The organism is Exiguobacterium sp. s152 (assembly GCF_018618335.1).
Classification (GTDB): domain Bacteria; phylum Bacillota; class Bacilli; order Exiguobacteriales; family Exiguobacteriaceae; genus Exiguobacterium; species Exiguobacterium chiriqhucha.
In genome coordinates, this window is record NZ_JACSLX010000001.1 from 740,401 (window position 1) to 791,730 (window position 51,330).

Sequence of the window (51,330 nt, forward strand, 5' to 3'; positions counted from 1 at the left end):
CGGCTTATCGTAGATTGGTAACAGTTGTTTCGAGACGGCCTTCGTCATCGGATAGAGACGCGTTCCGTTCCCACCTGCTAATATGATTCCTTTCATCACTTCATCACCCTTTCTTGAATCGTGGTACAAATCCGGGTTACGTCTTCTGTAGTGAGGTCTGGATAAAGTGGAAGTGTCAGTACCCGTTCGGCAATCGTGCGGGCAACGGGTGTGCGACGGCTCGCGAAACGATTATGATTCCACGCATAATCCGTTACGAGTGGATAGAAGTATTTCCGGGTGAAGATCCCTTCTTTCGCCAAGGCGTCATGCAGTTCATCCCGCCGATTTTCCTCTGACGTCATGATGATCGGATAGTAGGAATGGTTCGTTTCAACGCCCGGTTGTGGTTTCAGGATGCGAATGCCATCGAGACCGCTGAGCAGCGTGTCATAGAGTTCACGTACTTGCTTCCGCCGCGCAATCGTCTCATCGATATGGCGCAGGTTACATAGACCCATCGCTGCTTGAAATTCATTCATTTTGGCGTTCCCCCCCGTCACTTCCACCGTTTCCGGTCCGGTGATGCCAAAGTTTTTCAATTGGTCGAAACGATGTTTCAGTGCCGGGTCATTGTACGTCAGAGCTCCTCCTTCGATGGTATGGAACACTTTCGTGGCGTGAAAACTGAACATTGAGACGTCACCGAACGTTCCGATTCCTCGTCCGTTCACTGTGACGCCGAACGTATGGGCCGCATCATAAATCACTTTCAGGTTGTGTCGTTTGGCAATCGCCTCGATGGCCTCAACGTCACATACATTTCCGTATACATGAACAGGAAGGATGGCCGAAGTTTTGGGTGTAATTAAATGTTCTAATTTGGTAGCATCGAGCGTAAAGTCATCGGATCGGATGTCTCCATAAACGGGTGTTAGCCCTTTACGAATCAGTGCATGACTTGTCGAAGCAAAAGTGAAAGGCGTCGTAATGACCTCACCTGTCAATCCGAGAGCTTCAATCGCCGCCTCGAGCGCCAAGTGCCCGTTCGTGAATAGGGATAAGTGTTCGACCCCCAAATATTCGATCAACTCCCGTTCAAGTTGCTGATGTTTAGTGCCGTTGTTCGTCAACCATCCCGATACCCACAAGTCACGAATCTCATCCGTGTACTCTTCAAGGGAAGGGAGCATGGATTTCGTAACCGGAATAGCTGTCGGTTTGCTGTCAGGTTTGTTTACTACTGGATAAGACGGGAATGCTGCGGATTGGATATCGACGATGTGTAGCATAAGGCACCTCCTAGGTCACTTGGCGATTCGAGACGAGTGCGTAACGTTCAAGAATGAGCTGGATTTCCTGTTTGGGACAATGCATCATCACGTCGATGATGGACAGATTCGCTTGAAACGGACATGATCCTTGATGGTAAATGATCGGTTCGGTCTCGATGAACGATAAATCGATTCCCGCCTGTTTGAACACCTCGGTATCGTACAAGTCCATGCCGTTGATGGCATTCACGTAATGCGTCGCCCTCAAGTGCCCACATATATTGAGGATTCTCGCTTGCCCCTTCAATCCAACCCCAGCGTTCAATTCTGACGAGAGAATGAATGTCGTTGAGATACCGAGGTATCGAGCGACTTCCTCGATGCTGTATGCCAAATACTTCCCGACGTTTCGCTCAGGATGACGAATCACGCGTTCGAGTAACGGGAAGACGTGTTCAAATTGAGGGGCTTTGTAATAGGCGTGTCGCAACAACTTCAACTGTTGTTCAACGATTTCGTCTGGTTGCGAACGCTCATGGTCGCAAATCAAACGATTCTGGCTCATCTTCTGAATGGGTAAGGTGATCGGATGAGGACTTCCGTCAATCAGAATCCGATTGCGATGAATCCAACCTTTTTTGATGAAATGAACGTCGTCATACACAACGAACGTATCGACCGCATGAATCAATTGGAAGTACCCGATATATGGGAAGAAGTAAGGCTGCATAATGGCCACGTTCATGACATTTCTCCTTTACGAAATAATCTGTTTCGCGCGCAACGTGTCATAGTACCCTTTGGCTGTGACATCATTACGGTGGAACTTGACGAGTTCCCGCGATAACATGCCATGTTCGATGAGACGCTCCGGATGTTCGAGGTATTGTTCAATCCCTCGTTCAATCGATTCGACCGTGACACCACACATATAGCAATTTTTACCGTCTACGGAATGATGAGAGACGTTGTTGATCTGATCGCTGATGACGACCCCCATGCCTGAGGCTCTCGCTTCGATGATGGTCCCGTTCCCGTTCGAATACGTTGCCGGCAGGACCAAAATGTCCGCTTGTTCATATACGTGTGGCATCTCATCCCACGCCCGAATCTCATCTAAGAAGTGAACGTTCTTCAAATCGTGCTCGGCGATATATCCTTTACACGCCTCAAGCTGTTGCCCCGAATTATTTAAATAGAGTTCGAGGGAATAGCGTTTTGATAAGTTCCGATACGCTTCTAACACGAGTAATGGCTGATAACGTTCGACAAGCCGATTCGCAAACAGTAGTTTGAACGTATCGCCCGGTTGCTTCCGTCTCAAGCCGTGATCGAAGTACGCATCGATGTCCTGGGCATACGTCGCATGTACGACTTTATCAGGGTCAAACCCGAGCTGTTGCTTGAATTGCTCCACTGCTACCGTCCCCATCCCGAAGTAGAGGTCAGCGTCCTTGAACATCCAGTGTAACAGCTTCGTTTTGTATGGATTATCCTGAGGATTCGTCAGCCGGTCAGACGGGTCGTCGTCATTTTGTAGCGGTCGAAGCGGCTCACTCATAATGACAGTTTTGATGCCGAACAGCTTAGCGATTCTCACGATGGCCGCATGTCCCGCCATGAACCCGCCGAGTAGAATGACGTCCGGTTTGAAACGAATCAACTCTGGGATCAAACCGAGTGATAGGTAGCCAATCTTCGGAAACCATTTCGAATATCTCAACACTTGACACTTATCACCGAGCGGGATTTTCCACCAGTCTGGTCGATTTTGATCGAGATATTCGTAAAACCAAAATTCAGAGTCAAAGTACTCTTCCAAGGCGTAGCACAGCTTCACCTGATAAGGGGAAGCGATGTTTCCGATAAAAACGAGTTTTTGTTTCATCGTTCACCCTCCTTTACTGTTTGACGTGGATCCGTTGTACCTTTCCATACTTCGCGTCGGACGTAGTCCGTATACGAAATCAAAATCCGCACTACTTTGTCAGAGACGTTCGGCATGCTGTAGTCACTGACGATGCGAGGCCGCTCTTGTTCCATGACGACCGATAACCCTTGCAAGATTCGCTCTGTTTCGAGACCGACCATCAGCACGGCCCCTTCTTCCATCGCTTCCGGCCGTTCGTGCGTCTCACGGATATTCAACCCTCGTAATCCAAGAATCGAGGACTCTTCGCTAATCGTCCCACTGTCACTGAGCACCGCCTTGGCGTGCAATTGAAGGTGATTGTAATCGACAAATCCGAGCGGCTTGAGGAGTCGAACCAATGGATGAAACGAGACGTTCAATTCATCGATTCGTTTCATCGTCCGCGGATGCGTGCTGACGATGACGGGCAGTCCGTATTGCGCTGCGATCGCGTTCAAACTGTCGACGAGTGCCAAGAAGTGTTTGTCGGAGTTGACGTTCTCTTCACGATGGGCCGAGACGATGAAGTAGTTGTCAGGACTCAATTCGAGTCGCTCGAGTACATCCGAGTTTTCAATCGCTTCCCGTTTCGACATCAACACCTCGAACATCGGGCTCCCCGTCTTGATAATCCGTTCCGCCGGCAGCCCTTCGCGGAGAAGGTATTCGCGGGCGATATCGCTATACGTCAAATTGACGTCCGCCGTATGGTCGACAATCTTTCGGTTAATCTCCTCGGGGACGCGCTGGTCGAAGCAACGGTTGCCTGCCTCCATATGGAAAATCGGGATTTTCCGTCGTTTGGCCGCGATTGCCGCGAGACAGGAGTTCGTATCTCCGAGAATCAACACCGCGTCCGGCCGTTCGAGTTCAAGCACCGGATCGACTTGGATGAGGATGTTGCCAATCGTCTCAATCGGGCTGCCTGTCGCCGAATTGAGGAAGTAGTCCGGTTTTCGTAAGGCGAAATCCCGGAAGAACACTTCATTTAACTCATAGTCATAATTCTGTCCCGTATGCACAAGGACGTGCTCAATCGCCTCAGAGTGTTCCAGTTTATGAATGACGGCCGACAGGCGTATGATTTCGGGACGCGTCCCGACGATAGTCATCACTTTGAGTCGTTTCATCTTGCACCTCCATAAAGTATGTGTCCGGGTTATTCGGGTCATAGGACTCATTCACCCACATGACGGTCACCAAGTCGGTCGTTCCGATATTCTCGATGTTGTGCGTATAACCGGTCGGGATATCGAGCACACGCATCATCTCTCCCGTGACATGATACGTATGAATCTCGGTCTCTCCTACCTTGCGGAAACGAATCAGCGCCTCGCCGCTGACGACGAGAAACTTCTCGTTTTTCGTATGGTGCCAATGGTTCCCTTTCGTGATTCCCGGCTTCGCCACGTTGATGGACACTTGTCCCCGATCCGGCGTTCGAATAAATTCGGTGAAGGAACCACGCACATCTTCATTCAGCTTCAAGTCATAAGCGAAGCAGTCAACAGGCAAGTAGCTGAGGTACGTGCTGTACAGCTGTTTTGTGAACAAATCATCCAGTTTCGGGACGGTCAGGCTAAGCCGACTGTCTTTGAACGTCTGTAACAAGTCAGCGATTCGGCCGAGCTCGATTGGCGGATGGACTGCAACTTCTTCCTCATACACGGCCGGTGTTTGTCCTCTCACGTCGAGCAAGCCGATCAACGCATCGATCACGTCATCGATATACGCCAGTTGCACGGTGCGTGCCGGGTCGTGAATTTCTATCGGCAAGTCTCGTGCGACCCGATAACAAAACGTCGCGACGACACTGTTATAGTTCGGCCGGCCCCACTTTCCAAACAGGTTCGGGAAACGGAACAGATAGATGGTACGCCCCGTTTTCTCATGTTCTTGTCTCAAGACGTTCTCCGCCGCGCGTTTACTGCGTCCGTACGGATTGTCCCGAGTCGCTTGAATCGAGGAGGCGAACATGATTGGCGCATTATTCTCACAAGATGCCAACGTCTCAAGCAATCGCTCGGTGGACCCCGTGTTCCCTTCTACAAAATCGGTTTCAATTTCCGAACGGTTCACCCCGGCCAAGTGATAGACGAACTCAGCGTGTTGGTAAAATTGTTGAAATTCGCCCTCCGACGTATCGCGCGTGGAGGAAAATACCTCATGGCCCCGCGCGGTTAATTCGGCGACTAAATTCTTGCCGATGAATCCAGCTGCCCCGGTGACGAGAATCTTCATGATACTTTCACCCAGCTCGCGAGCTCTTGTTGAATGTAAGGGAGGGTCAGCAACAGTTGCTTCACTTGCTCGACGTTCAACTGTTCTGTGTTGGCCGAGTTGTATTCGCCCTCGACCGTCAAGCGCTTGCTGCCTTCGTTGAAATATTTATCATAGTTCAAGTCGCGTGTGTCAGCCGGTACCCGGTAGAAACCGCCCATATCTTCTGCGACGACATTCTCTTCACGTGTCAATAACGTCTCGTACGACTTCTCACCATGCCGTGTGCCGATGACTTTGATCGGGTTGTTGGCATGGAACAGTTCAAGTAGTGCTTGGGCCAATACCCCAATCGTGGACGCAGGAGATTTCTGAACCATGATGTCTCCCGCATGGGCGTTCTTGAAGGCGAAGACGACGAGTTCGACCGCATCTTCGAGACTCATCAAGAACCGTGTCATGAACGGGTCCGTCACGGTCAACGGCTCGCCTCGTTTGATTTGATCCACGAATAGCGGGATGACAGAACCCCTTGACGCCATCACGTTTCCATAGCGCGTTCCGCAAATCAACGTTTGATCTGGCCCGACCGCTTTTGCTTTGGCGACGAACACTTTTTCCATCATCGCCTTGGAGATACCCATCGCATTGATTGGATAGGCCGCCTTGTCGGTCGACAGGCAGATGACCTTTTGGACTTTTTGCTCGATGGCCGCGTTCAAGACGTTATCCGTCCCGAGTACGTTCGTCTTCACTGCCTCTAAAGGAAAGAACTCGCAGGAAGGGACTTGTTTCAACGCCGCCGCGTGGAACACATAATCGACCCCATACATCGCGTTGCGCACACTGTTCACATCCCGCACATCGCCGATATAAAATTTGAGTTTGTCGTCATGATAGAGTTTGCGCATATCATCCTGTTTCTTCTCATCTCGTGAAAAGATTCGAATCTCTTTAATATCCGTTTTCAGGAAGCGCTGCATGACGGCGTTTCCGAATGAGCCTGTGCCCCCTGTGATCAATAAAGTTTTATTTTTAAACATTGCGAATCCTCTCCTTTGTCGTGATGTCAGTGGCTTCTAAAGGTGATAGGAAAATTGAGTGGGAAACAATTGCAATGATGGTGATACTATCGTGTTACCCGTCTCATTGTGAGAATAGGAAAGAAATGTTTATCATTTTTTTGAAAGATGACATGTCTAATGTTTGTGCTCCACGAAAAAAGACACCCCGTTCAGGATGTCTTTGATGCATGACGGACAAACCCACGCAACAGTTCTTTTTCATCATCCCGAAACGTGAAGATCCATAAGAAGAGAAAGTAGGCGCCACCTAGTGCAATCGTTTTAAACAGGAAATGGACGAGCGACTCGACAGGCAAGTACCTTTGGAGCAAGAAGCCGAGAATTCCTAGAAACATCAAAGCCGGTGCAATCTTCACATGACATTCATAGAAAAATTTCCACATACTCAATTTTAAAACGCGGACATACACGACGTTCATGAAAATCACAGTGCCAATCAAGTTACCGACCAATATGGCACTCGCAGCACCGATTGCCCCGTAATGCGGAGACAAGAGCAGTGACAAAATCACACTGACCGTTGCGACGATGAGCGACGCGAACGCCCGGTATTTGATTTGATTGACCGCAATCAACGTCGTATAGGCGATTTCTTGGGTCAGCGTGATGATTCCTGGGAGAATCAACAACAGGGCGACCGTATAGGATGGGAAGAAGTCTGGACCAACCCAAAGTCCGATAAACTCTCGGCCCATCGTCGCAAAACTGATGATAATCAAGCCGACGATGAACAACTGGATGCGGCCGACACGAATCAACAGATGGTTTAATTCCGACTGGCGATTATAGGTCGTCATGCGTGTAACTTTCGGCAGGAACAGCGATCCAATCGCTGATGAGATAGTCCAAACGTATCCTTCGATGACCATCCCGATCGAGAACAAGGCGATGGAGGCACTGCTCGCCAAAGCCCCGAGAATGGTCGGGGTGATGTTCAAGATGAAGCGTTGGGCGATGGCGATGACGGTCGTCCAAGAGGAGAACGTAAAGATGTCTCGGTACATCGACCGGCTGTTATGCAAAAAGTCAATCGCCGTCTCGGTTTTACGAAGCAGGTAAATCCCTTTCCCGATGATAATGGATAGACCGACGATGGCGTTGACGAAGACGAGCGCATATAAGCCGAATCCGAACAAGAGCGCCCCGACCATCAAGACGACGGTCGACACTTTTTCCATCAAGTTGAACCAGTTGAGGACGACGAACCGTTCATTCGCGATAAAAATTCCGTTGAATGGTTTGGTCGGGAACAAGACGACGATGTAAAAACCGACCATGATGTACAACACTTGGAGCGTCTCCACTTCAGCAGGCGATAAACTTGCGTAAATCGTGTCGATCATCAGATAGACCCCGATCAGAACGAGGCCAATCAACACCGCAATCCCGATAAACAGTTTGAAGGCGACACCGAGAAAGCGAGACGCCCCTTCTGAATCCCCGAGCGCGTGGTATTTTGATAGGAATCGCGACACCGCCGCCTCTAAGCCGAAGTCCATGGCGAAGATGCTGACGAGTGATAGCGAAAGCATATAGAGTCCGTAGTTCGCCTTCCCAATCTCTGCAATCATCCATGGTGTGTAGAACAGACCGGCGAGAATATTGAATCCGATGGCGGCGTAAGACATGAGGACGCCAATCTTGATTTGACGTGAGCTTTTTTGTTCATCGAACTCCACTTTCGTCGTCATCAGATTCCCCTCCCCTTATTTCTGTTGCCAAAAGAACATATAAAGCGGTTCGTTACGGACGAACAAGAGCAATAGCATCGTGATGGCCACGTAATAGACGAGCAGGCGCTCCCGACGTTCGAAAGAACGGAGCAGTTCTGGGATCAATAGCATGACAAACACTGAGAAATACTGGACGATTCGCATCATCGAGGGGTTGATGAACGTAAGCGGCAGAAAGCAAAGGGCGAGCAACAAGGCGTTCAAATAATGGGTCACATTCGGATTGACCGCGATCATCTGTTCACGCCGCCAGAGTGATACGACCGTGATTAAAATCAAGATCATCGAGAAGTTAAAGGTACCTGACCCCGTGTAGTACTCATATTCTTCATAACCGCTGATGGTGCGGAAAAATTCGAACAGTTGAACCCGAAAGACGAACAGGAATGGAATCAACGCTCCCATAAACAGCAGATAGCGTGATGTGATCGTCTTTGTGGCCAAAAAATAGAATGGAAGGAAGACGAGAGCGGATTGATGAATCGTCGCCGCAAGCAATACGATTCCGAGAAAAGGCCAAAACCGTCTCGTCTGTATAAAGTAGTAGCCAATCAACACGGCAATTGCCGTCGCAATCGTCTGGCGGATGCCCGTGATGGCAAAGAAGGCGTAAAACAATGTCGAAAAGATCAAGAAGCTGAGCAATGGCTCCGTCGAGTTGCGATAAATCCAAACTCCGAACGGAATCAGGAACAAGAGCGCGACCGCCAAGAGGTACCATTGGTAGTTCTCGGTCACGAGTTGAATCGTTTTTTGTAGTAAGTAGTAACCTGGATCGCGTCCGTCCCCTCCGCCGAACAAGACGTTAACAAAATTGTCACCGAGCCGTTTCCATGAGATGCCTTTTGTCTCGTCGAACATCCATTTGTATTGCATCGTGTCAGCACCGACGCTAAAGTGACGAAATCCAGACAATAAAATCCATTGGCATGTCGCAATCGTCACAAACAGCAACTTCCCGTTCTTGATTCCGTCATCACGCAAAAGGAGGGCCGCCCATGCGATCAGAAGCAACATATTGATCAGATAGATCCACATTTCAACTCCTCCTTTTCACGTTTATCGATAGCGAAGATTCATCATGCCGCGATAAAGCGTCAACATCCGATGATAAATGATGGCTGACAGATTCAATCGTTTCTGTTCCATCCGACTCAAATGACGGTGCGCATCAAAGCGCTGCAACAGCTCCTCCCTCACTTCTGGGTCAGTTGAGCGATATACCGCCTTGAACACCGTTTTGATTTGTGGCGTGGTTGTACTGCTCGTGGCTTCGAGTCGCATCAACAGCCGTTCAAAAAAGCGGGCCGTCTCGATCGGTGCGAGGTCGGCGATTTTTTTGGTTTGTTGCTTCGCGTGGATGCGCGTCTTCGAATGCGGTGCCGTCGTCACTTTGAACTGATATCCAGCCAACGCCAAGTCGACCCAACATACCCAGTCTTGAATGTATCGATACGTCGTCGGGAATCCACCGACTTGTTCAAGCGCACGTTTCGGAATGAGTAGTGCACAGCCGCTCAAACACGCTTTCAGCAACAGGTAATCAAACATCGCCTCATCTGTGTATACACCTTTCAACTGTCTTCTAGGACGGTAAATAGGCGCACCTGCTTCATCAATCAACGTCGTCCCACAGGATAAGATGTAACGTTGGGCCTGATCACCTAGTTTTCGGAGTTCCTCGACTTGATTATTCACTTTTTCCGGTTCATAAAGGTCGTCATGACTCAGCCATGAGAACCACTCTCCTCGCATCTTCTCAATGCCTAGATTGAGCGCCGTTGATACTCCGCCGTTTGGCTTTTCATAGTATCTGATCTGACTCCCAAAGCGACGAGCAATCTCAGCGGTCGCCCCGCCATCGGTCGACCCGTCATTGATCACCAGCACCTCGATTCGCTCATACGTTTGAGCAAGGGCGCTCTCGATGGTTTCTTTTAGATAGTCCGCTCCATTGTAGACGGGGATGACGATTGAGACGAGGGGACGTTCCATGCTAGATTCCTCCTTTTATCGTGAACAAGGCTTTCATAAACGTATAGATAATCCATGACCCGCTCTTCCATTGAAAAGGAAGAACGTGCATGTTCGACGCAGGAATCCGCATAGTGTTCCTTGCCGAGTCGCCGAATTTTTTCGATTGCGCCCAATATGTCCTCCATGCGATCGGGAGCTACGACTTCACCACACGTGCTGGGGACCAGCTCTGGGTTCGCTGTAGCATCAAGTACAACGACCGGCGTCCCCGAGGCCATCGCTTCCGCGGTCACTTTCCCGAACGATTCTTCGACCGATAAGTTGAGGAACACATCTGCGAGCGCATAATAGTCAGCCAACTCCTCGATACGATTCGTCGAAGGAACATGAATCACATTCACCGGTAACCTGATGTCGGGAATGTCTCCGACGAGCAACAAACGTGCTTCCAGCAACGCTCGTGCCACTTTTAAGAAATCAGACAACCCTTTTGAATCGTCCCAGGAACTAGCGACGCCTAATAGAATGAAACGGTTTTCGAACCCAAGTGCCGCCCGTATTTCCGACGTGTCCCGAGGGTAGAAAATATCGAGGTCGACCCAGTTATGAATCCGCTGAATCACTTTCGCATTACCGAGGAGCGAAAATCGCGCCTCCATCGTGATCCAATCGGAGACGCCGATGACGGCGAGTCGTGAGATATTTTCGAACCAGCGTTGTTTGTCGTGCCACATCTCGGCAGTCCGATCAAGACCCCAACTCGGATTATCTAATTTGAGTCTTGGACAGCTGCCGCAGCCATCACGCCAACGTTCACAACCGGTCCGTGTATAATGTGTGCACTTCCCGGTGTAAAACCAACAATCATGGAGCGTCAATACCGTCGGCGTGTCGGTGTGACTGAGCCAGTTAAACAAGGTATCGAGATGGATGTAATTGGAGTGAAGATTATGCAAGTGTACGACGTCAGGCTTGTACGATTCGATAAAATCGATGAGTTCAACCGTCGTCCCTTTTGAAAAATAGCCTTGTTTCCCGCTCAAGCGGGACAAGAAGGCATGTCGTTTTTGATCAAGGGATGAACCGATGCGGAACCCGCTTCCCGTATCTGGACCTGTCGCATAAGCGACGACACTCTCATGGCCATGGGCAAGCGCTACGGACGAAATCTCTTTACAGATTCGTCCTGTACTTTTTTCTTCATGGATGGCATTGATGTGTAAAATCCGCATGGTTCTTCCTCCTTACTCATACGTATAGGCGTAGTAGGCGTCCTTGCCGCCTCGTTCCCGCTTGTTCATGACAATCCCTAGCATGTGGGCACCAGACAAGACGAGCTGTTCTTTCGCCTTTAACACGAGGTCTCGGTTTGAATTATCACAACCGACGACGAGGATTGTCCCGTCGGTCTCACTCGCAAGCAGTCGGCTGTCCGCCACGTGCATGAGCGGCGGCGCATCCAAGATGATCAAGTCGTACTTTTCCTTCACCTCATCCAACAGTTGCTTCATCATCGGCGATGCGAGCAACTCCGACGGGTTAGGTGGGATTGGACCCGCTGCCAACAAATGAAGCTTCGGTACTTTCGTCATTTGAACCGAACGATCAAACGTTGTCCGTTTGGCGAGGACAGTGGACATTCCCGTTTGACCCGAAAGCTGAAATGTGAAATGGACCGTCGGCTTGCGCATGTCACAGTCCATAAGTAACACTCGTTTTCCAAGCTGGGCATAGACGATGGCCAAGTTCGAAGCCGTCGTCGATTTCCCTTCGCCTGGTGAAGCCGAGGTGACGACAATCGTTTGTAACGTGGCCCCAAGCGCCGTGAACTGTAGGTTGGTCCGAATCGTTCGATATTGTTCGGCAATCGGGGATTTAGGATTGGCTAACGTGATGAGTCTGCGCCCGGAATCACGATGTTTGTCTTGTTTCTTTGACAGGTGGAACATGCGGATCGTCTCCTTTCGGCTCTTTGCCAGCCTCAGCTTTTGGTTTTACTACCTTTGGGTTCATATCACGCTTTTCAATGATTGGGATTGAACCGATGACCGGCATGGACAAAATCAGTTCTGCCTCCCGCTCATCATGAATCCGTTTGTCAAACGTGTGACGGATGAGGGCGAGCACCCCTCCAACTATAAAACCTGCGACCAGGCCGAGCGCGGTGTTCATGACGACACTTGGTGCAATCGGTTCGCCTGGTACGACGGCTTCCGATAGGATGCGAACATTGTCGATGTTCATCAAGTCTGGAATTTCATTCGCGAACACCTGAGTGATTACGTTCGCGATGTCAGTCGCCACGACTGGATCGGCGTACTGGACGACAATATTGATGACTTGAGACTCTTCCTCACTTTCAACGAGCAAGATCTCGCTGATATCCGTCGGTGCTTGTGCCACTCGCTCTTGCACTTCATTCAAGATGGCAGGGCTGCGCATGATGACCCGATACGTGTTCACCAATGACAGGGATGATGACACTTGGGCGCTGTCGACGACGTTCGTGCCCGCCTCTTCCTTCGGAACGATCAACACTTGTGTCGAGGCCTCATAGGTCGGTGCAATCACATATTGGCTTAAATAATAGGCGGCACCACCACCGATGAGCATCATGAGCATGAGGAGCAGGACGTTTTTCTTAAATACATTAAATATTTCTGATAATAACATCGTTTGACTTTTCACACGTAAACCCTCCTTCAGACGAAGTTGCCTATACAAAACTCAGACGTGATGATGAGGTCGATCTCTGTCTTACCTTCTTACCCGCCGTTCTCTGCAAATCGAAAAGAAAAGGTTACCATCTTTTCATGAACTATCATGTCGGCTTATCTTGGATAAATTGCGAGTAGATACGCCGCATCTCGTTCTTCGAGCGTTCCACATCGAACGCTTTGACCGATTCGCTGTTATGCAAGCCCATTTGATGCGACAAATCAAAGTCAAGTTGCATCGTGCGAATGGACTTGGCGAAACCTACCACATCTTCCGGGGAGCATTTGTAGCCGGTCACCCCATTAATCGAATAGTCATTGATGCCGTGGACGTTCGACGTGATAAGCGGAAGCCCGGCGGCCATCGCCTCAAGCGCGGCCATACCAAGACCTTCACGTTTCGAGGGGAAGACAAAGCAGTCCGACGCCTTCATCACTTCAATCACGTCATCTCGGAAACCGAGCAATCGAACTTGTCGTTCGAGTCCAAGTTCACGGACGAACCGGTCGAGATGATCCTTATTCTCCCCTGTCCCGGCAATCAAATAATGGAGCGTCGGCTCGTTCAACGTGGCAATGGCCCGGATGATCGTTTCGTGGTTCTTGTTTTCATTCAACTCGCCGACCGACAACAAGACGAAATCCGTGTCGGTGTCGATGCCGAGCGTTCGACGTTTTGCGGGCCGGTCGATCGTGACCGCCTCGATTTTCTTCGTGTCGACCCCGATCCCGGGGATTCGGAACGTATGCGACGTTTTGAACGTTTGCGCCCGTGAAAAGTCCTCTTCGTTGATGGTGACAATCGTATCGGTCATCCGGGCAAGCGTTCGTTCGACCGGATAATAGAGCATCCAGTTGAGGGATGGGCTGCCTTTGAAGAAGTGAAAGCCATGGGCCGTGTACATGCACGGGGTATGCGTCTGACGCGCGACGAGCCGCCCGATGACCCCGCCAATCGGCGAGTGACAGTGGATGAAGTGATACCGGTTCGCCGTCATCACGGCCTTCAACTGTTGATAGGCCCGGACGTGGCCGTTCATCTTCTTGATGTCGCGCTCGAAATCGATTTGGAACAAAGTGACCCCGTTCGCCTCTAAATCCTGTTTGATGCGGGCTATCTTCTCAGGCGAATACATGCTGCCCCACTCGAAGTTCGTGGCGACATGCACTTCGTAGTTCATCTCTTGGAGCATCCGGATGTTGTCCCGGTTAAAGCTTTCGATCATGGAGACGACCGAGGCGACCATGAGTACTCGTTTCATCACTCTCTCCTCCTCACACGCGTTTCCGTAAGTAGTCGACACCACGCAGCATCAAGACGAGCGGGACCGTTTTTTCATGTTTACAAAGCTGAAAGAACGTCCGCCACTTCATATCGAAATATTGCATGTCCATCTGCGAATAGGCTCGTTTGTACTCTTCGTTTCGGAGCACTTGCTTGAGGGATTCGGCTTGATCGATAAACGACTTTGGTGCCGCCAGTTCATTTAGCCCGATTCCAATCATACTGAGTGCGATTCGATTATAGAGCGCCCGATTGTACTCCTCTCCGAGCTGGTGCGTCTCAATATAACGCATTAAAATACGGAAAAACTGTAACCGTGAGTTGATAAGCTCTTTATTGTAGGAACTGGTTTCCGAATCCGCATTCGTTTTTCGATAGTGGTAGACTGGATAGTCGATATAGATAAATCGCTGGCAATGCTCCAACGCCTGGATTTGAAAATATAAATCGATGAACGTGCCGTATGGGCCGCCAAACGACAAATGTTTGATGAGGTCACGATGATAGAGCGTGATGCAATTTGAATTGAGCGCATCCACGGTTTCTGGATGAGCGAGCTCCTCACCGACGAGTCCGAACAGACGGCGATGGACATAACGTCTCGTTTCCTCTGCGTCATACGACAAAAAGTCCGCTTCAAAGATTCGTTTAGGAAGTGAACGCCCTTCGTATTCGCGCACATACGTCCCCATGACCGCATCGGCACGTTCAGCCTCCGCGTGCTCGACCATTAATCGAATCGCATCTAGATCGAGCCAATCGTCGCTGTCGATAAACATGATATACTCGCCCGATGCCATTTGAAGACCTCGATTCCGGCAAGACGAGCATCCTCGATTCGTCTGACTCAGGACACGAACCCGCGGGTCCTTATCGTAGCTCAATGCAATGTCGAGACTGTGGTCCGTACTGCCGTCATCGATACATATGATTTCGAGATGAGGATACGTTTGGTGGACAAGGCTATCGAGACACTGTCTCAAAAAGGCGCTTGTATTGTAGATGGGTACGACCACGCTGATGAGGGGGGTAAGGCTTGGCATGTGGGTCACTCCTTCTAGGTTGTCGTTTCATGATGTGAGTGAAAAGCGGGTGTGATTCTATCATCGTTGTTCCCGTAAGCTCTTTCAGGTAACTCACAAACGGAATGAGCCGTGGATAATCTTTTTGTGAAGTATAAAAAACGAAAAAAGCCGACCGTTTGGTCAGCTTCGCATGTCACTGAAGTTGATCGTGCCGTAGATTACGGACGATGTTCTCGAACAGCCGCTCGTTCACCCGGTCCGACACGTACGAATTGTGCGGGGTGAGCGTCACCCATTCGAAGTTATAGAGCGCATGATCCGACGGGAGCGGCTCGGTCTCGAAGACGTCCAAGGCAACGCCGAAGAACTTGCCTTCCTCGAGTGCCGCGATGAGTGCCGTCTCATCGATGATGGCGCCACGGGCGACGTTCAACAGGACGGCATCTTCTTTCATCGACGCAATCGCCTCCGCATCGATGACATGATACGTGTCGTCAGTGAGCGGCAAGGCAATGACGATGACGTCACTCTCCGCCAAGACGTCGTGCAACTCATCCATCAACACGTAACGGTCGACGAACGGGACTTGTTTCTCACGATGTCCGACGCCGATGATGGTCATATCGAACGCCCGGAGCCGCGTCGCAATCGCCTCTCCGACGTGACCGAGGCCAAGCAAGGCGACGGTCTTCCCGGTCAGTTCGCGCAACCGCCGTTCCTTCTCCCAATGCCGATTCGCCTGCTTCTCCCGAAACGCCGCCCCGTGCTTCATGAAGTCGAGCAATTGCCAGACGACCCATTCGGCCATCGGCACGGCATACGTATCGCCAGCATTATAGATGCGGACGTCTCGTTTCTCGAGTTCTTCGAGTGGCAGACGATCGAGTCCAGCACTGATGGCCTGGACGAACCGTAGCCGTTTGAAATCCTCACATTGGCGATATTGAAACAAGTTGTTACAAATCAGTCCCTCGACCTGTGAGACATCGATGTCCGTCACGTCCGCTTCTTCCCGGAGCGTCGTCACCGTATAGCCGAGTCGTTCGAGTGTGGCGTGTTGTTCAGGAGTCAACCGCACTCCTGTCGACAGCAAATTCATGACAAAATCCCTTTCCGGTTCTGGATTTCCGTCGCGATGGCATCGACGGTCGAGACGAGACTCAACCGGTTCAATTCCAACCACTCCGGTGTCGCGTGTTCGAGCTGTTGCTCGTACACCCTAATTTTCCATACCCCTTCTTGGAACATTTGTGCATGTCTGGCGTCAAATTTTCCGGTCACCCCGATATTGCAGAAACTGCGCGACAAGATGGCGAGCGACGAGCCGAGTCGGACATGCTCCCCAAGAACTTTTTCGGCCGGGAGTCTCCCTTCTCCGATGCGGGCGATGCCGCCGAACCCATACGGGATGCCCGCTATCTGGAGTTGACGAGTCACCGCCTCGACCGTCCCGTCGGCGAGCGGTTCGAACAGAAAGCTCTGCCCGTAACTGAGATGCAGATCGTTCAATCCGATATGGACGTAGTCGATGCCTGGTAGTTGGAGCACGTCCGGCATACAGGCGACGGCCTCTTTCGTCTCACACAACAGACAAACGCCAGCTCTATTGTCGACGAGCTCGATGAACGTCGCGACTTCGTCGACCGTCTTATAGTACGGCAACATGACGACGTCGGCCCCGCGATTGATGACCTCATTGATCTCATAACGCGAGCCTTGGAAAATCGGATTGACGCGGACGAGCAGCTCCGCATGCTTCAAGACCGCGCGCAACCGGCTCACGTCGCGGATTGCATGGCGTGAGATGACCGTATCGAGATGTCCTTGCCGTTCCACCTTCCCGTTCAACTCCAAGTCGATGAACACCCAATCGACCCCGTTCTGTTCAGCGAGCAGCGCGATTTCCGGCCGGTTGGTAATATACATCAGTTTCAAAGGCATGGCGAGCACTCCTTCCGTCAGTAAAATACCTTAGGAAAATAGCCCGTCCGAAAAACAACAAAACGGAAATGCGAATAATGCTTTTGCAATGCAAATCAAGTCATTTTATTTTTTTGAAAAGTCCCCCTTAATAGGAAGTGACATCTGTTTCATGTCGATATGCTTTGACATCAAATCATGTTCGCTACTTCCTTTTTGTTTTGTTTCAAATATACGGAATCGGAAATAACTAACGTACAGAACAATATTTTCGACAGATTTCGGCAAAAAAGGGGTGACCAATCATGGAATGGATTGTGATTTTTGGTGCAGGCGGTCACGCACAAGTCATCATCGATATTCTTGAGTTGATGGGACTCTACCGGATCGCAGGAATTTATGACGACAACCCAGCCTTAATCGGTAAATTCGTCGCAGGGTACCCCGTGCTCGGTCTCGTCCATTCCAACGTCGTCGCCAAAAAAGGCATCATCGGTATCGGTGACAACGTCCAGCGCGAGTCACTCGAGCGCGCCATCCGCGGACGGACACCAGACTTCGAGTTCGTCAACGCCATCCACCCGAGCGCCGTCATCGGCAAGAACGTCATACTCGGCGAGGGCACGGCCGTCATGGCAGGGAGCGTCATCAATCCGAACGCCGTCATCGGCCCGCACAGTATCGTCAACACGATGGCGTCGGTCGATCACGACTGTGTGCTCGAACCGTTCGCGTCAATCGCCCCGGGCGCGCATCTCGGCGGCAACGTCCGTGTTGGTGCCCGAACGTTCGTCGGTATGAGCGCGACGGTCATCCACAATGTCCACATCGGGCACGACACGGTCATCGGTGCCGGCGCCACGGTCGTGAAAGACATCCCGAACCACGTCGTCGCTTATGGATCACCCGCTAAACCGATTCGGGGGCGGGTCATGAACGAACGCTACTTGTGAACACAAAAATGAGGTCTCCCCGCGCCGGGTGACCTCTTTTTTTCATTTCAGCTCGCGATGCAGTTCGCGGTCGGTGATATAATCCGGCTCGAGTTTCAAGATGACCCGGTCGAAGGCACGCTGGAGACCGAACATCCCCATGCAGAGCGCTGCGAACAAGATAAAGAAGGACGGACCCGCCGAGCCGGAATCGTACCAGCCGAGAAGCGCGTACAGCATGACCAACCCGCCTAACGTCAGCCAAAACGGCAACCGGACGAGCCGCTGATACGTCGCATTGTCGTTGAACGAGGCTCGGATCGTGCCAAGTTTCCATTCGCGAATGGCCAACGGAATAACGCCTAGAAATCCGATACCGAGCACGACGAATTCGTATTGAGACACGTACTGGATGAGCGTTCCCGTGATGATGGCCGAAGCGGCCCCAATGATGAATGTCTTTGCATTTCCTTGCCGTGCGTAATCGACGAGGCGGCGGATATGTTGTTCACGTCTCATAGTGCTCCTCCTTCTTATTAATCAGGTTATTAAATCTATACGGATAAAAGACAACGTATGTTTCAAACTAATATTGGAGAAAATATGTAGAATCAGCATTTAAATTCTACATTATTGGACTAATTATAAGGAGCACATTGTCCTTTCTTCGATTTTAGGTAAATGCAACATCTGTCGATTATAATATTCCTTACGCATTCTTACTTTCAAATCATGAAGGGGCTAGAAGATGAACATATTAATTACAGGCGGCTATGGATTTATTGGCAGTACTCTCGCTGAACGATTCTTTAAAGAAGGTCATCACGTACATATACTTGATAATCTTTCATCTGGCACGAAATCAAATATTGATTTCAAACATCGCTTCTTAATCTCGGACATATCCGATCCAAAGTGTGAAGCTTTTTTTAGAACATACTCCTTCGATGTCGTGATCCATTGTGCCGCATCGAATCAACATTCCCATCTATCTCACACAGTTCAATCGAACGTGAACGGCCTCCTTAATCTATTGACACTTTCAAAAAAATATCAGGTGAAACAATTTATTTATTGTTCGACCTCAGAGGTATATGGAAATCAGAGTGAAGGACTCATCACAGAGACAACAACCCTTGCTCCAGCCACACCGTTCGCACTCGATCAACTCCATGGTGAAGCGTACTGTGAACAATGGTCTGAATTATACGGACTTTCAACACTCATACTTCGATTGGGCCATGTTTATGGACCGAAACAACATACGAGTTCAGAGAGTTCACTCATCACCACTGTGACCTCTGCCGCTTCAAAAGGGACGAATATTCTCCTAAATGGTAGCCCTGACTGGACATACGATTTCATTTTTGTAGGGGATGTAGCCGACGCCGTATATCGCAGTGTCATGAGTCAATTAACCGGTGTATACAATCTATCATCTAGCACTCAAACTTCTCTGCGCCGTTTATCTGAACTTGTCGGTTTGAATGACGTGACATACAGTCATACTGCCAAGACACACGCATCTCTATTTGAAAATCGCAAATTAAAAACCGACTTAGATTGGGTACCAAAGTATACGATTGAAGAGGGACTGCACGCAACTCGGTTGTACTATGACAAACATGAAGTCACAACGTCTGTCTCAGACGAGAAGAAACCGACGAAGTTTACCGCGCTCTTCTCGCACCCGTTTGTTCGAATTGCTGAGAATTTAACGTTATTTCTCATCTTTTTTGCGCTCTCACTCATCATGACACCTGTTGTAGATGCACCAGATTATTGGTTTATCTATGTGTTGTTAGCAGCCTTACTGTTTGGGAAAACCCAATCCCTCGTAGCCTCGATTTTGGCTGTTGGTGTTCAATTCTATGATCATGCTGCGACCGGTCGAAATATTCTCTCTTTGTTCGTCGATAACTCAATTCTCGCGGTATTTACAATTTACCTATTGATTGGACTAATCGTGAGTTATGTCATGGACCGTCGCAAAATTGAGATTCAGTTTTTAAAAGATGAGTTAGCCGCAACGAGTGAACGTCACCACTTTTTAAATGAGATTTATGAAGAAACACTCGATATCAAAAATCAGTTACATCAACAAATCATTCGTTCGGAAGACAGTATCGGAAGTGTTTATGAAGCGACGCGTGCACTTGACAGCTTAGAGCCGGAAGGACTGTTTGTCGGATCAATTTCTGTACTCGAAAAAACATTGAAGGCTAACCATTTCGCCATCTATTTAGTAAATCAATCTGCTTTTGCACGATTAGCAGCCAAATCAGCCAATCCCGAGTTTCACCCTAAAAATTCACTAGACCTCGAGCAACATTCGCTAGTGAACGAAGTGGTTCAATCTAAAGAAATTGTGTTTAATACAGCGCTCACTCCAGAGGAAGCCATGTTCGGCGCGCCATTGCTCCGCCAAGGCGAAATATTTGCTGTGATTTTATGTTACCAAGTTCCGTTCCAAAACTTGACGCTGTCCTACCGAAACCTAATCGATGTTATGACGCGTTTGATCAACTCATCGCTCGATCGTTCATTTGGTTATATTGACGCCGTCCAACTTGATCGATACGTCGGAAATACAAACGCTCTGAAACAAGACTATTTCGAACGGATTGTCATGCAAAAAGAACAGGCCAAAGTAGAGTTAAACATCCCATACACGTTATTACACATTCGCGAATCCCTAACTGACACTGTCCTACACTCGGTGGATGCCACATTACGAACGACAGATTATTTAGGTTATCGTGATGACAATGAACTATATGCCCTATTATCAAACGCGACGGTGGATGAATCGCAAATCGTTATTGAACGGTTAGCCCAAAAATCCATTCATGCCGAGGTCGTGGAGGACGTATCTTATGTTGAGTAACGCCTTAATCCTCCACTATGTTTTGGCAGTGATTACTCTTGTCATCGTCTTCCTCAAACAACGGAAAGATTTTGTTCCAATGGCCTTCACGCTGATTGCTTTACCATTTTTCAGTTGGGGAATCATCTATTATTTACAACGTTCGAAACACGATGCAACAGAACTCCCTGATTGGCTTTTACGAAAAGAGTCCTATGAAGACGTAAGTCTAAGCCTCCCGGATAAATCAAGTGAGACAAATATGATTTCCCTACAAGATGCATTGATTTTAAATACGAATCAAATTAAACGTAAAACACTCATGAACATCTTAAAAAATGATTTCCTCCAACAGGCACCGATGCTTGCAGCTGCTTTGAAGAGTGAAGACAATGAGACGTCTCATTACGCGGCAACCGCACTTCAACAAGCTAAAACGCACCTCTCTAAACAACTGCGTCATCTAGAACGCGAACTCGAAGAACGGCCTGAGGACCCACAAGTTATTAAATCGTATTTACAAATTTTAAAACAGATCATGGACATGGAGTTTCTAGACAGACGGACCCAAATGAAGTATGCCTACACCTATCTCCATGCGCTAGCCAATTTGATTGATGTGGATGACCGTGCCGAAACCATCTATCATGTGGAGCGTATCCAGATGGCACTTTCGCTCGGTGAATATGAGCATGCGCTTCAAGCGAGTGATTTGTTTTTACATCAACATCCTACGAACGAAACGGCCTATTTTGAAGCAATGGCCGTTCATTATGCAATGAAAAATGTAAAGCGAGTCCACGAAATGATTCATCTGCTTCGCTCCTCTGAAGTACGTTTATCGCCGGATGGACTCAATCAACTACGATTTTGGATATAGGTGAAAACAGTGAAACATGCGTTCAAACTTGAAAAAGGATTATATATTATCGGAGTATTTATCGCCGTATTAGGTGTTCTATTTGTTTTGATTCGATCAGACTATGTGCTGAAGCTACCTTTGTTTAACGAGTCATCCGTTAGTGCAATTCGCACCCAATCGATTGACCCTAATAAAGACGGGACAATCGATTCGTTTTTGATTATCAACAGTCAAAAAGAAACACGCCTTAGTTCATCTCTACAAACACGGCTTGAAGGTATCGGTAAACGTGTGACCGTGTCCTCGATTGAAAAGCTAACAAGTCTACCAGAAGCCACAACCGTCATCATCGCGACAGAGCGGCTCGACTTGTTACGTGACCGAGACATTCTCTTAAATTATGTAGGCAAAGGGGGAACTGTCTTTTTTGCGACGAGACCTTCTCCAAGTCCCCGTTTCATGGAGATATACCGTCACGTCGGTTTGATTGAGGTGGGTAACTTTGTCGAGACGACCGGAATTCAATTAACGAATCCGTTTTTCGGTGCCTCTGATTATCAAACATTCGAGACCGAAGAACTGATTAATTCGTCCCTATCCGTTCGTCTTGATCCGAGCGCGACATTACTCGCACGTTCGAGCCAAGATGTCCCGCTGCTTTGGCAAACCGACTATCAAGCCGGACGTTTCATTTTCTTCAACGGAACGATGATGGAGGATCCTTTAGAACATGCCTTGTTCTTTGTTGGTCTGTCACACACAGACCCAATGCTACGCCCTATTTTGAATACGAAAATCACAGCGTTACATGGCTTCCCGTTTCATAGCTCGGACGAAAGAAACATCTCATCCTCGATGACAGATCGAGACTATTATCGAAATATCTTTTGGGCAGAACTCCAGCGGGTGGAAGCTAAGTATGACTTGAACTACGTGATGGCTACGGCAAGCCCGTCTTTGAATCCCCAACTAGAGACGTCTGCTTACTCCGAAGATTTGGCACTCTATGGACGAGAGACGTTACGGTCGGGTGGTGAGGTCGCCATTATATCAGCCCCTGAAAAGCAGCAAGAAGGTTGGTATAAGGCCAATAGTCAACAACTCCAATATGCGTTGCCAGGTCTCACCGTCAAAACCGTTCTCGCTACTTCACCGCTCGACGAGACGCGGCTCAACAAATCCTTTTCAGATGTGACTGTAGCCCTTGGCGGTACCCAATTCCCTACCATGCAAGAGGACCAATTGCGACTCCCTTCTGCTCCAAGCGACTTCACCAACACAGACTTGACGAAGTGGTATACGTTTAATGAGCTCGTCTCGAGCGGACTCATCTCCACACAAATCATGCCTCAAGCCGTCACGTCAGAAGAAGGTGGCGAACAATTTCTGGCTTCTTTTAAAGACAGTCATGAGATGCAACAACGAGAAGTACCATGGCTCCGCTCCACAAAAGCGTCAGACGTAGCAGACAACCATCACTTCTTTAACGGCTCGATTTATACGAAAAAAACAGATAATACCTACACGTTCACGCTTGACGAAGGATCGGATGAAACATTCTTTTATTTCACGACACCCATCCCGGTAGCGGACTACACCGATTGTCAGCTTGAATCAATCGGTCCAGGTTTATACCTCGTGAAGTCGGAATCGTTATCGTTCACGATTCAATTGGAGGAAACGATATGAAAATTTGTCTGATTTCAGAAGGGGCCTATCCTCACGTCACAGGGGGTGTCTCGAGCTGGATTCAATCCATCATTACGCAAATGCCTGAACATGACTTCATCGTTTATTCGATTTCCGCTAAAGAGTTAAAAGGCGCGAAGCCCAAATATACGCTCCCTCCGAATTTGATTGAATTGCGAGAAATTCATCTCGGGGATTACTTGGATCAAGCCATCGTGACCGGAAAACGTTACAAATTGACTGAAGCCGAACGGTTGGCCTTCCTCTCCCTTATGTCTAACCGTCAGACCGATTGGGATGTCCTATTCAACTTCTTTACGAGTGGCCGAATCGACTCGGTTATGAACTTTTTAGGAAGCAAAGATTTTTATGACATCGTCACCATCCTGTGTGAAAAACGTTTCATGCAAGTTCCGTTCACGGACATGTTTTGGGCGCTACGTTCGATGTTACTTCCGCTCTTCGTCTGCATCGATCAAAAAGTGCCCGTTGCCGACGTCTATCATAGCGTGTCGACGGGATACGCCGGCGTCTTAGGGGCACTTGCGAAGTATCAGTACGGAAAACCATTGCTTATCACAGAACATGGGATTTATACACGTGAACGTGAAGAAGAGATCATTAAGTCCTCATGGATCAAAGGCTACTTCAAGGATGTATGGATTGATTACTTCTACAGTTTATCCAACTGCGCCTATCAATACGCCGACGACGTCAGTACTTTGTTCGAAGGGAATCGTGAAATCCAATTGGAGCTCGGTTGCCCCCCAAACAAGACGTTTCTCATTCCGAACGGTATCGATGTCGCTCGATTTTCGCCCGAACTCCGGGCGACACGACCTGGGATTCATATCGGGGCCATCGTACGTGTTGTCCCAATCAAAGACATCAAGACGATGTTACAGGCGTTCGCGCTTGTTCAGGAGACGTTCCCTGACTCCAATTTTTATATCATCGGTCCCTTGGACGAAGATGAAGATTACTACGACGAGTGCCTCGACTTAATCGACACACTTGATTTACAGAACGTACATTTTACTGGACCTGTCAACGTCACGGACTACTTGACGTTCATGGACATTCTTGTCCTCTCAAGCATTAGCGAAGGACAACCTTTGGTAATTTTAGAGGCGCTTGCGATGGAGATTCCCTTTGTCTCGACCGACGTCGGAGGGTGCCGTGAACTATTAGAAGGACCAGAAGATCACTACGGTCCAGCCGGCGCAACTGTCCCTGTCATGCATTTTCACCTACTGGCGTTAGAGATCATAAAATTAATCGAGCGCCCGGAATCGAGAATGACATATGGACAAAATGGGCGGGAACGCGTCCTCAACCGTTACACGCTCCACATGATGATTGACCGTTATAAATCTTATTACGAGAAAGGAGAACGTCATGGCCGGAATCGGATTTCAACTGAAGCGTCTGTATGACCAATCTAGCTTTTTCGGACAACTCCGCGCCTATGGATATTCCTCGATTACTGCGGTCGGTCCTATGTTTTTATCCATACTGTTAATCACAGCATCACGCGAATGGCTTCTCTTTTTGGACGTCGCCGCAACAGAGATTAACATCTATATGGCAGCGGTCCAATACACATTTATCTTCTCTCAATTGCTGACCGGTGGCTTTTTGTTCACGATTTCTCGGTTCGTAGCCGATCAGACGTTTTTAGAGAAAGAAGAGCACGTCTTGTCGTCTTTATACGGACTCATCAGTCTCGTCGTCTTAATCGGGTTTGTGATAACAGTCGTCTTCTACGCCGGGTCTCCGCTACCTTTCAGCTATAAGCTCGTGACGTATTTATACTTCACCCAGCTCTCTGTCATTTGGATTTTATCGATGTATGTGTCCGCTCTGAAAGACTACAAAAAAATCGTCAAGAGCTATTTACTCGGAACGATTGTCGCGGCATTTTTCATTTGGCTGTTGACGGGACCACTCGATTCAGCGACACCGACCTCGGTCTTCATCGGACTAAACATCGGATTTTTTATCATCTTGATTCGGTTATTCCGAGACATCCACAATTACTTTCAAGTGAACGATCGTAATTATTTTTATTTTCTCGTTTATCTCGAGAAGTACCCGCTCCTGTTTTTAATTGGTGTTGCCTATTATTTCGGCTTATACGGACATAATTTGGCTACTTGGTTTGGAGACCGGGCCATCGTTGTCGGGGAGACCTTCTTAATGGCGCCTTATTATGACACCCCGGTGTTCTACGCCTATTTGAGCGTCTTGCCTTCTCTCGTGTTGTTTATGGTCACGCTCGAGACGACTTTTTATACGACGTATAAAAAATATTACGGTCGGATTTTAAACGGATACCCGTACAAAGATATTCAGAACGCAAAACAAGAGATGTATCGAACACTTGGTTCCGAGCTCTTGTTCATGGCTCAAGTTCAAATGTTAATCACGTTCATCTTCTTATTTTTAGGTGTGCGTCTGCTTCCCTTCCTAGGGATGACGCAAAACCAAATCGATATTTACATTATCGTGGTACTCGGTAGTTGGTTCCTCAGTTTGATCATCACGTTCTTCTTGATTTTGCTTTATTTTGACGAACGTCGCGCTGCCATCAGTTTGACTGGGTTTTATGCGGTGGCGAGCTTCACGATTACCCTGTTGTTTGTACTCGGTTTCGATATGTACGGAGTCGGCATGTTCCTCTCCTCCGTCCTCGGGTTTCTATGGGGAGCTCGTCTGCTCATCCGGAGCTTAAATGACATCGACTATACCACGTTCTGTTCACAGCCGATTGTCTACCAAGAAATCACGACGAAAACCGAACGATTCTTGCGACGAATCGGCAGCTTGTCATGAAAGAAGGAGTTAATTAATGAAACGGTTGCCTTATCCGAAAACGACAGTCAGTATCATCTGCTTATTTTTTGTTTTGCTTGGCCTTCAAGCCATTCTAAAGTCTCCATCGACATCGACGTCGACATCAGCCTCATCGACTGTCACATCGCCCGAGGCAAAATCGTCCGAAACGTCGTTCGCTGAAGACAAACGGGTGTATGCCAGCCATGATGGTAACCGGCTTGAGCACGTATACGTCACTGTGTTCGACCAAAAGACGGTACCGGAAAATGACATCACTCTGTATGATTTAAATGAATCGTATAAACAGTATAGCAACCTCGAGAGCGGTCCGAAGCTGTTCGTCCATTTTGAGTCAGGCGATGCTGAGGGTCCTGATTCCCTCAACTTATTTGATGACGCGACCGTCAATGCCACCATCGAACTACGGGGGCGATCGAGCCGTTTAGAACCACAAAAGTCGTATAAAATCCGACTCCAAGACAGCGCCGGGCTGTGGTACGGCCAAAGTGTACTGAATTTAAATAAACATGCGGACGACCGGACACGGGTTCGCAATCGTTTGGCCTTCGCCTATTACGAACAACTCGATGATATCTCAAGTTTACGTACCAACTTCGTTCAATTGCATGTCCGCGATATGACGGATCCGAGCCAGGCTGACGAATTTGTCAGTTACGGCCTCTATACGCATGTCGAACAACTGAATGAGGAGGCGCTCTCTGCGCGCGGATTGAACCCAGATGGTCATTTATACAAAGCAGAAAATTTTGAGTTTCATCGCTACCCGGATGCCTTAAAAGCGAAAGACGATCCGACTTATGACAAAAAAACATTTGAGTCGGTGCTCAAAATTAATGGTTCGGATAATCATGAAGAGTTGTTGACCATGCTCGATGATTTGAATGATTTATCCAAACCGTTCGACGAAGTATTCGACACCTATTTCGATGAGGACAATTACTTAACATGGCTTGGGACGAATATTTTGTTTGGAAACTATGACACGATGTCGACGAACTATTATTTATATAGTCCGCTCAACTCGGAAAAATGGTATTTCATGCCTTGGGACTTCGACAAAGCACTCGGGCGAGATACTGAACGGACGGACGTCATGCCAAGTTGGCAACAAGGTGTCCAACGTTACTGGGGAACTGTCCTCCATCGCCGTTATTTAAAAGACCCGGATCACGTCGAGGCACTGAAGACAAAAATGGAGGAATTGACGCGCGTCATTAATGCGGACAATACGAAACGATTGATTGATGGATTCTATCCGGTTGTCGCCCCACTCGTCACGAGTGAACCAGATATTCGCTTTTTAAGCGTCGAAGCAAAAGATTATGCGACGAGTTATCGTACACTCGAAAATATCACTTCGAAATATCATAAAGATTTTATTCGATCTCTCGAAAATCCAATGCCGATTTTCCTTAACTACGCTCGTGAAGGGAAGCAAGATGTCTTCCGATGGGATGCTTCATACGACATCCAAAACGATGAGTTACGATATCACTTTGAATTGAGTAAATCTCCTGATTTTTCAACGCTCGTCACCGAAAAGCAAAACATGACGACGTTTTCTCAGTCGATTCCAAGCCTTGACCCCGGTCGTTACTATTGGCGTGTCACGGTCACAGACGCGGAAGGAAATACACAAATCCCATTTGACTATTACCGTGATAACGACCGTACGATGCATTGGGGAGTCCAACAAATTGTCATACCAGGAGCAAAACCATGAAGCGATTCCGGCATGAACTCAAGTACTTTATTAATGAAAAAGATTACGCTACCCTTCGCGACAAAATCAGTCTCGTCCTGACCCAAGACCGGCACTCCGTCAGTCGAGACGGCTACTTGATTCGCAGTCTTTATTTCGACAACGTGTATGATCACGATTTGATTCAAAAAAACAGTGGAATCTTCCGCCGTAAAAAGTTTCGGATCCGAACGTACAACTACTCAGAAGACGTCATCAAGCTCGAGAAAAAAAGTCGGCAAGGTGAATACATTTTAAAATCCTCTGTCTCGATTACGCGTGAAGAGTATGAACAAATCTTAGACTGGGACTATGACTTCTTGTTGAAGAAAACAGGGCAGCTATACCAAGAGTTTTACTACTATCTGACGAGCTCCCAAATGCGTCCCCGTGTCATCGTTGACTATGTCCGTGAGGCATACGTCGGGACCCTCGGCAATGTCCGGGTCACGTTTGATAAAGAGCTCAGCTTCGTCACGAACAGTGTCGATTTGTTCGAGAAACACCCTGTATCGGAAGAAGTACTCGACTATCCAAAGACGATTTTGGAAGTGAAGTACGATGAATTTTTACCGGAGTATGTACGCCAATTATTGCAGTTAGAGTCACACCAACGATCTGCCATTTCGAAGTATGTTCACTGTCGGATGGCCAGCATTCGTTATCATGGATTATGAAAGAGTGGAATCAATGGATACAACAATAAACTTTAACGATGTCATTAAAAATAGCTTCTTAAACGAATTTACCTTCGGAAATTTATCAATTATCGATGTGATGTTAGGGTTGTTGACTGCTTTTATTGCCGGCGGCTTCATCTACTTCATCTATAAAATGACATACCGAGGTGTCCTGTACAGTCCGAGTTTCAATGCCACGTTGCTCGTCATGACGATGATTACGTGCCTCGTCATTATGACCATTTCGACGAACGTCGTCTTATCACTCGGGATGGTCGGTGCACTCAGTATCGTCCGTTTCCGGACAGCCATCAAAGACCCGTTCGACGTCGTCTTTATGTTTTGGGCAATCGCGGCCGGCATCTCGAGTGGCGCGGGACTCTACTTTTTGACGTTGTTCGGCGCGGTTGTCGTCGGAGCTGTCATCTTCATGTTGTCCCGGAAAAAGCATACCGATACGCTTTATCTTCTCGTAATCCATTACTATGAAGATGGGAACGATGAAGTACGACGTGAACTGCAGCAACTCGATTACACGCTCAAATCAAAAATCGTTCGGAAAGATGTCGTCGAATTGACGGCGGAGTTACGCTTGAAAATCGACAATACAGCTTTCATGAACCGACTGAACGATATTGAAGAAGTCCGCGACGTCTCACTCGTCCAATACAACGGAGACTACGCCGTATAATCCAATCCAATGGACTCACCTCATGGTGAGTCCATTTTTGTCTAAATAAAGAAATCTGAAAATTCCTAAATGTAAGCGTTGACATTTCGTTTTGGCACGTGCTACATTTCAAGTATCAAATAACAACTGAACGGTCTCCTGCGCAGGAATGTTACCTTTAGTGGGCATAACCTGACTCGAGTCAGATGGTAGACGTGATTTCACGTATCTCATCTGACACGGGTCAGGTTTTTTATTTGACGCGAACGTAAAATCCAATGGAAAAGGAAGGTATGGACATGAAATATGAACAGCTCGCACGCGACATTATCCAGCAAGTCGGCGGCAAAGAGAACGTCAACAGCGTCGTCCACTGTATCACCCGTTTGCGCTTCAAATTAAAAGACGAGAGTAAGGCCAACACGGAAGCCCTCAAAAACATGGATGGTGTCGTCACCGTCATGAAGAGTGGCGGTCAATACCAGGTCGTCATCGGCAACCACGTCCCGGACGTCTATAAAGCCGTCGTCGAAGTCGGCGGTTTCCAGAACCAGTCACCGATTGAAGAAGAGGAAGGCCCGAAAGGATCATTGTTCAGCCGGTTCATCGATATCATCTCTAGCATCTTCACCCCTGTCCTCGGCGTCTTGGCCGCGACCGGGATGATTAAAGGGTTCAACGCCCTCTTCGTCGCCCTCGGTTGGCTCGACGCCACATCGGGCACGTATCAGCTATTGAACGCCATCGGCGACTCGTTGTTCTACTTCTTCCCAATCTTCCTCGGCTATACAGCCATTAAGAAGTTCGGCGGCAGTCCGTTCATCGGGATGGCCATCGGGGCGGCGCTCGTCTATCCGACGCTGTCGACGCTCACGGCCGGTGACCCGCTTTACACCGTTTTCGCCGGCACCATGTTCGAGTCACCGATCCATATCACGTTCCTCGGTGTGCCGGTCATCTTGATGACGTATTCGACATCGGTCATCCCGATCATCATCGCGGCGTTCTTCGCAGCGAAGCTTGAGAACTTCTTGAAGACGGTCATTCCAGACGTCGTCAAAATGTTCATCGTCCCGTTACTTACATTGCTCATCATCGTTCCGCTCACGTTCATCTTAATCGGACCAATCGCGACATGGGCTGGTATGTTGCTCGGTAGCGCTACGGTCGCCGTCTACAACTTGAGCCCGCTCATCGCCGGGATCTTCCTCGGTGGTCTCTGGCAAGTATTCGTCATCTTCGGCCTACACTGGGGACTCGTCCCGGTCGCCATCAACAACTTAACGTCACTCGGGGCTGACCCTGTACTCGCACTCGTCTTCGCGGCCTCATTCGCGCAAATCGGTGCCGTACTCGCAGTCTTCCTCCGAATCAAAAATCAAAAAATCAAAACGCTCTCGATTCCGGCCTTCATCTCAGGCATTTTCGGTGTCACTGAGCCAGCCATTTATGGGGTCACGCTCCCACTCAAAAAACCGTTCATCATGAGCTGTATCGGTGGTGGGATCATGGGCATTATGGGTACACAAGTGTATATCATCGGTGGACTCGGCGTCTTTGGTTACCCGTCGAACATCTCACCGGAAGGCATCACGACCGGCTTCTACGGATCACTCATCGGAACGGCCGCCGCCTTCGTCGTCGGTTTCGTCTTGACGTATCTCTTCGGTGGCGTCAATAAAGCGGTCGCCGCAACACCACAACCAGAAGTCACACCGGTCTCACAAGAAGTATCAGCGACAAAAGTCGGCCAAGAGCAAATCCTCAGTCCACTTGCCGGCAACGTCGTCAACTTGAAAGACATCTCGGACGTCGCCTTCTCATCCGGCTCGCTCGGCCAAGGCGTCGCCATCGAACCGACGGAAGGCAAGCTCGTCGCCCCGGTATCTGGGACGGTGTCCGCCCTCTTCCCAACGCATCACGCCATTGGCATCACGACCGAGACGGGCGCTGAGGTGCTCATCCATATCGGTATGGACACGGTTCAACTCGAAGGCAAACACTTTAAAGCACACGTCACGCAAGGCGAATTTGTCGAGAAAGGACAGCTGTTGATCGAGTTCGACCTCGACGCGATCAAACGCTCTGGCCGTGCCCTCACGACACCGGTCATCGTCACGAACCGGAAAGTGATTTCACCGAGCCGCGCCACAAACGTTCGCTCAGGCGAAGCCTTGTTTGTCATCAACGAATAAATGTGGGAGGGCCCGTCCCTCCCCTATCTGAGAAAGGATGGATTTAATGAGTTTTCCAAACGGATTTTTATGGGGCGGCGCCATCGCCGCGAACCAAGCTGAAGGTGCGTACTTAGAAGGTGGCAAAGGCTTGACGACGGTCGACTTGTTGCCGACTGGCAAGAAGCGGTTCGACGTCATGTTCGGCGACTTACCGTCACTCGAGCCGGTGCCAGGCGAGTTTTATCCGTCACACGAAGCGATCGACTTCTATCACCGTTATAAAGAAGATATCGCGCTGTTCGCCGAGATGGGCTTCAAGGCACTCCGCCTGTCGATCTCATGGGCCCGCATCTTCCCGAACGGCGACGACGCCGAGCCGAACGAGGCCGGGCTACAGTTTTATGACGACGTCTTCGACGAACTGTTGAAGCATGGGATCGAACCGGTCGTCACGATCGCCCACTTCGACGTTCCGGTCAGCCTCATCCAAAACTACGGTAGTTGGCGCGACCGTCGTGTCGTCGACTTCTTCGAGACGTACGCGACGACGCTGTTCACCCGCTATAACGGTAAAGTGAAATATTGGATGACGTTCAATGAAATCAATATGCTGTTGCACTTGCCGTTCATCGGCGCCGGTCTCGTCTTCGAGGACGGTGAGGACAAGCAACAAGTGAAATATCAGGCGGCGCATCATCAGCTCGTCGCGAGCGCGAAAGCGGTCAAGGCGGCGCACGCCATCAATCCTGACATGCAAGTCGGCTGCATGCTCGCGGCCGGTCAGACGTACGCCTACTCGTGCAACCCGGACGACGTCTTGGACGCGATGGACAAGGACCGTGAATCGTTCTTCTTCATCGATGTGCAGTCGCGCGGCGAGTACCCAGGCTATGCCAAACGTTTCCTCGACGAAAACGGCATCACGCTCCAAATGGAAGACGGCGACCTCGAGTTGTTGAAACAGCACACAGTCGACTATATCGGCTTCAGCTACTATGCGAGCCGGACGACGAGCACGGACCCAGAGATCAACGCATCGACCGAAGGTAACATCTTCAGCTCGCTCGAGAACCCGTTCCTCGAGAAGTCGGAGTGGGGCTGGACGATCGACCCGACCGGCTTCCGTATCACGGCGAACCAGCTGTACGACCGCTACCAGAAGCCGTTGTTCGTCGTCGAGAATGGACTCGGTGCCGTCGACGCGCCAGACGCGAACGGCTACGTCGAAGACGACTATCGTATCGACTATATGGCGAAACATATCGAACAGATGCATGAGGCCATCAAGGACGGCGTCGAGATTCTCGGCTATACGAGCTGGGGCCCGATCGACTTGGTCAGCGCCTCGACCGGCGAGATGAAGAAACGGTACGGCTTCATCTACGTCGACAAGGACAATGAAGGTAATGGGTCCCTCACCCGTTCGAAGAAGAAGAGCTTTGATTGGTACAAGCAAGTCATCACGACGAACGGCGAAAAAGTGACGCCTACCGTCAAAACCACATAAGCACGCGAATCGAACCGGTCCCGTTGACTGGTTCGATTTTTTGTTAAAAAGATTTTCACCGTAAACGCTTGCATAAAAATATTTTTCATATTATGATTCAGGTGAAAATAATTTTAAGGAGGATTTATCTCATGTCACGTCTATTCGAACGGGCACAACAATTCGGGAAATCATTTATGTTGCCCATCGCAGTCTTACCGGCAGCGGGACTATTACTCGGGATTGGAGGTGCGCTCTCGAACCCGAACACGGTCCAGGCGTATCCATTCCTCGACATCACCTGGCTTCAGCATTTGTTTACCATCATGGCCGCTGCCGGGTCAATCGTCTTCGCCAACTTGGCTGTCCTCTTCGCGATCGGGGTCGCGGTCGGGCTCGCCAAGTCGGATAAAGGGACGGCCGGACTCGCCGCCATGCTCGGTTATCTGATCATGAACGCCACCATCAACGCCATGCTTCAAATCACAGGTGAGTTGATGGAGACAGATCTCGCCAGTGCCGGCCAAGGGATGGCACTCGGGATTCAAACGCTCGAGACCGGCGTCTTCGGTGGGATTTTAATCGGGATTGTGACGGCGCTCTTGCATAACCGCTACAACAAGCAAGTGCTCCCGCAGTTCCTTGGCTTCTTCAGCGGATCGCGCTTCGTGCCGATCATCACGTCGTTCGTCGCCATCGGTGTCGGAATCGGGCTTTACTTCATCTGGCCGACGGTTCAAAGCGGAATCTTCTCGCTCGGCGGACTCGTCGATAAGACAGGCTATATCGGGACGTTCATCTACGGCTTCGTGCTCCGGATGCTCGGACCGTTCGGGTTGCACCACATCTTCTACATCCCGTTTTGGACGACCGGCCTCGGGGGCTCAATGGTCATCGACGGGACGTTGATTGAAGGGACGCAGAAAATCTTCTTCGCCCAGCTCGCCGATCCGAGCACGACGCAGTTCTATGAAGGTACGGCCCGCTTCATGTCAGGTCGTTTCATCACGATGATGTTCGGTCTGCTCGGTGCCGCGCTCGCCATGTATCATTGCGCGAAACCGGAACAGAAGAAAGTTGTCTTCGGTCTCTTGTTCTCGGCGGCGCTCACGTCGTTCCTGACGGGAATCACCGAGCCACTCGAGTTCGCCTTCTTGTTCGTGGCACCGGTTCTCTACTTGGTCCACGCCATCTTTGACGGGCTCGCCTTCATGATGGCCCACATCTTCGAGATCACGATTGGTCAAACGTTCTCGGGTGGGTTCATCGACTTTATCTTATTCGGGGTTTTACAGGGAAATGACAAGACGAACTGGATGCTCGTGCCGGTCATCGGTGCCTTCTGGTTCTTGCTCTATTACGTGACGTTCCGCTTCCTCATCACGAAGTTCAACTTCATGACGCCGGGACGTTCAGACGAGACAGCTGTAAAAGCAGCCGACGTCGACGCATCGGACCGCACGACGGCCATCATCGCAGCACTCGGTGGCGATGCCAACATCGATACGGTCGACTGCTGTGCGACACGCCTCCGCGTCACCGTCAACGACCACCAACACGTCCGTGAGGATTTGTTGAAGGCGACGGGCGCCCACGGGGTCGTACAAAAAGGAAATGGGATTCAAGTAATTTACGGTCCTTCTGTTACAATTATTAAGAATGAAGTCCAAGAGGCGTTAGGCCGGGGCGAATAACGAATTGTGTTGGAGGGAACAGCCGTGTGGGAACAAATGAAAGACGTCTATCCAGAGATGACGGACAGTGAGAAAAAGATTGCCGATTACCTCATGACGAATATGAACGACGCCATCGAGTTGACGATCACCGAGTTGGCGCAAGCCATCCAGACGTCACCAGGGACCGTGACCCGGTTCTGTAAAACGATTGGGGTCGGGAGCTATTCGGCACTGAAGCTCATGATGCAAAAGACATTGACGGAAACGAACTTGCCCCAGACGGCAACGTCCCTCGAACCGATGCAGCGGTCGTATATCGAATTGATTCAGACGACCGCCCACTTGATTGACCAAGAGGAACTCCTCGCCATCTGCGACCATATCCGACGTTGCCGCTCGGTCCACTTATACGGACTCGGTAACGCCGGGCTCGTCGCTCAAGAGATGGAGTATCGCTTGCGACGCATGGGACTGCTCGCCACGACGGCGTTTGATAGCCACAGCATGGTCATGGACGCCTCAATCGCGACGAAAGACGATTTGATTATCGCCTTCTCGAACAGCGGCGAGAGCCGTGAGGTCGTCCAAGCCGTTCAGCTCGCGAAAGAATCGGGCTGCACGACCATCGCCTTCGTCGGCTATCAGCACTCTCCGCTCGCCGAGCTCGTCGACCATCGACTGTTGACGGCCGGTGCGTCGGGCGAGGCGTTCTTAATCAACACGCAACTCCCGCTCCTGTTCACGGCGGACGCGGTGACGAAGACGTTGATGGAAACGAGTGAAGACTTAAAAGCGCATTATCTAAAAACACTCAAAGCGCTCGACCGATTAAAAGAAAGAAGTGATTAATGATGACCGATTTACCAAACGGATTAATCGTCTCCTGCCAAGCACTCGAAGATGAACCGCTCCATAGTGACTACATCATGGGACGGATGGCCATCGCGGCCGTTCAAGGCGGCGCCAAAGGCATCCGAGCCAACTCGGCGAAAGACATCCGTGAAATCAAACAGCAAGCGAACGTGCCGATCATTGGGATTGTCAAACGCGACTATGCGGACAGCGACGTGTTCATCACGGCGACGATGAAAGAAGTCGAAGAATTAATCGAGGTCGGCGTCGACGTCATCGCCCTCGATGCGACGCATCGTCTGCGTCCCGGCAACATGACGCTCCAAGAGTTCGTTCACGCCATCCGTTCGATTTATCCGAATCAACTGTTGATGGCCGACTGTGCGACGCTTGAGGACTGTATCGAAGCGGATCGACTCGGTTTCGACTACATTTCGACGACGCTGCACGGCTATACGGCCGAGACGAACGGCTCGCTCCTCTTCCACGACGACTTCAAGTTCTTGAAAGACGTGCTCGACCACGTCACACAACCGGTCGTCGCCGAAGGCAACATCTTAACGCCCGAGATGGCGAAACGCTGCATGGACCTCGGCACACACGCCGTCGTCGTCGGCGGGGCCATCACGCGGCCGCAACAGATTACGGCTCGTTTTGAAGAGGCGATGTCTTCTTCATTGCATACAAACTAAAAAAAGTGTCTCCTGTTTCGAAATGAAACGAGAGACACTTTTTTAGTTATACACCGGTCAGCTACGTAAGAAGTTTCGGACATCGTCCGCATTCCGCATGACATCATCCGTCGGCACTTCGAGTAAATCTGCCAACTCGGCACTCGCATCGAGACGCACGTTCACTCGCTCCGTTTCATCAAAGGCGATTGCCGAAAGCCGTCGGTACTCCTCATATTGTCGGAAGATGGTTTGAAGCACCGCCTGATACTCTACATGCATCATCGCGATCGCAGCCTCATATGTGGCGCGCACCTGCTCCGCATTCGTATATAACCCTTCTTTGAACGTATCCATCAACTCATTCAATTTATGGAGCGAAGCGACCAATTCATCAATTGCATACATCAACGTGGCCACGACGATACCGGTCAGGATGCCGCCAATCAATCCACCAATCAATTGGGCAAACATTGCGAACGGTGTTGTTTGTAGATACGTCACGAATGACTCTGTCAATAATACGCCGACGGTCGTTGCCACCGCTGCGACGACGAGCTTTGTCGCTTCTTTGATGGCCGTCTGCGACGTCATGCCTTCGGGTGGTTGGCACAACAACTTGAACGCACTCCATAACCCGGTCACACCGTCATTGATCAGACGCGCCAAATTCTTCGACGTCGTCATGAACGTGTTGATGAACACCGTCAACAGATTCCCCATAAACCCACCGATGAAGCCGTCTTTGAACGCTGTGGCAAACCGCTTCATCTGTTGCATCATATGAACATAGACACGCTCTAAACATTGTTTGAACGCTTCAATCCGCGCGTCCCAATTCGTGAACTGTTTAAACGACTTGAAGAATCCCTTTAGCTCCTTGAACAAGATGTGTTGCAACTCATAGAGAAACAGCCCAATCGCTTGTTTTGTACCGACCCGCAGTCCTTGGCTCGCTCCGGTTTTCGCCAGATTCTTTGCATAATATGTGTGTTTCGCTTTCGTGACAGACTTTTTGACGTGCTTCTTGGCCTCGATGTATTTCTCCATCGCCGCCTGTTCATCCACGCCATAGCGGTCTCGGTTCGTCTGAGTCGGGTCTTTCGGGTTCGGTGAATCGAGCCACACTTTAAAGTCCTTGTCCCCTTTTGACTGATTGAGACTTCCGTTCGTCCATGCCAAGTTCTGCTCATCGACTGCCATCTTACCTCGTGCTTCATCGGTCATATACAAACGAGCCTCATCGTTATTATGAATCTCAGAAGCCGACACCACATGGTCGCGATGAGCTTGTCCGTCTTTCTTCAACGTCTGGCCGGTATATGCATCACTGATTGAGTCATTTTGTTTAAATTCTTGCTTTCGCATCTTCGAAAAATCTTTTTCGTACATTTTTTCTCGTACTTTTTTTGAGTAGCCACGAGAAAATCGTGCTTCTACTTCATCGTCGGCAAAGACCCCTTCTTTTGCATTATGTAGTGTTGTGACATTACCGCCCTTTTGGTAGTCGTTCAAGAAGGGGCCAAGTCCGAATTCTTGAATGACTTTCGTAAACGCAATCTCTTTATACTGTTTCATAAGGATCTGAAGATGCGAGTCTTCAAGTTGTGGTGCTTGATTCAAGTCGATATCAAAATTCTCATGCAAGGATTCTGTAAACGCTTGACTCATACCGCACCACCTACTTTCTTGTTCAATAGTTTGGCTGCACTTCCCAACGTATTAATCAAAACCCCAATCCGCTCTAGTAAATCTTGGTCTTGATCAATTCGACGCATATCCCAACCGTAAGCATCAAGCTTTGGTTCAATTTCATTCAATAAGCGATTTAACCCCAAGCGGCTCTGAACCGTTAACTTACTCAGTTCACTAATCTCTCTTTCATTCCCTTTTAGCGAAACGCGTTCTTTTTTCAAGGCTGTCGCTTTCTCTAATGCCTCACGTCCAATTTTTTTGTTCTTTCCATTTTGAAAAACACCGGCAGCAATCAAGATACTCCATCCAACCGGTCCCGCCAAGCCCATCAATCCACTCCCGACGGCCAGTCCACCACCTGTTGCAAGCGCACTTCCGCCTAACCAAGCCATCGAGGCGTTGGCGGCCAAGCTGCCGCTGATCGCTGCTCCAGTCGATACAGTCCGGAACGTTGTGGCGATTGCCGCAGCCGTGGTCGGTGTCATGCTAATTGTAGCAGCGCTCATAGCAATCGCCTCTGCTGTAGACACCATCTTTTGAGTAGCTGCAATCTCGGTTTGTACCTCCAGCAAAAATGTATCGAAACGTCTGTACTCAAGTTCAATTTTTTCGACTTCAATTTCCATTTCGTTTGTTTTGTTCTTGAGTTGATTGATAGCGTCCCAGTTAAAACCAATGATGGATTTTAACCGTTTCCGCTCACCAAATAATTCCTCTGACGCTTTCACGACATCGGTCTTGGCTGTTTCATAAGCTCGTTCTGCTTGTTTATACGTTTCAATGGAATCCTCTCGGAATTTGCGATTCAACATTATGTTCTCCACTCCCGCTCCTGTTTTCACTAGTTGGAATATAAAACCAAATTAACTATTCCTTTGTTAGTATAAGGATTATACAGGTTGGATGCAGGTACTTTTTTGTTAATGGGGGAGATGAATTTCAATTTTCGAACTTTTTTGCTAAAAAACTGAACCCTTGTTGATTTTGTGACTACCTCGACTCACGTTTTATGATGTACTACCTATAACAACACTTCTTAGGAGGCCTATATGCACTACTCACTCGACACCATCTTACAACTAGAAAACTCGGCCGAATTCAATCGTCTCCATCAACAGTTTCATCAATTTAATCCGCTCAAAGTACTTCGCGTCGACCAGTACGAGATACGTCACTCGAACGTCCTCGCTTGGCTGTTCGATCCGAACGAAAACCATCGGCTTGGTAGCTTCTTTTTACGAAAAGTGTTGATGAACTTAATCACGAAACCAGAAAATGAAGAAAAGATTGTCGGCATCGACTATCTCCCATTCCTTCACGCCCCCCTCTCCGACGTCACGGTCCATCGCGAGTGGTGGACGGGGAATGGTGCTATCGACTTATTGATCGATATTCCATCGCTGAATTTGATGTTGCTCATCGAAAACAAATTTCATTCGAGCGAGTCGGCCGGCCAACTCAGTCATTATTTTGACCACGTCCACAAGACATTTTCGAATCGGAACATCTTGCCGGTCTATTTGACACTTTCGAGTGATGCCCCTTCCCACGACGATTACTGGTTCCTCGATTATGAGGATGTCCGCCTGATGATCACGCAAGAACTCAAGTTGAACCGCGCGACGATTGCCGACAACATTTACGATTTTCTAACGTATTATATCGCGCTACTCGAAGAACGCCTCGTCGATGACGAGGACACGATGAACACGGCGCTCGAGCTGTATCAAGACTATGCCTCCGCGATTCATTTACTTTACGCGAATGCTAATCCGTCAAAGCATAAACAAATCGAGCTACGGCAAGCGGTCAAAACGCTTGAGACATTTGACGCGGAGACGAAACGACATCTCCTGCTCATCTATAACCGGAAGCGACAAACCATCGACTATATCTTTAAAACCGGCGGCAACATCGTTCACCAAGCGTTCCTCGAATTTGTGAACGAGCAGGCGATTACGACCTACTCTGCACATACTCGGGTGCCTAACTTCGTTATGGACGACTGGTTACCATACTTAGAACAGATGGATCGGTTGAATCGCTATTGGCTCAACTATGGAGTGATCATCTGGTTTGAACGGAAAGGCAGCAAACGTCTCAAACTTTACGTGGAAGTCGGCCCGATTGATTATGCAGAACGTCTCCCGCTTCTAGAAGCACTCGAAGCGAAGAATATCTCGTTTTGGAAGTCGGGGAAACAAGAAGGTAAAAAGTTCACTCGCATTTATACCGAGACAACTGATGTGTCCGATTGGACGAACGCAGCTGTCGTGAAAGAGGCAATGACATCACTCATCGACGACTCGTCGTTCCGCTCGTTCAGTGAGACGGTGACCGATGTGTTGACTGATTTGTATATCGTCAAAGCGTAACGCAAAAGACCATCAAACTTGTGCTAAACAAGTTCGATGGTCTATGTTTTTATTCCACCCCAAACCAATACACCGTCCGCGAGTGATACAACTTCTCAGATTTCAGTTCGATTGAGGTTATGGTGTTTCGATAATTCTACGTAATTCAAGTACCACTGTTATGCTTTCATTAAGATAGGAGACGTCATAATCAACAAAGGTGCTGACTGATTGTCTTTACAGTTAAAATATATCCAATTATCGATTAATGAAAATAAATAAGTTGATGTTTTTAATGGAAAATAGTGCCGATTCTTTAATGTTTTTCATTGTTCCTCTTTACGTGCTCAACGTCTTCAGTATCAAAATCACGAAGGATTGCATCAACGATTCGCTCTCCATAACTTATAGTTTCACTACTAAACTTTTCAACATAATAAGTTACTTCTAGTTTATCAACGCCTACCAATACCTCATCTACCTCATTTTCTTTTATTAAAATATATTTATCTTTAAGACTAATTGTTTCTACATAAGGACCGCCTTCTTCCTTATCTAAAATTTTTAACTGGTTTAGTACCCAATGCCCAATCTTTTCGCCGACTATTTCATTATCTTTATTTAAAAAATAAGATTCCGACGATAGAGAAATTTTTAATTCTCCGCTTTCAATCAATTTGTTTAAACGTTTTGTTTCATCTTTGTTTCCTGCATTCAAAAAAACTTTAATAGAGAGTTTTTTATCATCGTTACTAGATAACGTACTCACTTCCAAATGAGTACGAATATTTTTAATTCGTCCGCTCCAATCCTCTAGAATTGGCTTTCTTAAAATCTTGAGCTGTATCCCATAAAATTTTGCAAATTTAGCAGCTCCACTTTGATATCCCGTTTTAGTGACAATAATGCCTCGAACATTTCCGATATCATGAAGTACACCGAAAAAATTTCTTGTTTTTTCGAGCGTTAGATTGCTTGCATAGTTTTTGCATTCAATTAATACAGCATGCTCTATTCCAGCTTGCTTAAAGCGCCATAGAACGTCAATTTGGTGCTGAACACCTGATCGTCCTTCTAAAGAAATATTATGTTCCACTGTAATGTTATTGATACCTTCTTTTTTTAATATCGCGGTATAAATTTCTTGGGTTAGTCTTTCATATTGGATAGCCTCACGATGAATGTCTTGGTCCAATTTCCCAAACCTCACTCTCAAGAAGATTATTATTTTGTTTGAAGGACTTTCTAGACTGTGTAACACCACTTAACTTTCATAAATTTAGATTATTATGTAAATTGTAACATGTGACCGATAAATAAAGATGCTTGAGTTCCTCAATCCTTCTTTTCTCAAATTCAAAATCAATAAAATTGTTAAGTTAATAATAACTTTCTATTTTTTAGGCTACACTCTTAGTATTTATCACGATGCCACTAAATTTCGCCTGCTCGTATTGAATAAAGAAACTATTTTATTGAACTAGTGCAGAAAAACTCATCAAAAGATTTTTTGATGAGTTTTTCTGCACTATTCCACCCCAAACCGATAAACCGTCCTCGAGTGATACAATTCCTCTGGTTTCAGTTCGATCGATGTGGCGATGTCTGGATGATTCGGTGCGTCCGGGAACGCCTGTGCTTCTAAACAGATCGCACTATGCTTCTGCCGCCCGTCGAGCGTGACCGGCGTCTCTTCACTGAGGAAATTCGCCGTATAGACGACCATGACCGGCTGGTTCGTCTCGACGTCCATGACGCGACCGCTCACTGGATCATGTAGCCGGGTCACCCTGTCATTCAAGATGAATGGATGATCAAGCCCCCCAGCCTTTGTAATCGCCTCGTCCTGCGACGTAATCGCCTTACCGACCGGTTTCCCGTCACGGAAGTCGAACGGTGTCGCCTCCACTTCGAGTAACTCACCCGTCGGCAGCGACTCGTCATCGAGCTTCGCGACGTGATCGGCCGGTAGCGTCAGCACGTGATCATGAATCGTCGGTCGCCCGCCGAGATTGAAATAATTGTGATGGTTCAAGTTGACCCACGTCCGTTTGTCCGTCTGGGCCGTCATCGTGACGACGAGCTCGTTGTCGTCCGTCAACTCATAGACGACCTTGAACGTGACGTTGCCGGGATAGCCTTCTTCCCCATCTGGGCTTACATACGTAAAGTAAATCGCCTGCCCCTCGACGTCCATGTCCCAATGTCGGGATGTGATGCCGTCGTCTCCGCCGTGGATATGATGCGGGGCCTCGCTTGGGGTCAAGGCCACGCCATCAATCTCCGCATTGCGGATCCGTCCAGCAATCCGTCCGACGACAGAACCGAGATAGACCGGGTTCTCGAGGTATTGCTCGGGACTGCCATATTTCAAAATGACAGAGTCCATGTTCCCGTCACGGTCTGGTGCCGTCAACTCGGTCATGGCACACCCGTATGAAATGGCAGACAAGCGCATGCCGTTCTTGTTTTCAATCGTTGCTTCTCTCAACTGGCTCACCTACTTCAACTAGTTTACCTGTTCATTCCCGTAGTCGTCGCTCCGTACTCCACTTTATCGACGTGGCTGAGAAACGAAGCCATAAACGCGGTGAAACGTTCCTGTCCTTCCGGCGTCTGTTTGAACACGCCCGCGTCCTCGAGCCCTTTGACGAACTTGTCGATGACGGCCTGGTCGACAATCGTCTTCGCGTCGCCTGACTTCGTCTTCAACTCGTCCGCCCACGCGCGGTGCATGTCCGCCACTTCGACGTCTTCACCGGCCACATAACGGACGACTTGTTCGAGTTCGGCCTTCAGGCGGGCTGGCAATACGGCGAGCCCCATCACTTCGATCAAACCGATATTCTCGCGCTTGATGTGATGGACGTCGGCGTGCGGATGGAAGATGCCGTCCGGATGCTCATCGCTCGTCCGGTTGTTGCGGAGGACGAGGTCTAATTCATAGCGTCCGTCGCGGCGGCGCGCGATCGGTGTCACCGTATTGTGACGGGTCTCACCCGAATACGGGACGATATCACCGTCGGCATACTCGCGCCAGAGACCGAGCAACTGATTCGCCAACATGACGAGTTGCTCTTTCTGGCGGGAGCGGAGCCGGACGACCGAGAGCGGCCAATAGAGCGTCTCGATTTCGACTTGGTCGTAACGGTCCGAGCGATACGTCGAGACGACTTTGGCGTCGTCCATCGCAAACCGGTAGCGGCCGGCCTGGTAATGGTCGTGCGTCAAAATCGACCCGCCGACGATCGGCAAGTCCGCGTTCGACCCGGCGAAGTAATGCGGGAACTGCGACACGAAGTCGAGCAGTCGTTCGAAGGCGCCCCGGTCGATGACCATGTCGCGCACTTCATTCGACAATAAAATCGAGTGCTCGTTGTAGTAGAGGTACGGCGAGTATTGGAACGACCACGCCTGTCCCCCGAGCGTGAGCGGGATGATGCGGTGGTTGGCCCGGGCCGGATGTTTCAAGTGGCCGCCGTAACCCTCGTTTTCAATCGCGAGCAACCCTTTCGGATAGTTCGTCTCCGGTGCCGGTTGCAGGCGGGCCCGGGCGATCTCGCGCGGGTCCTTCTCCGGCTTCGATAGGTTGATCGTGATGTCGAGCGTGCCGTAGCGCGTCGGCGCCTTGTACGTGATGTTGTTGGCGATCCGTTTCGTCTGGATATAGTTCGACGCCTGACTCATCTTATAGAAGAAAGTTGTCGCCACTTCAACATCGGCAGTTCGAAGCGCGTTGAACGTGCGCGTCACCTCGGACGGTTTTGAGACGAACACGTCCATGACCTCGGCCATGAATCGGTCCTTCTCTTCAAGCAAGTCGTCGACGAGCCCACGGTCGACCGCATGCTCCGTCAACGCCTCGAGCAGATTCGGAATCGAGTCATGCGGAACGAACGTCGGTTTCGTGAAATCAAGCTGGTTGATTCGGGCGAGGACACGGTTCCGCGCATAGATGCGGTCTTGTTCCGTGATTAGTTCCTCCCGAATCGCTGCCTCGACGAGCGCTTCAATCGTAGATTCGATCATCGTCTCACCCCTTCGACATGTTTATAGCCTTCCGGATGATGCTTGTGCCAGTTCCAGGCGTCGGCCAAAATGACATCGACCGTCGACCGTTCCGGCACCCAGCCGATCACTTGCTTCGCCTTGTCCGGTGACGCGATCAGCATCGCCGGGTCGCCGGCACGACGGACGCCCATCTGCACCGGGATGGCATGTCCCGTCACCCGACGGGCCGCCTCGATGATTTCGAGCACCGATAGCCCCGTCTCCGTTCCGAGATTGAACACGTCGCTCGCGCCACCCTTTTTCAAGTAATCGAGCGCGCGTACGTGGGCGTCGACGAGGTCTTGGACGTGGATGTAATCACGGATGCATGTGCCGTCCGCGGTCGGGTAGTCGTCACCGAACACGGTGATCGCGTCACGCTTCCCGTTCGCCACTTCAAGCACGAGGGGGATCAGATGTGTCTCCGGCATATGGTCCTCACCGATTTCACCGGTCGGGTCGGCGCCGGCGACGTTGAAGTAACGGAGCGCGACGAAACGGATACCGAAGGCGCGGTCACACCATTTCATCATCGTCTCCATCGCGAGCTTCGTCGCCCCGTACGTGTTCGTCGGGTTCGTCACGGCCGTCTCGCGGATTGGCATCTCGTCCTGGTCGCCGTATGTCGCGGCCGTCGAGGAGAAGACGATCCGCGTCACGCCGTGTTTGCGCATCGTCTCGAGCAACACTTGTGTCCCGAAGACGTTGTTGTCGTAATACTTCAACGGCTCATCCATCGACTCACCGACGAGCGAGTTGGCGGCGAAATGGAGCACCTCGGTGATCGATTCGTTCGCGAACGTCCGATCCATGAAAGCACGATCGCGGATATCCCCGTCATAGAAACGGACTTGTTTCGGCACCGACTCGATATGGCCGGTCTGAAGGTTGTCGATCACGATGACGTCTTCCCCGCGCGCAAGCAAGGCGCGGACTGCATGGGAGCCGATGTAACCGGCCCCTCCGACGACGAGTACACTCATTTCACTTCCTCCTCTACGAGTTCACGCGCGCCGTCCCCGACGGACGCGATATAAAATGTCGGCGCATAGCCGATCTCTGCTTCATACACGGTCGACACGGTCTGCATGACCGCTTCCGTAGCCGTCTTGTCGACGATGGCGATGGCGCAACCACCGAAGCCGGCGCCTGTCATCCGGCTGCCGATGACGCCGTCACAACTTTGCGTCGCGGCGACGAGCGTGTCGAGCTCGCGGCCCGTCACTTCGTAGTCAGATTTTAGTGACGCGTGCGAGTCGTTCATCAGTTGACCGAACGCATCGAGTCGTCCGTCTTCGAGCGCGGTGAAGGCGAGCTTCGTCCGCTCGTTCTCCGAGATGGCGTGACGTGCCCGCTTGCGGAGCGTCTCCGGGAGATCGTCCGCCACCGTCTCGAACGTCTCGACCGCCAGTTGACCGAGCGAGGCGACGTCGAAGTGCTGCCGCAATAGGCCGAGCGCCGTATCGCATTCGGTGCGGCGTTCGTTATATTTCGAGTCGGCCAGTTCGCGGCGTTTGTTCGTGTTCATAATCAAAATATCATAGCCGTCGAGTTTGATCGGCGCATAATCGTGATGGAGCGTGTCGCAGTCGAGCAGGATGGCGTGGTCCGCTTTTCCCATGCCAATCGCGAACTGGTCCATGATGCCACTGTTGACGCCGATGAAGTCGTTCTCGACGCGCTGTCCGAGATGGACGAGGTCAATCCGTTCGAGACCGAGTCCGTACACCTCATTGATCATGAGCGCCGTCACGAGTTCGAGCGAGGCCGATGACGACAAGCCGGCGCCGTTCGGGATATTGCCGGCGAGGAGGAAATCGAATCCTCCGACCGCGTGCCCGTCCGCGCGCAGGAGCGCGACGACGCCTTTGACGTAGTTCGCCCAGTCATGCTGCGCGTCATACGTTCCGTCCGTCACCGGGAACATAACGACACCGACGTCCTCGAAGTTGAGCGAGTAGACGCGGATTAGTTCATCCTCACGCTTCCGGACGAGCCCGTACGTGCCGAACGTGATGGCACATGGAAAGACGTGGCCTCCGTTGTAATCGGTGTGTTCGCCGATCAAGTTGATGCGGCCCGGTGCGAAGAAGCTTCGCTCGGGGCTTGCCGAGAACACGGTCTCGAACTGTTCGTTCAGGTGTGTTGAATCAAATGAAAGCATACGACTCCATCCCTTTCTTTGCTCATGCCGGGCGGATGACCAGGCAATACGCGTCATAGTCCTGTTGTTGTGTGAGTGTGAGGCCTTGTTCCATCAAATAGCGTCCGCTCACGCGTCGGTCGTCGTAGACGTAGACGCGCTCCGGGTCGAGCCCGGCGAGTTTGACGCGCAATCGATTCTTGCCGTAATGACGGCGGTCGGCGTTGACGAGGACGACATAGTCCTCACCGTCCGTGTAACCCATCGCATGCACCCCGTCCGTCTTGAGCGAGGCAAGGCGATAGCTCGTACCGTGCTGGACGAGCGGGCGGATCGACTTGTATGTCTTGATCCATTGTGCCGCCTCAACAAGCTCGTCCTTGCTCCATTCGAGCAGGTTGCCGCCGATGCCGAGCGTGCCCTGCATCGCGCTGACGAACCTAAACCTGAGCGGGAGCGAGCGGCCGTTCAACCAGTTCGGTGCGTCCGTCACCCAGCAGCTCATCATCTTGGCGTTATAGGCGTACGAGAAGCCTTCCTGGATCTCGAGCCGGTCGAGCGCATCGGTATTGTCGCTCGTCCAGACTTGTTCGACGCGCGTGAGCACACCGAGGTCGATCCGTCCCCCACCGCCAGCGCATGACTCGAAAGCGACGTCCGGATGTTTTGCCCGGAGCGTGTCGAGAATGCGATAGACGGCTTCCGTGTGGCGGAGCCACAGCTCTTTCGCGTCGCGTAACTGCGGACTATCCGGTTCCGAGAAGGCGCGGTTCATGTCCCACTTGATATAGCGGATCGCATGCTTCGACAGCAGTTCGTCCAATAGACCGGTCACGTGCGCCTCGACTTCCGGGAGCGCCAAGTTCAACACGAACTGGTTGCGCGAAGTCGTCGACGGGCGTCCGTCCGTCTGATAAATCCAATCGGGATGCGCCCGGTATAAATCGGAATCGGGGTTAACCATCTCCGGTTCGACCCAGAGGCCGAACTGGAGGCCTTTGTCCTCGACGTAACGGATGAGCGGCTCGAGCCCGTTCGGGAATTTCGTCGTGTTGACGTGCCAATCCCCGAGACCAGCCGCGTCCGAGTTCCGTTCGCCGAACCAGCCGTCGTCGACGACGAACAGCTCGCAGCCGATCGCGGCTGCCTCATCGACGAGCCGTTTCTGGCCGTCCTCGCTGACATCGAAATACGTCGCCTCCCATGAGTTATACAAGACAGGTCGGAGCGTCTCGCGCGTCCGTTCCGGCATGATGACGTGGCGCTCGAAATCGTGCGCGTTCCGGCTCATGCCGCCGAATCCCTGTTGCGTGTAACCGATATAGCCGGTCGGTGTCGTGAACGACTCGCCCGCTTCAAGTCTCTTCGCGAAGTCGAACGGGTTGAGTCCGCCCGTCACTTGCGTGAAGCCGAACTGATCGCGCTCGAAATGAATCGCCCAGTTGCCAGAGTGACCGAGGAAGCCGTAAATGACCTCACCGTTTTCTTTCGTCGCCGACTGGTCGAGGGCGAACCACGGATTGCTTTGGTGGCTCGTCAAACCGCGGCGGCTCTCGATCGTCTTCTTGCCTGGTAGCAACTCGCCTTGCTGGAGCTGGAACTCGCTCGTCCACGCCCCACTGAAATGACTGAGGCGAAGCTTGCGTTCCGTCAAGCCGAGGCTGAACGACTGTGCGCTCTCGAGCGTCACCGTCTCGCCTGTCTGAATCGTCATCTTGCGTTCGATGATGTCGTACGCTGCATACACCTTGAAGTGGAGCGTCACGGTCAACTGTTGGATCGAATCGACCAAGTCGATTTCGAGCGTGTCGCCATCGATGCGGGCATCCCGGAACGTGAAGGCATGTAGCCGTTCACTTTCGGTGCGGCTCTTCAACGTCGGTTCCGTATAGACGAGGTCACCGAACGAGGCGAATTCGTACGCGGCGACGCCTTCTGGTGTCTCAAATGACGAATGCAAAATGCGTGCGTCCGGCAACTCGGCATAATCCGACTCAAGGAGCCGGCCACCGAGATATTGATGGACGAGTCGTCCGCGGGCGTCGACGTCGAACACGTAGGCGAGGTTTGTCCCTTCAATCACGAAGCGGTTTTTGAAGCGGTAAATCATGCCTCCACCTCCTGCTTCAAGATGACAACATCGAGCGGATTGAGCTCGAGCTTGCCTGATACTGCTTCCCCCTCGAGCGTTTGCCAGTCGCCTAACACGTCGACCGTCGACGTCACGTCCGTCGAATGGTTCATGTAGAAGCGAATGACGTATCCATCGCCGTGGCGGTCGACTTTCTCGACATCGTCCGGGAGGCGGTTGGCATCGATACCGGCGCGTGTGAGCGCCTCGTTGTAAATCACATCGAGCATCGCATCGTCGACCGATGAGCCGATATACGTCACGTCGCCCTTGTACGTGTGGCGTGTGACGGCGGCCGTCCCTTTGTAGAACGCCTGCTCATACGTCGCGAGCACGTCGGCATCCTTCGGCGTGATCAAATCGCACCAGATGTTCGCCTCGGACACATAGTCACCGAGTCTGACTTGGTTCGACTGGACCGCTTGTAAGCTCTCGTACTCATCGATCTCGATGCCGGCGTATTTCGCGAACTTGCCTGGGAGCGTATCGAAGTGACAGCGGTTGATTGGGTCTTTGACGCCCGTCCGGTACGTGAAGATGATGTGGCCGCCGTTCTCGATATAGTCGATGAGTGACGCATCGAACGTGTCATTTCCGAGGAAATAGAGCGGCACGACGACGAGTTTATAGCGGTCGAGTGCGTCGCCTGGGAAGACGATATCCGTGTTGACACCTTGGCGGACGGCCGCCCCGTAAAAGCGGACGAACTCTTGCTTGAAGTTGAACGCGTCCGAGTGCGGCTGATGCGTCCACGCCCATAGGTTCTCTTGGTCGAAGTAGACGGCGACGTCGGCCTTATATTCAGCCGCGTTGATCATATCGCCATGCGTCGAGAGCTCTTTCATGACGCCTTGCACTTCATCGAACTTCCGTTTCGGCTTGCCGTCGTGATCGATGATGCCGTGGCAGAACTCCTCGGTCCCAAAATGAGCGGCCCGGAAGCGGAAATAGACGATGGCTTCGGCGCCGCGCGCGACGGCTTGATGCGTCCACAGGCGGATATGGCCCGGTCGCGGCAAGTAGCCGATCCGGCTCCAACCTTGCGCACCACTGAGCTGCTCCATCACCCAGAAGCCTTTGCCTTGTTTTGACGAGCGACACAAGTCATGGTCGTGTGCCGTCTTCTCGAATCGGTTCGGCTCCGGCAACCCGCCCCAGACAGGATAGTTGTCGAACGAGACGTAATCGAGGTCTTGGGCCATCTGTTGCTGGTTGATCGCCATGTCGCTATAGACAAGGTTATGTGTGATGAACGCATCGTCATGGATGAGCGGACGGAGCGTGTCGACTTGGAGCTTGTTGAACGAACGGTACGCGTCCGAGCAGAAGCGGTCGAAGTCGACGAGGAGCGACGGGTTGTGCTCTTGGAACACGGTACGAGGGACCGGAATCTGACTCCATGCCGAGTATGTATGGCTCCAGAAGACGGTCCCCCAGGCCGCGTTCAACGCGTCGAGCGTCTCATAGCGGTCTTGTAGCCAGGCTTGGAACGCGACTTGGTCGACGTCGCCGTACGAGCGGTCCGATTTCTCGTGGCCGTACTCGTTGTCGGTCTGCCAGCCGATGACGGCCGGATGCTTCCCGTAACGTTCCGCCATCTTGCGCGTGATACGCTCGCAATACTCGCGGTATACTGGACTGTTGACCGTATAGTGGCGGCGGGCGCCGAAACTGATGCGGACCCCGTCCGCCGTCACCGGCAAGATGTCCGGATATTTCTCGATCAACCAGGCCGGTGGCGTCGCCGTCGGCGTGCCGAGGATGACGTCGAAGTCTTTGCCGAACGTGTCGACGACCTCGTCCCAAAACGAGAAGTCGAACTCGCCGTCGGACGGCTCCATCATTGTCCACGCGAACTCCGCCATGCGGATCACGTTGACACCGAGCTCTTTCATCAAGCGGACGTCCTCGTCCCACAGGGCGCGGTCCGTCTGTTCTGGGTAATAATCTACACCTACATACATTTGATTCACCTCAATCGATTATTTGACCGCTCCCGAAGTCATGCCTTTCTGTAAGAAGCGTTGGAAGAAGATATAGAACACCATCGTCGGCAAGCTGATCAACACGAGCGAGGCGTACAGTTTACCTGGATCACCACCGAGCGCTTCCGTGAAGAACGTCGGGGCCATCGTCACCGTCTGATAGGCCGGGTCCGTCATGAACGTGAGGACCATCAAATACTCGTTCCACGAGTTGAGGAACGCATAAATCGTCGCCGTCGCAAGTGCCGGCTTGGCGAGCGGCATCATGATCTTATAGAAGATTTGGAACGTCGTCGCCCCGTCGATATGGGCTGCTTCCATCAACTCGTTCGGCAGCTCGTCGAAGTAGCTCTTGATGAGCATCAGACCGAACGGGAGGAAGAACGCCACCTCGGCGCCGATCAATCCCCAGTAGCTGTTCAAGCCGTCAAGGTTGCGCAACGTGAAGAAGAGCGGGACGATGAGCGACGCGACCGGCAACATGAGCCCGGCTAAGACGAGGTTGAAGAGTAACCGTTTCCCCGCGAACTCGAGCTTTGAGAAGCCGAATGCCGCGAAGGCGAGGAACGAGATCGAGATGATGATCATAAAGAACTGTATTTTGCAATACAAATGTGCACAATAATGCAACGAAAAGTACAGAACTTTGCCAGCTGGGTTTTAGTGTTTCGACAACGCATGCGT

Annotated in this window: 43 protein-coding genes (1 of these 43 only partly in view); 15 read left to right on the forward strand and 28 right to left on the reverse strand. The window is 50.4% G+C overall.

Going from position 1 to position 51,330, the window contains the following annotated elements:
• The 17 genes from rfbA to KNP72_RS03895 all read right to left on the reverse strand — a co-directional run.
• Nucleotides 1–96 carry the beginning of a glucose-1-phosphate thymidylyltransferase RfbA gene (gene rfbA, locus KNP72_RS03815; protein ID WP_214718222.1) on the reverse strand. The gene continues 876 nt to the left of window position 1, outside the view, so only the first 96 of its 972 coding nucleotides appear in the window; the start codon lies at nt 94–96; its stop codon lies beyond the left edge, outside the window.
• The gene (locus tag KNP72_RS03820) at nt 96–1,271 is read right to left on the reverse strand and encodes a DegT/DnrJ/EryC1/StrS family aminotransferase (RefSeq protein ID WP_214832197.1); all 1,176 of its coding nucleotides are present in this window, start codon (nt 1,269–1,271) and stop codon (nt 96–98) included. The genes rfbA and KNP72_RS03820 overlap by 1 nt, the downstream gene beginning before the upstream one ends.
• A 10-nt stretch (nt 1,272–1,281) precedes the next feature.
• Entirely contained in the window at nt 1,282–1,998 is a 717-nt protein-coding gene (locus KNP72_RS03825) for a WbqC family protein (protein WP_214718226.1), read from the reverse strand.
• A 12-nt stretch (nt 1,999–2,010) separates the two neighbouring features.
• The gene (locus tag KNP72_RS03830) at nt 2,011–3,141 is read right to left on the reverse strand and encodes a glycosyltransferase family 4 protein (protein WP_214832198.1); all 1,131 of its coding nucleotides are present in this window, start codon (nt 3,139–3,141) and stop codon (nt 2,011–2,013) included.
• Nucleotides 3,138–4,295, reverse strand: coding sequence for a non-hydrolyzing UDP-N-acetylglucosamine 2-epimerase (gene wecB / locus KNP72_RS03835; RefSeq protein ID WP_214832199.1), 1,158 nt, complete (start codon nt 4,293–4,295; stop codon nt 3,138–3,140). Before wecB ends, KNP72_RS03830 begins: the two co-directional genes overlap by 4 nt.
• Nucleotides 4,222–5,406 carry a polysaccharide biosynthesis C-terminal domain-containing protein gene (locus tag KNP72_RS03840; RefSeq protein WP_214832200.1) on the reverse strand — a complete coding sequence of 395 codons (1,185 nt, stop codon included), beginning with the start codon at nt 5,404–5,406 and terminating at the stop codon, nt 4,222–4,224. The genes wecB and KNP72_RS03840 overlap by 74 nt, the downstream gene beginning before the upstream one ends.
• The gene (locus tag KNP72_RS03845; RefSeq protein WP_214832202.1) at nt 5,403–6,428 is read right to left on the reverse strand and encodes a polysaccharide biosynthesis protein; all 1,026 of its coding nucleotides are present in this window, start codon (nt 6,426–6,428) and stop codon (nt 5,403–5,405) included. Before KNP72_RS03845 ends, KNP72_RS03840 begins: the two co-directional genes overlap by 4 nt.
• A gap of 191 nt (nt 6,429–6,619) precedes the next feature.
• Nucleotides 6,620–8,161, reverse strand: a complete 1,542-nt coding sequence (locus KNP72_RS03850) for an oligosaccharide flippase family protein (protein ID WP_214832205.1) — start codon at nt 8,159–8,161, stop codon at nt 6,620–6,622.
• Nucleotides 8,162–8,176: 15 nt separating this feature from the next.
• The gene (locus KNP72_RS03855; protein ID WP_214718238.1) at nt 8,177–9,241 is read right to left on the reverse strand and encodes an EpsG family protein; all 1,065 of its coding nucleotides are present in this window, start codon (nt 9,239–9,241) and stop codon (nt 8,177–8,179) included.
• 21 nt (nt 9,242–9,262) lie between these two features.
• On the reverse strand, nt 9,263–10,198 hold the full coding sequence (locus KNP72_RS03860; RefSeq protein WP_214832207.1) for a glycosyltransferase family 2 protein: 936 nt from the start codon (nt 10,196–10,198) through the stop codon (nt 9,263–9,265).
• Nucleotides 10,141–11,412: a glycosyltransferase gene (locus KNP72_RS03865; protein ID WP_214832209.1), complete on the reverse strand. Its 1,272-nt coding sequence runs from the start codon at nt 11,410–11,412 to the stop codon at nt 10,141–10,143. The genes KNP72_RS03860 and KNP72_RS03865 overlap by 58 nt, the downstream gene beginning before the upstream one ends.
• A 12-nt stretch (nt 11,413–11,424) precedes the next feature.
• Nucleotides 11,425–12,129, reverse strand: a complete 705-nt coding sequence (locus KNP72_RS03870) for a CpsD/CapB family tyrosine-protein kinase (RefSeq protein ID WP_214718244.1) — start codon at nt 12,127–12,129, stop codon at nt 11,425–11,427.
• Nucleotides 12,092–12,868, reverse strand: a complete 777-nt coding sequence (locus KNP72_RS03875) for a YveK family protein (protein ID WP_214718245.1) — start codon at nt 12,866–12,868, stop codon at nt 12,092–12,094. The genes KNP72_RS03870 and KNP72_RS03875 overlap by 38 nt, the downstream gene beginning before the upstream one ends.
• Nucleotides 12,869–13,001: 133 nt before the next feature.
• Entirely contained in the window at nt 13,002–14,159 is a 1,158-nt protein-coding gene (locus KNP72_RS03880) for a glycosyltransferase family 4 protein (protein ID WP_214832211.1), read from the reverse strand.
• A 13-nt stretch (nt 14,160–14,172) separates the two neighbouring features.
• The gene (locus KNP72_RS03885) at nt 14,173–15,225 is read right to left on the reverse strand and encodes a glycosyltransferase family 2 protein (protein ID WP_214832213.1); all 1,053 of its coding nucleotides are present in this window, start codon (nt 15,223–15,225) and stop codon (nt 14,173–14,175) included.
• Between the two features lie 175 nt (nt 15,226–15,400).
• The gene (locus tag KNP72_RS03890; protein WP_214832215.1) at nt 15,401–16,306 is read right to left on the reverse strand and encodes an NAD(P)-dependent oxidoreductase; all 906 of its coding nucleotides are present in this window, start codon (nt 16,304–16,306) and stop codon (nt 15,401–15,403) included.
• Nucleotides 16,303–17,148: an aldolase/citrate lyase family protein gene (locus tag KNP72_RS03895; RefSeq protein WP_214832217.1), complete on the reverse strand. Its 846-nt coding sequence runs from the start codon at nt 17,146–17,148 to the stop codon at nt 16,303–16,305. Before KNP72_RS03895 ends, KNP72_RS03890 begins: the two co-directional genes overlap by 4 nt.
• A 284-nt stretch (nt 17,149–17,432) precedes the next feature.
• Here KNP72_RS03895 and KNP72_RS03900 point away from each other — a divergent pair, with 284 nt between their 5' ends.
• Complete coding sequence (locus tag KNP72_RS03900) at nt 17,433–18,080, forward strand: acetyltransferase (RefSeq protein WP_214832219.1); 648 nt, start codon at nt 17,433–17,435, stop codon at nt 18,078–18,080.
• Between the two features lie 42 nt (nt 18,081–18,122).
• Here KNP72_RS03900 and KNP72_RS03905 read toward each other — a convergent pair whose 3' ends face one another.
• Nucleotides 18,123–18,578 (reverse strand): hypothetical protein, encoded by a 456-nt coding sequence (locus KNP72_RS03905; RefSeq protein ID WP_214832221.1) that lies wholly within the window; start codon nt 18,576–18,578, stop codon nt 18,123–18,125.
• Between the two features lie 229 nt (nt 18,579–18,807).
• Between KNP72_RS03905 and KNP72_RS03910 the strand changes: the two genes are divergently transcribed.
• The 13 genes from KNP72_RS03910 to KNP72_RS03970 all read left to right on the forward strand — a co-directional run bounded on the left by KNP72_RS03910 (nt 18,808) and on the right by KNP72_RS03970 (nt 36,309).
• Nucleotides 18,808–20,946, forward strand: a complete 2,139-nt coding sequence (locus tag KNP72_RS03910; RefSeq protein WP_214832223.1) for an NAD-dependent epimerase/dehydratase family protein — start codon at nt 18,808–18,810, stop codon at nt 20,944–20,946.
• Nucleotides 20,936–21,805 carry a bacterial transcriptional activator domain-containing protein gene (locus KNP72_RS03915; RefSeq protein ID WP_214832225.1) on the forward strand — a complete coding sequence of 290 codons (870 nt, stop codon included), beginning with the start codon at nt 20,936–20,938 and terminating at the stop codon, nt 21,803–21,805. Before KNP72_RS03910 ends, KNP72_RS03915 begins: the two co-directional genes overlap by 11 nt.
• Before the next feature lie 105 nt (nt 21,806–21,910).
• Nucleotides 21,911–23,476 (forward strand): DUF2194 domain-containing protein, encoded by a 1,566-nt coding sequence (locus KNP72_RS03920; protein WP_214832227.1) that lies wholly within the window; start codon nt 21,911–21,913, stop codon nt 23,474–23,476.
• On the forward strand, nt 23,473–24,912 hold the full coding sequence (gene pelF, locus KNP72_RS03925) for a GT4 family glycosyltransferase PelF (RefSeq protein WP_214803823.1): 1,440 nt from the start codon (nt 23,473–23,475) through the stop codon (nt 24,910–24,912). The genes KNP72_RS03920 and pelF overlap by 4 nt, the downstream gene beginning before the upstream one ends.
• Complete coding sequence (pelG, locus tag KNP72_RS03930; RefSeq protein WP_214832229.1) at nt 24,875–26,311, forward strand: exopolysaccharide Pel transporter PelG; 1,437 nt, start codon at nt 24,875–24,877, stop codon at nt 26,309–26,311. The genes pelF and pelG overlap by 38 nt, the downstream gene beginning before the upstream one ends.
• Before the next feature lie 16 nt (nt 26,312–26,327).
• Nucleotides 26,328–28,058, forward strand: coding sequence for a CotH kinase family protein (locus KNP72_RS03935; RefSeq protein WP_214832231.1), 1,731 nt, complete (start codon nt 26,328–26,330; stop codon nt 28,056–28,058).
• Nucleotides 28,055–28,753, forward strand: coding sequence for a polyphosphate polymerase domain-containing protein (locus tag KNP72_RS03940; protein WP_214832233.1), 699 nt, complete (start codon nt 28,055–28,057; stop codon nt 28,751–28,753). The genes KNP72_RS03935 and KNP72_RS03940 overlap by 4 nt, the downstream gene beginning before the upstream one ends.
• A gap of 13 nt (nt 28,754–28,766) precedes the next feature.
• Complete coding sequence (locus KNP72_RS03945) at nt 28,767–29,447, forward strand: DUF4956 domain-containing protein (protein ID WP_021066325.1); 681 nt, start codon at nt 28,767–28,769, stop codon at nt 29,445–29,447.
• Between the two features lie 278 nt (nt 29,448–29,725).
• Nucleotides 29,726–31,621: a beta-glucoside-specific PTS transporter subunit IIABC gene (locus tag KNP72_RS03950; protein ID WP_214832235.1), complete on the forward strand. Its 1,896-nt coding sequence runs from the start codon at nt 29,726–29,728 to the stop codon at nt 31,619–31,621.
• 37 nt (nt 31,622–31,658) lie between these two features.
• Entirely contained in the window at nt 31,659–33,110 is a 1,452-nt protein-coding gene (locus KNP72_RS03955; protein ID WP_214832236.1) for a 6-phospho-beta-glucosidase, read from the forward strand.
• A 131-nt stretch (nt 33,111–33,241) separates the two neighbouring features.
• Entirely contained in the window at nt 33,242–34,783 is a 1,542-nt protein-coding gene (locus tag KNP72_RS03960) for a maltose/glucose-specific PTS transporter subunit IIC (protein WP_214832237.1), read from the forward strand.
• A 24-nt stretch (nt 34,784–34,807) separates the two neighbouring features.
• Nucleotides 34,808–35,614: a MurR/RpiR family transcriptional regulator gene (locus KNP72_RS03965; protein WP_138858883.1), complete on the forward strand. Its 807-nt coding sequence runs from the start codon at nt 34,808–34,810 to the stop codon at nt 35,612–35,614.
• Nucleotides 35,615–35,616: 2 nt separating this feature from the next.
• Nucleotides 35,617–36,309: an N-acetylmannosamine-6-phosphate 2-epimerase gene (locus KNP72_RS03970; RefSeq protein WP_214832238.1), complete on the forward strand. Its 693-nt coding sequence runs from the start codon at nt 35,617–35,619 to the stop codon at nt 36,307–36,309.
• Between the two features lie 57 nt (nt 36,310–36,366).
• Here the strand turns inward: KNP72_RS03970 and KNP72_RS03975 are convergent, their stop codons facing one another.
• Nucleotides 36,367–37,959, reverse strand: coding sequence for a hypothetical protein (locus KNP72_RS03975; RefSeq protein ID WP_214832239.1), 1,593 nt, complete (start codon nt 37,957–37,959; stop codon nt 36,367–36,369).
• Nucleotides 37,956–38,825 carry a hypothetical protein gene (locus tag KNP72_RS03980; RefSeq protein WP_214832240.1) on the reverse strand — a complete coding sequence of 290 codons (870 nt, stop codon included), beginning with the start codon at nt 38,823–38,825 and terminating at the stop codon, nt 37,956–37,958. Before KNP72_RS03980 ends, KNP72_RS03975 begins: the two co-directional genes overlap by 4 nt.
• Before the next feature lie 207 nt (nt 38,826–39,032).
• Here KNP72_RS03980 and KNP72_RS03985 point away from each other — a divergent pair, with 207 nt between their 5' ends.
• A complete protein-coding gene (locus KNP72_RS03985) occupies nt 39,033–40,358 on the forward strand; it encodes a PDDEXK-like family protein (protein ID WP_214832241.1) in 1,326 nt (441 codons plus the stop codon).
• Between the two features lie 295 nt (nt 40,359–40,653).
• Here KNP72_RS03985 and KNP72_RS03990 read toward each other — a convergent pair whose 3' ends face one another.
• From KNP72_RS03990 to KNP72_RS04025, 8 genes are all read right to left on the reverse strand, one after another.
• Nucleotides 40,654–41,532, reverse strand: coding sequence for a restriction endonuclease (locus KNP72_RS03990; RefSeq protein WP_214832243.1), 879 nt, complete (start codon nt 41,530–41,532; stop codon nt 40,654–40,656).
• Between the two features lie 333 nt (nt 41,533–41,865).
• Nucleotides 41,866–42,837, reverse strand: coding sequence for an aldose epimerase family protein (locus KNP72_RS03995; protein WP_353048439.1), 972 nt, complete (start codon nt 42,835–42,837; stop codon nt 41,866–41,868).
• Between the two features lie 14 nt (nt 42,838–42,851).
• Nucleotides 42,852–44,366, reverse strand: coding sequence for a UDP-glucose--hexose-1-phosphate uridylyltransferase (locus KNP72_RS04000; protein ID WP_214832245.1), 1,515 nt, complete (start codon nt 44,364–44,366; stop codon nt 42,852–42,854).
• Nucleotides 44,363–45,370 (reverse strand): UDP-glucose 4-epimerase GalE, encoded by a 1,008-nt coding sequence (galE, locus tag KNP72_RS04005; RefSeq protein ID WP_214832247.1) that lies wholly within the window; start codon nt 45,368–45,370, stop codon nt 44,363–44,365. The genes KNP72_RS04000 and galE overlap by 4 nt, the downstream gene beginning before the upstream one ends.
• Nucleotides 45,367–46,551, reverse strand: coding sequence for a galactokinase (locus KNP72_RS04010; protein ID WP_214832249.1), 1,185 nt, complete (start codon nt 46,549–46,551; stop codon nt 45,367–45,369). Before KNP72_RS04010 ends, galE begins: the two co-directional genes overlap by 4 nt.
• Nucleotides 46,552–46,573: 22 nt before the next feature.
• Complete coding sequence (locus tag KNP72_RS04015; protein ID WP_214832250.1) at nt 46,574–48,640, reverse strand: alpha-galactosidase; 2,067 nt, start codon at nt 48,638–48,640, stop codon at nt 46,574–46,576.
• Complete coding sequence (locus KNP72_RS04020; RefSeq protein WP_214832279.1) at nt 48,637–50,625, reverse strand: beta-galactosidase; 1,989 nt, start codon at nt 50,623–50,625, stop codon at nt 48,637–48,639. Before KNP72_RS04020 ends, KNP72_RS04015 begins: the two co-directional genes overlap by 4 nt.
• Before the next feature lie 18 nt (nt 50,626–50,643).
• Nucleotides 50,644–51,234: a carbohydrate ABC transporter permease gene (locus KNP72_RS04025; RefSeq protein ID WP_251128835.1), complete on the reverse strand. Its 591-nt coding sequence runs from the start codon at nt 51,232–51,234 to the stop codon at nt 50,644–50,646.
• Between the last annotated feature and the right edge of the window lie 96 nt (nt 51,235–51,330).

Bases quoted from the DNA above. Each gene is read 5' to 3' on its own strand.
- KNP72_RS03820 (WP_214832197.1), bottom strand. From the start codon at position 1,271: ATGCTACACATCGTCGATATCCAATCCGCAGCATTCCCGTCTTATCCA.
- KNP72_RS03825 (WP_214718226.1), bottom strand. From the start codon at position 1,998: ATGAACGTGGCCATTATGCAGCCTTACTTCTTCCCATATATCGGGTAC.
- KNP72_RS03830 (WP_214832198.1), bottom strand. From the start codon at position 3,141: ATGAAACAAAAACTCGTTTTTATCGGAAACATCGCTTCCCCTTATCAG.
- wecB (WP_214832199.1), bottom strand. From the start codon at position 4,295: ATGAAACGACTCAAAGTGATGACTATCGTCGGGACGCGTCCCGAAATC.
- KNP72_RS03840 (WP_214832200.1), bottom strand. From the start codon at position 5,406: ATGAAGATTCTCGTCACCGGGGCAGCTGGATTCATCGGCAAGAATTTA.
- KNP72_RS03845 (WP_214832202.1), bottom strand. From the start codon at position 6,428: ATGTTTAAAAATAAAACTTTATTGATCACAGGGGGCACAGGCTCATTC.
- KNP72_RS03850 (WP_214832205.1), bottom strand. From the start codon at position 8,161: ATGACGACGAAAGTGGAGTTCGATGAACAAAAAAGCTCACGTCAAATC.
- KNP72_RS03855 (WP_214718238.1), bottom strand. From the start codon at position 9,241: ATGTGGATCTATCTGATCAATATGTTGCTTCTGATCGCATGGGCGGCC.
- KNP72_RS03860 (WP_214832207.1), bottom strand. From the start codon at position 10,198: ATGGAACGTCCCCTCGTCTCAATCGTCATCCCCGTCTACAATGGAGCG.
- KNP72_RS03865 (WP_214832209.1), bottom strand. From the start codon at position 11,412: ATGCGGATTTTACACATCAATGCCATCCATGAAGAAAAAAGTACAGGA.
- KNP72_RS03870 (WP_214718244.1), bottom strand. From the start codon at position 12,129: ATGTTCCACCTGTCAAAGAAACAAGACAAACATCGTGATTCCGGGCGC.
- KNP72_RS03880 (WP_214832211.1), bottom strand. From the start codon at position 14,159: ATGAAACGAGTACTCATGGTCGCCTCGGTCGTCTCCATGATCGAAAGC.
- KNP72_RS03885 (WP_214832213.1), bottom strand. From the start codon at position 15,225: ATGCCAAGCCTTACCCCCCTCATCAGCGTGGTCGTACCCATCTACAAT.
- KNP72_RS03890 (WP_214832215.1), bottom strand. From the start codon at position 16,306: ATGAATTTGCTGTCGACAGGAGTGCGGTTGACTCCTGAACAACACGCC.
- KNP72_RS03895 (WP_214832217.1), bottom strand. From the start codon at position 17,148: ATGCCTTTGAAACTGATGTATATTACCAACCGGCCGGAAATCGCGCTG.
- KNP72_RS03900 (WP_214832219.1), top strand. From the start codon at position 17,433: ATGGAATGGATTGTGATTTTTGGTGCAGGCGGTCACGCACAAGTCATC.
- KNP72_RS03905 (WP_214832221.1), bottom strand. From the start codon at position 18,578: ATGAGACGTGAACAACATATCCGCCGCCTCGTCGATTACGCACGGCAA.
- KNP72_RS03910 (WP_214832223.1), top strand. From the start codon at position 18,808: ATGAACATATTAATTACAGGCGGCTATGGATTTATTGGCAGTACTCTC.
- KNP72_RS03915 (WP_214832225.1), top strand. From the start codon at position 20,936: ATGTTGAGTAACGCCTTAATCCTCCACTATGTTTTGGCAGTGATTACT.
- pelF (WP_214803823.1), top strand. From the start codon at position 23,473: ATGAAAATTTGTCTGATTTCAGAAGGGGCCTATCCTCACGTCACAGGG.
- pelG (WP_214832229.1), top strand. From the start codon at position 24,875: ATGGCCGGAATCGGATTTCAACTGAAGCGTCTGTATGACCAATCTAGC.
- KNP72_RS03935 (WP_214832231.1), top strand. From the start codon at position 26,328: ATGAAACGGTTGCCTTATCCGAAAACGACAGTCAGTATCATCTGCTTA.
- KNP72_RS03940 (WP_214832233.1), top strand. From the start codon at position 28,055: ATGAAGCGATTCCGGCATGAACTCAAGTACTTTATTAATGAAAAAGAT.
- KNP72_RS03945 (WP_021066325.1), top strand. From the start codon at position 28,767: ATGGATACAACAATAAACTTTAACGATGTCATTAAAAATAGCTTCTTA.
- KNP72_RS03950 (WP_214832235.1), top strand. From the start codon at position 29,726: ATGAAATATGAACAGCTCGCACGCGACATTATCCAGCAAGTCGGCGGC.
- KNP72_RS03955 (WP_214832236.1), top strand. From the start codon at position 31,659: ATGGATTTAATGAGTTTTCCAAACGGATTTTTATGGGGCGGCGCCATC.
- KNP72_RS03960 (WP_214832237.1), top strand. From the start codon at position 33,242: ATGTCACGTCTATTCGAACGGGCACAACAATTCGGGAAATCATTTATG.
- KNP72_RS03970 (WP_214832238.1), top strand. From the start codon at position 35,617: ATGACCGATTTACCAAACGGATTAATCGTCTCCTGCCAAGCACTCGAA.
- KNP72_RS03975 (WP_214832239.1), bottom strand. From the start codon at position 37,959: ATGAGTCAAGCGTTTACAGAATCCTTGCATGAGAATTTTGATATCGAC.
- KNP72_RS03985 (WP_214832241.1), top strand. From the start codon at position 39,033: ATGCACTACTCACTCGACACCATCTTACAACTAGAAAACTCGGCCGAA.
- KNP72_RS04000 (WP_214832245.1), bottom strand. From the start codon at position 44,366: ATGATCGAATCTACGATTGAAGCGCTCGTCGAGGCAGCGATTCGGGAG.
- galE (WP_214832247.1), bottom strand. From the start codon at position 45,370: ATGAGTGTACTCGTCGTCGGAGGGGCCGGTTACATCGGCTCCCATGCA.
- KNP72_RS04010 (WP_214832249.1), bottom strand. From the start codon at position 46,551: ATGCTTTCATTTGATTCAACACACCTGAACGAACAGTTCGAGACCGTG.
- KNP72_RS04015 (WP_214832250.1), bottom strand. From the start codon at position 48,640: ATGATTTACCGCTTCAAAAACCGCTTCGTGATTGAAGGGACAAACCTC.
- KNP72_RS04020 (WP_214832279.1), bottom strand. From the start codon at position 50,625: ATGTATGTAGGTGTAGATTATTACCCAGAACAGACGGACCGCGCCCTG.
- KNP72_RS04025 (WP_251128835.1), bottom strand. From the start codon at position 51,234: ATGATCATCATCTCGATCTCGTTCCTCGCCTTCGCGGCATTCGGCTTC.